Annotated in this window: 47 protein-coding genes, 3 pseudogenes and 1 riboswitch; of the genes and pseudogenes, 17 read left to right on the top strand and 33 right to left on the bottom strand. The window is 60.7% G+C overall.

Translation table 11 applies throughout. From position 1 onward, the window contains the following. A pseudogene (locus tag V7Q10_RS06635) lies at positions 1-639 on the top strand (AsmA-like C-terminal region-containing protein); the annotation flags it as partial. A 20-nt stretch (positions 640-659) separates the two neighbouring features. On the opposite strand, the gene V7Q10_RS06630 reads toward V7Q10_RS06635, so the two are convergent. Further along, positions 660-872: a hypothetical protein gene (locus V7Q10_RS06630; protein WP_333868278.1), complete on the bottom strand. Its 213-nt coding sequence runs from the start codon at positions 870-872 to the stop codon at positions 660-662. Positions 873-1078: 206 nt separating this feature from the next. Between V7Q10_RS06630 and V7Q10_RS06625 the strand changes: the two genes are divergently transcribed. Continuing rightward, positions 1079-1321 (top strand): CDGSH iron-sulfur domain-containing protein, encoded by a 243-nt coding sequence (locus V7Q10_RS06625; protein WP_333868277.1) that lies wholly within the window; start codon positions 1079-1081, stop codon positions 1319-1321. Between the two features lie 4 nt (positions 1322-1325). On the opposite strand, the gene V7Q10_RS06620 is transcribed toward V7Q10_RS06625, so the two are convergent. After that, the gene (locus V7Q10_RS06620; RefSeq protein ID WP_333868276.1) at positions 1326-1694 is read right to left on the bottom strand and encodes a YigZ family protein; all 369 of its coding nucleotides are present in this window, start codon (positions 1692-1694) and stop codon (positions 1326-1328) included. Between the two features lie 3 nt (positions 1695-1697). Beyond that, positions 1698-2420 carry a M48 family metalloprotease gene (locus V7Q10_RS06615; RefSeq protein WP_333868275.1) on the bottom strand — a complete coding sequence of 241 codons (723 nt, stop codon included), beginning with the start codon at positions 2418-2420 and terminating at the stop codon, positions 1698-1700. Positions 2421-2570: 150 nt separating this feature from the next. Here V7Q10_RS06615 and V7Q10_RS06610 point away from each other — a divergent pair, with 150 nt between their 5' ends. Continuing rightward, positions 2571-2813 carry a hypothetical protein gene (locus tag V7Q10_RS06610; RefSeq protein WP_333868274.1) on the top strand — a complete coding sequence of 81 codons (243 nt, stop codon included), beginning with the start codon at positions 2571-2573 and terminating at the stop codon, positions 2811-2813. On the opposite strand, the gene V7Q10_RS06605 is transcribed toward V7Q10_RS06610, so the two are convergent. After that, positions 2814-3068 (bottom strand): DUF167 domain-containing protein, encoded by a 255-nt coding sequence (locus V7Q10_RS06605; protein ID WP_333868273.1) that lies wholly within the window; start codon positions 3066-3068, stop codon positions 2814-2816. It lies immediately after the preceding gene. 89 nt (positions 3069-3157) lie between these two features. On the opposite strand from V7Q10_RS06605, the gene V7Q10_RS06600 reads away from it, so the two are divergent. Together V7Q10_RS06600 and V7Q10_RS06595 are read left to right on the top strand one after the other, a co-directional pair. Next, complete coding sequence (locus V7Q10_RS06600; RefSeq protein WP_333868272.1) at positions 3158-3733, top strand: nitroreductase family protein; 576 nt, start codon at positions 3158-3160, stop codon at positions 3731-3733. Further along, a complete protein-coding gene (locus tag V7Q10_RS06595; RefSeq protein ID WP_333868271.1) occupies positions 3730-4443 on the top strand; it encodes an EI24 domain-containing protein in 714 nt (237 codons plus the stop codon). Before V7Q10_RS06600 ends, V7Q10_RS06595 begins: the two co-directional genes overlap by 4 nt. On the opposite strand, the gene V7Q10_RS06590 is transcribed toward V7Q10_RS06595, so the two are convergent. Beyond that, positions 4423-4698: a DUF1467 family protein gene (locus tag V7Q10_RS06590; protein WP_333868270.1), complete on the bottom strand. Its 276-nt coding sequence runs from the start codon at positions 4696-4698 to the stop codon at positions 4423-4425. The genes V7Q10_RS06595 and V7Q10_RS06590 overlap by 21 nt on opposite strands. Next, the gene (gene mce, locus V7Q10_RS06585) at positions 4695-5099 is read right to left on the bottom strand and encodes a methylmalonyl-CoA epimerase (RefSeq protein ID WP_333868269.1); all 405 of its coding nucleotides are present in this window, start codon (positions 5097-5099) and stop codon (positions 4695-4697) included. The genes V7Q10_RS06590 and mce overlap by 4 nt, the downstream gene beginning before the upstream one ends. Positions 5100-5253: 154 nt before the next feature. On the opposite strand from mce, the gene V7Q10_RS06580 reads away from it, so the two are divergent. Next, a complete protein-coding gene (locus V7Q10_RS06580) occupies positions 5254-6048 on the top strand; it encodes a response regulator (RefSeq protein ID WP_333868268.1) in 795 nt (264 codons plus the stop codon). Here V7Q10_RS06580 and V7Q10_RS06575 read toward each other — a convergent pair. The 4 genes from V7Q10_RS06575 to V7Q10_RS06560 form a co-directional block, all read right to left on the bottom strand. Beyond that, positions 6045-6758: a GNAT family N-acetyltransferase gene (locus V7Q10_RS06575; RefSeq protein WP_333868267.1), complete on the bottom strand. Its 714-nt coding sequence runs from the start codon at positions 6756-6758 to the stop codon at positions 6045-6047. The two genes, V7Q10_RS06580 and V7Q10_RS06575, sit on opposite strands and share 4 nt — an antisense overlap. A 99-nt stretch (positions 6759-6857) precedes the next feature. After that, positions 6858-8636, bottom strand: a complete 1779-nt coding sequence (gene aspS, locus V7Q10_RS06570; RefSeq protein ID WP_333868266.1) for an aspartate--tRNA ligase — start codon at positions 8634-8636, stop codon at positions 6858-6860. Positions 8637-8808: 172 nt separating this feature from the next. Beyond that, complete coding sequence (locus tag V7Q10_RS06565) at positions 8809-9441, bottom strand: aminotransferase class IV family protein (RefSeq protein ID WP_442885830.1); 633 nt, start codon at positions 9439-9441, stop codon at positions 8809-8811. After that, complete coding sequence (locus V7Q10_RS06560) at positions 9393-10535, bottom strand: aminodeoxychorismate synthase component I (protein ID WP_333868264.1); 1143 nt, start codon at positions 10533-10535, stop codon at positions 9393-9395. The genes V7Q10_RS06565 and V7Q10_RS06560 overlap by 49 nt, the downstream gene beginning before the upstream one ends. Before the next feature lie 234 nt (positions 10536-10769). Between V7Q10_RS06560 and carB the strand changes: the two genes are divergently transcribed. Continuing rightward, positions 10770-14099: a carbamoyl-phosphate synthase large subunit gene (carB, locus tag V7Q10_RS06555; protein ID WP_333868263.1), complete on the top strand. Its 3330-nt coding sequence runs from the start codon at positions 10770-10772 to the stop codon at positions 14097-14099. A gap of 497 nt (positions 14100-14596) precedes the next feature. Continuing rightward, a complete protein-coding gene (locus V7Q10_RS06550) occupies positions 14597-15967 on the top strand; it encodes a DEAD/DEAH box helicase (RefSeq protein WP_333868262.1) in 1371 nt (456 codons plus the stop codon). A 41-nt stretch (positions 15968-16008) separates the two neighbouring features. Here V7Q10_RS06550 and V7Q10_RS06545 read toward each other — a convergent pair whose 3' ends face one another. Continuing rightward, on the bottom strand, positions 16009-16461 hold the full coding sequence (locus V7Q10_RS06545) for a hypothetical protein (RefSeq protein ID WP_333868261.1): 453 nt from the start codon (positions 16459-16461) through the stop codon (positions 16009-16011). A gap of 312 nt (positions 16462-16773) precedes the next feature. Here V7Q10_RS06545 and V7Q10_RS06540 point away from each other — a divergent pair, with 312 nt between their 5' ends. After that, on the top strand, positions 16774-17352 hold the full coding sequence (locus V7Q10_RS06540; protein WP_333868260.1) for a thymidine kinase: 579 nt from the start codon (positions 16774-16776) through the stop codon (positions 17350-17352). On the opposite strand, the gene V7Q10_RS06535 is transcribed toward V7Q10_RS06540, so the two are convergent. Then, positions 17349-18275, bottom strand: a complete 927-nt coding sequence (locus V7Q10_RS06535) for a DMT family transporter (RefSeq protein WP_333868259.1) — start codon at positions 18273-18275, stop codon at positions 17349-17351. The genes V7Q10_RS06540 and V7Q10_RS06535 overlap by 4 nt on opposite strands. 168 nt (positions 18276-18443) lie before the next feature. Here V7Q10_RS06535 and V7Q10_RS06530 point away from each other — a divergent pair, with 168 nt between their 5' ends. Then, positions 18444-19454: a hypothetical protein gene (locus tag V7Q10_RS06530; protein ID WP_333868258.1), complete on the top strand. Its 1011-nt coding sequence runs from the start codon at positions 18444-18446 to the stop codon at positions 19452-19454. A 55-nt stretch (positions 19455-19509) separates the two neighbouring features. Here the strand turns inward: V7Q10_RS06530 and V7Q10_RS06525 are convergent, their stop codons facing one another. The 7 genes from V7Q10_RS06525 to V7Q10_RS06495 all read right to left on the bottom strand — a co-directional run bounded on the left by V7Q10_RS06525 (position 19510) and on the right by V7Q10_RS06495 (position 26386). Further along, positions 19510-20652, bottom strand: coding sequence for an SPOR domain-containing protein (locus V7Q10_RS06525; RefSeq protein ID WP_333868257.1), 1143 nt, complete (start codon positions 20650-20652; stop codon positions 19510-19512). 67 nt (positions 20653-20719) lie between these two features. Further along, positions 20720-21352 (bottom strand): uracil phosphoribosyltransferase, encoded by a 633-nt coding sequence (gene upp / locus V7Q10_RS06520; RefSeq protein WP_333868256.1) that lies wholly within the window; start codon positions 21350-21352, stop codon positions 20720-20722. Further along, positions 21345-22337, bottom strand: coding sequence for an adenosine deaminase (locus tag V7Q10_RS06515; protein ID WP_333868255.1), 993 nt, complete (start codon positions 22335-22337; stop codon positions 21345-21347). The genes upp and V7Q10_RS06515 overlap by 8 nt, the downstream gene beginning before the upstream one ends. Further along, positions 22334-23530 (bottom strand): phosphopentomutase, encoded by a 1197-nt coding sequence (locus V7Q10_RS06510; RefSeq protein WP_333868254.1) that lies wholly within the window; start codon positions 23528-23530, stop codon positions 22334-22336. Before V7Q10_RS06510 ends, V7Q10_RS06515 begins: the two co-directional genes overlap by 4 nt. Further along, on the bottom strand, positions 23531-24841 hold the full coding sequence (locus V7Q10_RS06505; RefSeq protein ID WP_333868253.1) for a thymidine phosphorylase: 1311 nt from the start codon (positions 24839-24841) through the stop codon (positions 23531-23533). Beyond that, on the bottom strand, positions 24838-25230 hold the full coding sequence (locus V7Q10_RS06500; protein ID WP_333868252.1) for a cytidine deaminase: 393 nt from the start codon (positions 25228-25230) through the stop codon (positions 24838-24840). The genes V7Q10_RS06505 and V7Q10_RS06500 overlap by 4 nt, the downstream gene beginning before the upstream one ends. 70 nt (positions 25231-25300) lie before the next feature. Next, positions 25301-26386 carry a cupin domain-containing protein gene (locus tag V7Q10_RS06495; RefSeq protein ID WP_333868250.1) on the bottom strand — a complete coding sequence of 362 codons (1086 nt, stop codon included), beginning with the start codon at positions 26384-26386 and terminating at the stop codon, positions 25301-25303. 141 nt (positions 26387-26527) lie between these two features. Between V7Q10_RS06495 and V7Q10_RS06490 the strand changes: the two genes are divergently transcribed. The 3 genes and pseudogenes from V7Q10_RS06490 to V7Q10_RS06480 form a co-directional block, all read left to right on the top strand. Continuing rightward, the gene (locus V7Q10_RS06490; RefSeq protein ID WP_333868249.1) at positions 26528-28807 is read left to right on the top strand and encodes an NADP-dependent malic enzyme; all 2280 of its coding nucleotides are present in this window, start codon (positions 26528-26530) and stop codon (positions 28805-28807) included. A 203-nt stretch (positions 28808-29010) separates the two neighbouring features. Next, positions 29011-30903: a propionyl-CoA synthetase gene (locus V7Q10_RS06485; protein ID WP_333868248.1), complete on the top strand. Its 1893-nt coding sequence runs from the start codon at positions 29011-29013 to the stop codon at positions 30901-30903. 123 nt (positions 30904-31026) lie between these two features. Beyond that, positions 31027-31995, top strand: a pseudogene (locus tag V7Q10_RS06480) (sigma-54 interaction domain-containing protein); the annotation flags it as partial. On the opposite strand, the gene V7Q10_RS06475 reads toward V7Q10_RS06480, so the two are convergent. After that, positions 31992-32756, bottom strand: a complete 765-nt coding sequence (locus V7Q10_RS06475; protein WP_333868246.1) for an NAD kinase — start codon at positions 32754-32756, stop codon at positions 31992-31994. The pseudogene V7Q10_RS06480 and the gene V7Q10_RS06475 overlap by 4 nt on opposite strands. Before the next feature lie 203 nt (positions 32757-32959). Here V7Q10_RS06475 and glyA point away from each other — a divergent pair, with 203 nt between their 5' ends. After that, on the top strand, positions 32960-34252 hold the full coding sequence (glyA, locus tag V7Q10_RS06470) for a serine hydroxymethyltransferase (protein ID WP_333868245.1): 1293 nt from the start codon (positions 32960-32962) through the stop codon (positions 34250-34252). A gap of 115 nt (positions 34253-34367) precedes the next feature. Then, a complete protein-coding gene (locus tag V7Q10_RS06465; protein WP_333868244.1) occupies positions 34368-35141 on the top strand; it encodes an alpha/beta fold hydrolase in 774 nt (257 codons plus the stop codon). Here the strand turns inward: V7Q10_RS06465 and V7Q10_RS06460 are convergent. From V7Q10_RS06460 to V7Q10_RS06400, 13 genes are all read right to left on the bottom strand, one after another. Further along, a complete protein-coding gene (locus V7Q10_RS06460) occupies positions 35138-35629 on the bottom strand; it encodes a cytochrome b (RefSeq protein ID WP_333868243.1) in 492 nt (163 codons plus the stop codon). The genes V7Q10_RS06465 and V7Q10_RS06460 overlap by 4 nt on opposite strands. Positions 35630-35648: 19 nt before the next feature. After that, a complete protein-coding gene (locus V7Q10_RS06455; protein WP_333868242.1) occupies positions 35649-35828 on the bottom strand; it encodes a hypothetical protein in 180 nt (59 codons plus the stop codon). A gap of 137 nt (positions 35829-35965) precedes the next feature. Then, entirely contained in the window at positions 35966-36157 is a 192-nt protein-coding gene (locus V7Q10_RS06450) for a CTP synthetase (RefSeq protein ID WP_333868241.1), read from the bottom strand. A gap of 107 nt (positions 36158-36264) precedes the next feature. Continuing rightward, entirely contained in the window at positions 36265-36699 is a 435-nt protein-coding gene (gene trxC / locus V7Q10_RS06445) for a thioredoxin TrxC (protein ID WP_333868240.1), read from the bottom strand. A 40-nt stretch (positions 36700-36739) separates the two neighbouring features. Further along, a complete protein-coding gene (locus V7Q10_RS06440; RefSeq protein WP_333868239.1) occupies positions 36740-37066 on the bottom strand; it encodes an AzlD domain-containing protein in 327 nt (108 codons plus the stop codon). Beyond that, complete coding sequence (locus tag V7Q10_RS06435) at positions 37056-37763, bottom strand: AzlC family ABC transporter permease (RefSeq protein ID WP_333868238.1); 708 nt, start codon at positions 37761-37763, stop codon at positions 37056-37058. The genes V7Q10_RS06440 and V7Q10_RS06435 overlap by 11 nt, the downstream gene beginning before the upstream one ends. Positions 37764-37852: 89 nt before the next feature. After that, positions 37853-40693, bottom strand: coding sequence for an aminomethyl-transferring glycine dehydrogenase (gene gcvP / locus V7Q10_RS06430; protein WP_333868237.1), 2841 nt, complete (start codon positions 40691-40693; stop codon positions 37853-37855). Positions 40694-40778: 85 nt separating this feature from the next. Continuing rightward, complete coding sequence (gcvH, locus tag V7Q10_RS06425) at positions 40779-41138, bottom strand: glycine cleavage system protein GcvH (protein ID WP_333868236.1); 360 nt, start codon at positions 41136-41138, stop codon at positions 40779-40781. 9 nt (positions 41139-41147) lie between these two features. After that, the gene (gcvT, locus tag V7Q10_RS06420; RefSeq protein ID WP_333868314.1) at positions 41148-42272 is read right to left on the bottom strand and encodes a glycine cleavage system aminomethyltransferase GcvT; all 1125 of its coding nucleotides are present in this window, start codon (positions 42270-42272) and stop codon (positions 41148-41150) included. A gap of 151 nt (positions 42273-42423) precedes the next feature. After that, positions 42424-42516, bottom strand: a riboswitch (glycine riboswitch). Positions 42517-42580: 64 nt separating this feature from the next. Then, positions 42581-43063, bottom strand: coding sequence for a hypothetical protein (locus tag V7Q10_RS06415; protein WP_333868235.1), 483 nt, complete (start codon positions 43061-43063; stop codon positions 42581-42583). 223 nt (positions 43064-43286) lie between these two features. Then, a complete protein-coding gene (locus V7Q10_RS06410; protein ID WP_333868234.1) occupies positions 43287-45431 on the bottom strand; it encodes a GumC family protein in 2145 nt (714 codons plus the stop codon). A 66-nt stretch (positions 45432-45497) separates the two neighbouring features. Next, positions 45498-46889, bottom strand: a complete 1392-nt coding sequence (locus V7Q10_RS06405; protein WP_333868233.1) for an O-antigen ligase family protein — start codon at positions 46887-46889, stop codon at positions 45498-45500. Beyond that, positions 46882-47547: a hypothetical protein gene (locus V7Q10_RS06400; protein WP_333868232.1), complete on the bottom strand. Its 666-nt coding sequence runs from the start codon at positions 47545-47547 to the stop codon at positions 46882-46884. The genes V7Q10_RS06405 and V7Q10_RS06400 overlap by 8 nt, the downstream gene beginning before the upstream one ends. Before the next feature lie 370 nt (positions 47548-47917). Here V7Q10_RS06400 and V7Q10_RS06395 point away from each other — a divergent pair, with 370 nt between their 5' ends. Both V7Q10_RS06395 and V7Q10_RS06390 read left to right on the top strand, forming a co-directional pair. Continuing rightward, positions 47918-48232 (top strand): hypothetical protein, encoded by a 315-nt coding sequence (locus V7Q10_RS06395; protein WP_333868231.1) that lies wholly within the window; start codon positions 47918-47920, stop codon positions 48230-48232. A gap of 61 nt (positions 48233-48293) precedes the next feature. Then, positions 48294-48500 (top strand): annotated as a pseudogene (locus V7Q10_RS06390) (hypothetical protein); the annotation flags it as partial.

The following is a 48500-nucleotide window of genomic DNA, read 5'->3' as shown; positions in this document are numbered from 1 at the left end:
GGCGATCTGACGCTGAAATTCCTGAGTTCCGGCAATACGGTTGATGCGATCATGCATAAGATGTCGGGATCGGGCGCGCTGTCGCTGACACGGGGGCAGGTTTTGGGACTGGATATTGCCGGCATGCTGCGCCGGCTGGACACATCCTATGTGGGCGCGGGGCAAAAGACGGTTTTTGACGCGCTGACAGGTACCTTCACGATCACAGGTGGGGTGTTGCGCAACGACGATCTGCTGCTCGCCTCGTCTGATCTGACGGCACGAGGAGTGGGCGAGGTCGATCTGGGCGCGCGCAGCCAAAGCTACCGCATCAAGGCCACAGCTTTGGCGGGTGCCGATGGCAGCGGCGGGCTGACGGCCCCTTTGCTGATCAGCGGCACCTGGGCCAGCCCGAAATTTGCGCTGGATTTACAAGCGATTGCCGATGAAAAACTGGCCGAGCAAAAGGCCAAGCTGCAAGCCCAGCTTGCGGCTAAAAAGGCTGATCTGGAGGCAAAGGCGCGTGCAGAGGTCGCCAAAAAGCTGGGGGTCACCCAAGCCGAAGGCGAGAGCGTGCAAGATGCGGCAAGGCGCGCGGCCGAGCAAGCCCTCAAAGATCAGGCCGCCAAGGCTTTGGGCAAGCTGCTTGGCGGCAATTAGCGCGCAAGATCCTGGCTTTTCTAGCGGTTGGTACAACCAGGAAGGTTCAGATCGTTGCAGAAATAGCCGACCCCTGCGCCGATCACCGCCCCCGTCACCGGACTTGCGCCGACTGCGCCCGAAAGCACCGCACCGCCCACAGCCCCCGCAGCCGCGCGTTGGGTGTTGTTTTCCAGACAGCCCGCAAGCGCGAAAGCCAAAGGAATAAGCAAAAGGCTGAATTTGACAGTCATGGAAAGCTCCTATGAGGCTCTGGCCACGCGGGCCTTTTGGGCGATTGAAGCTTTGATCATGCCGCCAAAGCCGCGCGGCCATGCTGCTTTAGATCAATCCCTTGCGCAGAAACCTTGCCGCTCTGCGCGCTTTTGCACAAAAGAAAATGCCCGCAAGCCGTAAAGTTGCGCCATAATGCCCCTGCATCCAGCCCAAAGGAAACCCGATGTCTGACGTTCCAAATATCGCCCAAAAAGCTCCCTTCCCTGTCGAGGTCGAGGCCGGAAAGACCTATTTCTGGTGTTCTTGTGGCCAATCGAAATCGCAACCTTTCTGCGATGGCAGCCATAAAGGCAGCAGCTTTGCGCCGACAAAATTCACCGCCGAGACCAGCAAGACCGCCTATTTCTGCGGCTGCAAAAACTCGAAGAACGGCGCGCTCTGCGACGGGTCGCATTCGGCACTATAACGCCCTAGCGGCTCTGCGCGCTGTGCAGGGCCGCGAAATAGGCGCGCACCGCTGTGACCACATGCGCAAAACGGTCGCCACCCAGATGCACCCCGCCATACCAACGCGTCACCACCACGATATGATCGTAAAGCCCTTCGCGCTCTAGCATCTTTAAGATCACCGCCCCCGCGCCAGCCTCGCCGTCATCGGCCTTCACCGGCCCCAGATCGGAGAACACGCAGGCCCAAGTGTTATGGGTTGCCTTGGCGAATTTCTTCACCCGTTTCAGCTCGGCCACAAAGGCGTCGGCCCCCGCGCGGCCCTGCACCGCCCCACCCGAGACCGCATAGCGCGAGCCGCGGTCGCGCAAGACATCTTCGATCTGCAACACCGCCTAGCTCCTGCGCCGCAGCTGCTGCACAGTTTGTGCCACCAGCGCTTTGCGGGTGCGGTTGTCAGGGTGACTGCTGGCCTCGCCGTGATGTGGCTGCGGCAAGCGGTCAAAAAACGCCGCCCCCAGCAAGGGATCAAAGCCCGCGCGCAGGGCGATTTCAGCCCCCAAAGCATCTGCCTGCAACTCGAACAGTTTGGAATAGCCCTCGGTTGCCGCCAAGGCCGCCGCACGCTGGGCAGTGCGGATCTGGCGGCGGGATTGGCCCTGATCTGCGGCGGCCACGGCGGCGGCTTGGGCTGCGCGTTGCGCTGTTTGTGCCTGCTGCGCCAGATGGCCCAGAATGTGATGCGCGGCCTCGTGGCCCATCACAAAGGCAATCTCATCGGCGTCGCGCGCGTCACTCAACAAGGCCAGCGTAAAGCCGATCAAAGGGCGGCCGCTGTAATCGACGGTCTGATAAGCATTTTCGGGAAGCCGCAGCCTTGGATCAACGAAAATCTGAAAGTCGCAATTGCCAACAATCTGTTTTTCCAAGCAAATCTCTTTAGCCACTGGCGCGACCGCCGCCACCGTCTGCAAAAACATCTGCGCCTTTCGTTTGCCCTCGGCCTTGGCCTGAACCATCTCGGCAGCGCGGGCGGCATTTGGCGCTGCGATGGGGCTTGCGGTTTGCACACAGCCCGCCAGCGTCAACGCAAGTGCCGCAGCACGCCAAATTCGCATTCCGCCGTCTCCTGTCCAAAAGTGCTGGTCGAGATCAAACACGCAAAAGCCCGTTTCGCAATGCAAAAAGCGGCCCAATTACAATCACAGCTTGTCACAACGTCAAGATCGCGCTTCACTTTCAGACACCACCGCCAAAAGGAGAGCGCGATGTTCACGATCGAGCATGACTTTGACGCCACGGTGATCACCTTGGTCGACGAGGGTGTACAAACCGCAGCCCTGCAACAAGATCTGACGATCGAGGCCTTTGAAGATTGCGTGGTGCTGCGCCAGGTCAATCCGATCACCGATATGGTGGTCAGCATCACCCTGTCGATGGCGCAGCTGCAAGATCTGGCCGCCGCCTTGGATCTGCCCGAGGGCAGCTACCGCATCGCGTCCAAGGCCTGATCAATCCAGCCGAAACACCTTGTCACGCGCCACCGCTCCGCGCAGCAGCGTCAGACGGGTTTTGGCCACCCCCAGCGCATGGGCCAGCGCTTCGGCCACCGCCGCCGTGGCGCGGCCATCTTCGGGGGCTGCGGTGACAGTGATACGGATCTGGCCCGCCTCGCGGCTGACCGCATTGCGCCGCGCGCGTGGGGTGACCTTGACGGAAAACTCCGCCCCCGAAACCGCCAGCTCTGCCCAATCGCCTTTTTTCATCGCGCCATGCTGCCCGCCTGCACCACCAAGAGCAAGGCCCCTTGACGCAAGCCCCATCACAGGCCACCTCTGAGCCAAAGGAGATTTCGATGCCCGCCAATCCGCAAGCCTTTGCCTTTTTGCAAAGCCGCCAATCCTCGCCCGCAAAGCTTTACACAGGCGAGGTGCCCACGCGCGCCGAAGTGATCGAGATCCTGACCGCCGCGCTGCGGGTGCCCGATCATGGCAAGCTAGAGCCTTGGCGGCTGGTGGTGATCGAGCGTCCGGCAATGGCACGGCTGGCCGATCTGGCCGAGGCCCATGCCCGAACTCTGGGGGTGGATGCCGAGAAAACTGACAAGGCGCGCGGGCAGTTTGATCGCGGCCACCTTGCTGTGGCGGTGATCTCGTCGCCGAAAGCCTCGGACAAAGTACCGCTCTCCGAGCAAATCTTATCAGCCGGCGCGCTGTGCTTGGGCGTGGTCAATGCCGCACTTGCCAAGGGCTGGGCGGCAAATTGGCTGTCGGGCTGGCCCAGCCATGACGCGGCATTTTGCGCGGCGGCCTTTGGCTGCACTGCGGACGAAAGCGTGGCCGGAATCATCCACATAGGCCAGGCGGCCAACCCGACACCAGACCGGCCGCGCCCCGATCTGGCCAAGCTGGTAACTTGGGCGCAGCCATGATCCTGACCGCGTTTTTGCGGGCGCTGGCGCAGCTGGGGGATCCGCGGTTTTTGCGGGTGATCTTTGGTGGCATCGCCCTTGCGGTGCTGTTGCTGCTGGTCTTTACTGGGGCGGTGATATGGCTGCTGGATGGCCTCAGCCCGACCAGCGTTACGCTGCCTTGGTTTGGCCCGATTGAGGGGCTGCATGGGTTGATCGGCTGGGGAGCGGCGCTGCTAATGCTGGCGCTTTCGGTTGTGCTGATGGTTCCACTGGCCTCGGCCTTTGTCGGGCTGTTTTTGGAAACCATCGCCCAAGCGGTCGAGGATCGCCACTACCCACATTTGCCACCGGCCTTTGAAACGCCCTTTGGCACCATGCTGATCGACACGGTGAACTTTGTTGGCCTGCTGCTTGCGGTAAATCTGCTGGCGCTGCTGTTCTATGGCATCGCGGGGCCGCTGGCGCCGCTGCTGTTTTGGGTGGTGAACGGCAATCTTCTGGGGCGTGAGTATTTTGTTCTGGTCGCCAGCCGCCGTATTGGCCGCCCCGCCGCCAAAGCCCTGCGCCGTAGCCATTGGGCGCTGATCTGGACGGCCGGCACGCTGATGGCAGCACCGCTGACGGTGCCGCTGTTAAACCTGATTATTCCAGTTCTAGGCGTGGCAAGCTTTACCCATCTGTTCCACAGACTGGCACGCGATGCCGGCTCAGAAGCGGTTTTTCCATAGGCCAAAGACATCGACATCGGCGATGGTAAAATCCCCCATCGTGATGATGAGATAAAGCACCGCAAACACCACCAGCGACACAAGCGTGGTGATCTTAGCCTTGGCCGCGATATGGGCCTGTTCGGGGGCCGACGCCGGCGTGCCCACCTCGACCCGCCCCTCATCCGCTTGCGAGCGAAACCGCATCGGCAAGACGCAGAAAAACACCATCCACCAACAAACCGCAAACAACACCAGTGCCGCAGTGATCGTCATACTTGCTCCAATTCTACCAAACAGCCGTTGAAATCCTTGGGATGCAAGAACAACACCGGCTTGCCATGCGCACCAATCTTTGGCTCGCCCGAGCCTAAAACCCGCGCGCCACTCGCCAACAAATGATCCCGCGCGGCCAGAATGTCATCGACCTCATAGCAGATATGATGAATGCCGCCTGCGGGGTTCTTTTCCAAAAACCCCAAGATCGGCGAGGCCTCGCCCAAAGCTGCCAGCAATTCGATCTTGGTATTGGGCAGCTCGATAAACACCACCGTGACGCCGTGGTCAGGTTCGTCCTGTGCAGGACCCACCTTTGCGCCCAAGGTATTGCGATATTGCGCCGCCGCTGCCGCCAAATCTGGCACGGCAATCGCCACATGATTCAAACGTCCGATCATCGCCCTACCTCCGTCTTTGGCGCGGTTATGCGCGGCCAAACCAGCTGGGGCAAGAGGCCGATCCGTCGCAGCCGCGAAAATCGCAAGCAGACTTTACCGAATATTAGCGCAAGCGCGGTCAAATGGCGTAACCGCCCCCAGCCAAGGTTGCCCAATGCCCGCGCAAAATCCCTTTACCCCGCCAACGGCCAAGGCCTCTCCGGTCAAACCCTTGCCGCGCCAACCCCTGCTTTCCGCCGCCCCGCTGCCGCCCAAGGGCTTTGCTGCGGCAGAAGAAAAGTCGAAAAATCTGCTGCCCTTGCAGGGCGTTACCATCCTTGCGGTCGAAGACAGTCGCTTTGCCTGCGAGGTGTTGCGCCTGATGTCGATGCGCGCCGGTGCAAGGATGCGCCGCGCCACCACCCTGAAAGAGGCGCGCGCGCATCTGCGCGTCTATCGCCCAGATGTGGTGATTATCGACCTTGGCCTGCCCGATGGCCGCGGCGAGGCGCTGATTCGCGACCTTGCCCGCTCGAACAAACGCCCAAAGGTGATCTTGGGCACTTCTGGCTCGCCAGAGGGGCGCAGCACCGCGCTGGAAGCAGGCGCGGATGGATTTTTGGACAAACCACTGGAAAGCCTTGCCGCCTTTTGCCAAACTCTGCGCCAGCATATGCCAGGCCTTGGCCTGTCACAGATGGTCGAAGAAACCTTTATCCCCGACCCGCTGGCGCTGCACGACGATCTGGCAAGCGCCGCTCAATGGCTTGCCACCAACCCCGATCTGGCTGACCGCAGCTATGTTACCGCCTTTTTGCAAGGCGTCGCCCATCACGCCCGCGACACGGCGCTTGAACAGGCCGCAGGCCAAGCCGCCAGCCCGAATGCTGATCTTGGTGATCTGCTGCGGCTGGTCGCCAAACGCCTTGATGCACGGGAAGCCGGATTTTTCTCGACAGACGGCAGCTAAAGCGCCGGATCAGACCCCGCCCGCACCAGCCGTGTCAGATCGGACAGGCGTTCTTTCTGCCGCCCCGCCGCATCAAAATTCTGCGGCGCCAGCCAAGCCAAAAACGCCTCGCGCAGCGCAGGCCATTCCGCATCAATCACTGCAAACCAAGCAGTGTCACGGTTGCGCCCTTTGACGACCCCCGCCTGACGGAAAATCCCCTCGTAAGAAAAGCCCAACCGCTGGGCCGCACGCCGCGACGGCATGTTGCAGGCATCGCATTTCCACTCATAGCGGCGATAGCCCGCCGCAAAGGCCCATTGCATCATCAAAAACATCGCCTCGGTGAAAGCGCGGCTTTGCGCCAGCTCGGGGGCAATGCAGATATGGCCAACCTCGATCGACCCGGCCTCGGGGGTGATGCGCAGATAGCTGGCAACCCCGCCACAAAGCCCGGTATCGAGGTCGCGCAACACATAAAACGCAGGATCGCTGCCCGAAGCGGTGTCTTTGCAAAACCGATGATAGCCCGAGGCCGAGGAAAACGGCCCATAGGGCAGATAATCCCACAACGCGTCGTGGCCAGAATAGGCGCGAAACAGATCCGCCGCATGGGCATCCGCCGCCATCGGCTCCAGCCGCACGACCTGCCCCTGCAAAACCACAGGCTCTGGCCGCAGCGGCACCGCCCAATCACCAACCGGCGCGCCGAACCGTTTACCCTCTGCCATGCTGGCCCCCCTGATCTGTCGCCCAAACCTTAAGGTCAGATGCAAAAAAGGCAAGACGCGGGCTGCGCCTTGCCTTTTGCCGTACAGACCAAAGCGGCCTTATTCTTTCGGCACAACCCGCAGGTTCAACTCGCGCAGCTGGGCATTCATCGGTTCAGAGGGCGCGCCCATCAGCAAATCTTCGGCGCGCTGGTTCATCGGGAACATGATCACCTCGCGAATATTGGCCTCATCGGCCAAAAGCATCACGATGCGGTCGATCCCCGCCGCACAGCCCCCGTGCGGAGGCGCGCCATATTTGAACGCCTTGACCATGCCGCCAAACCGCTTTTCGACTTCCGAATTCGGATAGCCCGCCAGCTCAAAGGCCTTGAACATGATCTCGGGCTTGTGGTTGCGAATGCCGCCCGAAATCAGCTCGTAACCGTTGCAGGCAAGGTCATATTGATAGGCGTAAACCTGCAAAGGATCGCCCATCAGCGCCTCCATCCCGCCCTGCGGCATCGAGAAGGGGTTGTGGCTGAAGTCAATCTTGCCCTCGTCGGTCTTCTCGAACATCGGGAAATCAACGATCCAAGCGAATTTAAAGCAATTTTGCTCGGTCAGCCCCAACTCGCGGCCAATCTCATTGCGCGCCCGCCCTGCTGTGGCCTCAAAGGCCTCGGGCTTGCCGCCAAGGAAGAACGCAGCATCGCCCTCGCCCAAGCCCAACTGCAACCGGATCGCCTCGGTACGCTCGGGTCCGATATTCTTGGCCAAGGGGCCCGCGGCCTCCATGCCCGAGCCATCTTCGGCCTTGCGCCAAAAGATATAGCCCATGCCCGGCAGACCCTCTTTTTGCGCAAAAGCGTTCATGCGGTCACAAAACTTGCGGCTGCCGCCGGTCGGTGCCGGAATAGCACGCACCTCATTGCCGTCTTGCTCCAACAGCTTGGCAAAAATCGCAAAGCCCGAGCCGGCAAAATGCGCCGAGACATCCTGCATCTTGATCGGGTTGCGCAGATCCGGCTTGTCGCTGCCATACCATTTCAAACTGTCGCGATAGGCGATCTTTGTCCAGTCAGAATAGGTCTTTTTCTCGGGCGCAAATTCCTCGAAAATCCCTTGGATCACCGGCTGGACGGCGGCAAACACATCTTCCTGCTCGACAAAAGACATCTCGATATCAAGCTGATAAAAATCGGTAGGCGAGCGATCTGCGCGCGGATCCTCATCGCGGAAACAAGGCGCGATCTGGAAATAGCGGTCAAAACCTGCAACCATGATCAACTGCTTGAACTGCTGCGGCGCCTGCGGCAGGGCGTAGAACTTGCCCGGATGCAACCGCGACGGCACCAGAAAATCCCGCGCGCCCTCAGGGCTCGAGGCGGTAATGATCGGGGTCTGAAACTCGTTAAAGCCCTGATCCCACATCCGCTTGCGCATCGAGCGCACGACGTTCGAGCGCATCATCATATTGCGGTGCAACTTTTCGCGCCGCAAATCAAGAAAGCGATAGGTCAGACGGGTTTCCTCAGGATAATCCACATCGCCAAACACCGGCATCGGCAGCTCTGCGGCCTCGCCCAAAACCGTCAAATCGGTGGCGTAAACTTCAATCTCGCCGGTCGGCAACTTTGGGTTCACCAAACTCGCATCGCGCGCCTTAACCCGCCCGTCGATCTGCACCACCCATTCGGCGCGAACCTTCTCAATATCCTTGAACGCCGCCGAGTCGCTATCCGCCAAAATCTGCGTGATGCCATAGTGATCGCGCAAATCAATAAACAAGACCCCACCATGGTCGCGCACCCGGTGAACCCAGCCCGAAAGCCGGACCTCATTCCCCACATGAGCAGTGTTCAGATCGGCGCAAGTATGGCTGCGATAGGCGTGCATATTCTTCCCCTTTTCGAGGCGCTAACGGTTCGGCCCCGATACACCCCGCCGCAAGCCCGAAGTCAAGCCCAGCTGCTTTCATCTTGGTCTAAATATCCCCGCCGGAGGCATCTATGGCCAATCTCAGAAGCCTCCGGCGGGGATATTTAGACCAAGATGAAAGCCAAAACCGCTAGGGCTGAAAGCGGGCGCGGATCAGACCGCGCAGGGAATTGCCGACCCAAAGCTGCACTTTGGGCAAATCTGCGGCCTGCAAGACCTCTTCGGGCAGGGCAAGTGCTGCGCGCAAAACGCCGGGGAGCAGGCCGCAGGCAACTGGCGGCGTGCGCAGGCCTTGGCCGCGATCAAAAAAGACATTGGTGATACTGCCGTCGCAGACCTCGTCGCGTTCATTGCGCAAGATGACTTCGTCGAGCCCTGCAGGCAGGGCGGCGCGGGCGGCGTCATAGGTGGGGCGGTGGCTGGATTTTATCGACAGCCAGGCATCGGTTGACGCCAGCCGCAGCGGCGACAGACCGACGCGCCAGTGATCTGCGGTCGCAGGCAGCGCCGCGCTTTGAACCTCGAACAGCCCGGCGCGGTCCAGCGTCAGGCGCAATCGCGCGGGCTGCGATGGCGCAGCCGCCTCCTGCAGCGCTGTCTGGGCGCGGTCCAGATCGCAGTGCCAGCCCAGCTTTTCGGCCGAGCGCTGCAGCCTTTGTAGGTGCAGCGGCAAGCGCGGGGTGAAGGCCGTTCCCTCCCAAGCCAGCGTCTCGATCAGCCTGAGATCTGCTGCACCAGCCCTTGTAGATAGCGTGCTTTCCACAGTGCTTCCTCCCATTCGCCCGCGGCTGTGCTGTCTTGCACCACGCCGCCGCCCACATTCAGCACAATCTGATCGCCGCGCAGCTGCAGCGTGCGGATCGCCACCGAAAAGCTTGATGCGCCATCTGGAGCCATCCAGCCGATGGCACCGCAATAGGCGCCGCGCGGATGGGCTTCGACCTCGCGGATGATCTGCATGGCGCGGATTTTTGGCGCCCCGGTGATCGAGCCGCAGGGAAACAGCGCCGCCATCACCCCGGCCATCGAGGGAGCTTGCTGCAACTGACCCACCACGCGGCTGACCATTTGGTGCAGCGTTGCGTAATGTTCCACCGCGAATAGCTGTGGCACCTTGACCGAGCCCACCTGTGCCACCCGGCTGATATCATTGCGCAAAAGATCAACGATCATCAGATTTTCGGCCTGTCCTTTGGCCGAGGCCCGCAGCTCTTCGGCCAATTCCGCATCGCGCACCGGATCGGCATCGCGCGGGGCGGTGCCTTTCATCGGCCGCGCCTCGATGCGGCCTTCGGCGCTGGTCTGCAAGAACAGCTCGGGGCTGCGCGAGACCAGAACCTCTTCCAGCCCCAGATCCACAAAACTGCCATGGCCGACCGATTGACTGGCGCGCAATGCGCCGTAAAGCCCCAGCGGCGTGCCCGAAATCAGCTGTGACGTCAGCGGAAAAGTCAGGTTGATCTGATAGCAATCGCCCGCCGCGATGTAGCCCATCACCCGCGCCATCGCCGCATCATACTGTGCTCGGCTGATCTGCGGGATCAGCGGCGCGACCGCCACGCCCTGCGCTTGCGCCTTGGCACGCTCTAGCACCGGGGTCGCATCGCGCGGGGCGTCATAGATGCCAAAGGCCAAAAGCCTGCCCGCGCGTTCCGGCATCTGTGCGGCAAGTGCAGGTTCCAGCGCATAGCCCGCCTCATAGGCGATCATGCCCGCCACCCATTTGCCAGCCGCGCGGGCGGCGTCCAGCTCGGCCAAGGCGGGGGCGACTTGCGCGGCGGTCTCGGCCAGCACCAGACGCTCTGCGCCGTCAAACAGGGCTGGCCGCCCCTGTGGTCCGTCTTCGATCAAGATCACGCCGCACTCCCCGTCCTGATTTGCGCCACATAAGGCCAGCCTTGCCGCTTTCGCCAGATGGAATGCGGCTTTGCACCCCGCATTTGCGACCAGATAGCGCGGCAAAGCCGAATTGCAGCGGCGCTTGTGCAAAAACCGACCACCAACTGCATGGCAAAATCGGCCGAAATGCCCCTTGCGCCCAAGCGCGTGCTGGCTATAACCCCGAGAGTTTTGCGCAGATGGGGGCCAATCATGCCGAAAAGAACCGATATCAAATCCATAATGATCATCGGAGCTGGTCCCATCGTGATTGGCCAAGCTTGCGAGTTTGACTACTCTGGCGCACAGGCCTGCAAGGCGCTGCGCGAGGAAGGCTACCGCGTCATCCTGGTCAATTCGAACCCTGCCACCATCATGACCGATCCGGGTCTGGCCGATGCCACCTATATCGAGCCGATCACCCCCGAGGTTGTTGCCAAGATCATCGAAAAAGAACGTCCCGACGCTTTGCTGCCGACCATGGGCGGGCAAACCGGTTTGAACACCGCGCTGGCGCTGGCCGATCTGGGGATCTTGGACAAATTCAACGTCGAGTTGATTGGCGCCAAGCGCGATGCCATTGAAATGGCAGAAGATCGCAAGCTGTTCCGCGAGGCGATGGACCGCATCGGTCTGGAAAACCCCAAGGCCACGATCATTGCAGCGCCAAAGCTGGCTTCGGGCAAATACGACATCTCGGCCGGTGTCGTCGAAGCGGTGGCAGCGCTTGATTACGTTGGCCTGCCTGCAATCATCCGCCCCGCCTTTACCCTTGGCGGCACCGGCGGCGGTGTGGCCTATAACCGCGACGACTACGAGGCGATCTGCCGCTCGGGGCTTGAAGCCTCGCCAATGGCGCAGATTTTGGTCGATGAATCGCTGCTTGGCTGGAAAGAATTCGAGATGGAGGTGGTGCGCGACACTGCCGATAACGCCATCATCATCTGCGCGATTGAAAACATCGACCCGATGGGCGTGCATACCGGCGATTCGATCACCGTCGCCCCTGCCCTGACCCTGACCGACAAAGAATATCAGATCATGCGCAACGGCTCGATTGCCGTGCTGCGCGAAATTGGCGTCGAGACCGGCGGGTCGAACGTGCAATGGGCGATCAACCCTGCCGATGGCCGCATGGTGGTGATCGAGATGAACCCGCGGGTGTCGCGCTCATCGGCGCTGGCCTCCAAGGCGACCGGCTTTCCGATTGCCAAGGTCGCGGCGAAACTGGCCGTCGGCTATACGCTGGACGAGCTGGACAACGACATCACCAAAGTCACCCCCGCCAGCTTTGAGCCCTCGATCGACTATGTCGTCACCAAGATCCCGCGCTTTGCCTTCGAGAAATTCCCCGGATCGGAACCAAATCTGACCACGGCGATGAAATCGGTGGGCGAGGTGATGGCCATTGGCCGCACCATCCACGAATCGATGCAAAAGGCGCTGGCCTCGCTGGAAACCGGCCTCTCGGGCTTTGACGAGATCGCGATTGAAGGCGCGCCAGAGCGGGCCGCGATCACCAAGGCGCTGTCCAAGCAAACCCCAGACCGTCTGCGCGTCATCGCCCAAGCCATGCGCCACGGGCTGTCGAACGACGAGATCAACCACATCACGTCTTTTGATCCGTGGTTCTTGGCGCGTATCCGCGAAATCATCGACATGGAAGCCGAAGTGCGTCGCTCTGGCCTGCCGCTCGATGCAGATGGCCTGCGCAAATTGAAGATGATGGGCTTTACCGATGCCCGCCTTGCCACCCTGACCGGCCGTGAAGAGGCGCAAATCCGCCGCGCGCGGCGCAATCTGGGCGTGGTCGCAGCCTTCAAACGCATCGACACCTGTGCCGCCGAATTCGAAGCGCAAACCCCCTATATGTATTCCACCTACGAGGCCCCCGCGATGGGCGATGTGGAATGCGAAGCGCGGCCGTCAAATGCGAAAAAGGTGGTTATCCTTGGCGGCGGACCAAACCGCATCGGCCAAGGCATCGAGTTTGATTATTGCTGCTGCCATGCCTGCTATGCGCTGACGGCGGCGGGCTATGAAACCATCATGATCAACTGCAACCCTGAAACGGTTTCCACCGACTATGACACCTCGGACCGGCTGTATTTCGAACCGCTGACGCTTGAACATGTGTTGGAAATCCTGCGGGTCGAGCAGGAAAACGGCACCCTGCACGGCGTGATCGTGCAATTTGGCGGCCAAACCCCGCTGAAACTGGCCAATGCGCTGCACGAAGAAGGCATTCCGATCCTTGGCACCACGCCCGACGCGATTGATCTGGCCGAAGACCGCGAACGCTTTCAGCACCTGTTGCAAGATCTGAACCTCAAGCAGCCGCACAATGGCACCGCACGCTCGCGCGATGAAGCCTTTGCCGTGGCCAAAGACGTCGGCTACCCGCTGGTGATCCGCCCCTCCTTCGTTCTGGGCGGCCGCGCGATGGAGATCATTCGCGACGATGCCCAGCTGGAACGCTATATCCGCGAAGCGGTGCAGGTTTCGGGCAACAATCCGGTGCTTTTGGACAGCTATCTGTCGGGCGCCATCGAGGTTGACGTCGATGCGTTGTCAGACGGGCACAACGTGCATGTCGCAGGCATCATGGAGCATATCGAAGAGGCCGGCGTGCATTCGGGCGATTCCGCCTGCTGCCTGCCGCCGCATTCGCTCTCGGCTGAAACCATTGCCGAGCTAAAGGTGCAGACCGTCGCCATGGCCCGCGCGCTGAATGTGGTTGGCCTGATGAACGTGCAATTCGCGATCAAAGACGGCGTGATCTTTGTGCTGGAAGTCAACCCGCGCGCCTCGCGCACCGTGCCTTTCGTCGCCAAAGCCACCGACAGCGCGATTGCCGCTATTGCCGCCCGCCTGATGGCAGGTGAGCCGATGTCGAACTTCCCGCTGCGCGCGCCCTATGCGGCAGGCGTCGGCCCTGACACCGCCCTGCCCTTGGCCGATGCCTTCACCCTCGCCGACCCGATCACCCCCTGGTTCTCGGTCAAAGAAGCCGTGCTGCCCTTTGCGCGCTTTCCTGGCGTTGATCCGGTTCTGGGGCCAGAAATGCGCTCGACCGGCGAAGTCATGGGCTGGGATCGCTCCTTTGCTCTGGCCTTCCTAAAGGCACAAATGGGCGCAGGCGTGATCCTGCCCGAAGCTGGCCGCGTCTTTGTCTCGATCAAAGATATGGACAAAACCAGCGCCTTTGCCACCGCCGCGCGCGGTCTGGTGACGCTTGGCTTCGAGATCGTCGCCACCAAAGGCACCGCCGATTGGCTGAAGGCCGAAGGCATCAAGGCGACGCTTGTCAACAAAGTCTACGAGGGCCGCCCGAACATCGTTGATCGCTTGAAAAACAACGACATCGCCATGGTGATGAACACCACCGAAGGCACCCAAGCCATCGCCGACAGCCGCGACATCCGCCGCGTCGCCCTGATGGACAAGATCCCCTATTTCACCACCATCGCCGCCTCCATCGCCGTGGTCGAGGCGATGACCGCACGCGGTGAAGGCTACGGGGTAAGGACGCTGCAAGGCTAAGGAACGGCAGCGCCCTTCGCGCCGAGACAACGCTCAAGTAGAGCGTTTTAAGTCCCGACCGCCCGCACATACTTGTGCGGGCAGCTGGGTGCATGTTTGCTTGGTGAGTTTTCCCCTTTCCCACCCGCGTGCCGCGCCCGGCACTGGGGTGGGTACAGCCCTTGTTTTAGGGCCTTGGGTTTGTCATGCAGCGTCTAACGCCCCTGCATGATAAATATCTAAAATCCGCTAAACCGCGCACCCACATGCAAGCCTACAGAAAACCTAGGCTTGACATGTGCCCCGAAAACCCCCATTTGCACCCTATCCATAGTGCCCGTGCCGCGTGAGCATGTGTAAGGCCATGGATACTGGTTCCCACCGCACGCAGGGGTTCCGCGACAGGAACGGTATCGGGCATTCGCCTGATGCGAGGGCGTGTCGCTTCCCACTGTCGGCCCCCGTCTTGCAAGGCGGTTGGGGCCGAAGGCGGCCAGCGGGCCGTCAGAAAGACTATGATGACCACCACTTTTGCCGATCTTGGCCTCTCGGATACCATTCTGAAAGCGCTTGAAAAAACCCAGTTGAAAATGCCTTCGCCGATTCAGGTGCAGGCGATCCCGCATATCATGGCGGGCAAAGACCTGATGGGTCTGGCGCAAACCGGCACCGGCAAGACCGCGGCTTTTGGTCTGCCCTTGTTGCACCGCATCCTTGATCTGGGCCACCCGCCTGCGCCCAAAACCGTGCGCGCGCTGATCTTGGCGCCGACCCGCGAATTGGTCAGCCAAATCGCTGATAACCTTGAAGTTTTTACCAAAGGCACCTCGGTTAAGGTTGCGATGGTTGTGGGCGGCGCGTCGCTGTTCAAGCAGGCCGAGCGGCTTAAGCGCGGCGCAGATATCCTTGTCGCCACCCCCGGCCGCCTGATTGATTTGCTGGAACGCGGCGATGTTTCGCTGCATGCCACCGGCTATCTGGTGCTGGATGAGGCCGACCATATGCTTGACATGGGCTTTATCCATTCGCTGCGCAAAATCGCCAAGCACATCCCGCTTAAGCGTCAGACGCTGCTGTTCTCGGCCACCATGCCAAAAGACATCGAAGAGCTGGCCGCCACCTATCTGCAAAACCCGATCAAAGTGCAGGTCGCCCCTCCGGGCAAGCCGGTCGAGCGCATCGTGCAGGGCGTGCATTATCTGCCCAACGGCGATAAGGCCAATATCTTGAAAGAATACCTGAACAAGCATCCGGGCGAACAGGCCTTGGTCTTTGGCCGCACCAAACATGGCTCGGAAAAGCTGATGAAATTGCTGGTGACTTGGGGCTTTAAGGCAGGCTCGATCCACGGCAACAAAAGCCAAAGCCAGCGCGACCGCACCCTGACCGAATTCCGCAAAGCCGAGCTTGATGTGCTTGTGGCCACCGATGTGGCAGCGCGTGGCATCGACATTCCGGGCGTGCGTTATGTCTATAACTTTGACATGCCAAACGTGCCAGAAAACTATGTTCACCGCATCGGGCGGACCGCACGGGCTGGCAAAGAGGGCACCTCGATTTCCTTCTGCGCACCCGCGGAAATGAGCGAGCTGCAAGCCGTTGAAAAACTGTTGAAAAAGGCGATCCCAGTTCTGGGTGGCGCGCCTTGGTCGGCCGATATGGTTGCAGCAGCGCCCAAGCCTGGCCAGAACCGTGGCCAGCGCCCAGCGCAGGGTCGCGGCGGCCAAAAAGCAGGCTCGCAACCGATCCAACGCGCCGCCCCCGGCAAGCCCGGCGCCAAGCCTGCGGCGCGCCCAGCAAGCGCCAAACCCGCCGGTGGCAGCTTTGCGCCGCGCCGCGCAGGCGCGGGTGGCGGCAAGCCACAGGGGCAAAACCGTCGCCCTGACTAAGCCACATTCTGCGCGGTCCGCCCCACAGCGGACCGCGTCTTTCAGCTGGCTTCTTCTTCCAGATTAAGCTTCATCTGCAACAGAACCTGTTGAATTGCCAAGGTTTCCCGCAGCATCCGCTTGGATTCGTTGACCGAGATCACCCCGTCATCAATCGCAGCATTATATTCTGCCATCAGCATGCCAAAGCGCTGCGCCAAGGCCACTACATCTTGATTGACCCCCTTGCTGGCCGCATTGGCACGTTCGTGATCATAACTCAGGGTGACGCCGCGAAGATCGGCCAAGGCCGAGGTCACGTGCGGAAACCGCGCCGCGCCCTCCAACTGGGCCACCACATCCACCGGCATAAAACGATCACTGTGCTCCTCAGCATCGGAATAATAGCGCCCCAAAGTCGCCTTGGACTTGCCCGTTAGCGCGCAGGCAGCCTCGATCCCGACATCTTTGACCAAGGCTTCACAATGTTTCTTTAGATAGCTTTCGATGCTCATAAAACGCTCACTTGTACGGCCCCAAAAAACACTTGGGGAATTCACTTTGCCTTTTCCCATTAATCAGATGGCAAGGATTTGTCATCATAAAGGTGTTCCAAACACAGGAACGGCTCTGAGTGCGAGTCAGTGTGAGTGACGTCAGCGCCCCCCAGCGCTGGCTTGTTAAGGGCCCGCTCTGACGTTCAGGGCGGGCTTTGATCAGGCGGCTTGCGGTTTGGTGGCCGCCTGTCATGGTAAATGGTTGATCACAGACGCTCTTTGGTTTGGGGTGTATTGTAAGCGGTATCGGCCATGGGTTACAAAAGACCCATGGCCAAGTTCTACTTCAACTATTCGACAATGAACGCGGGGAAATCCACCTCGCTGCTGCAAGCCTCGCATAATTATCGCGAAGGCGGCATGCAAACCTATTTGATCACCGCGCAGTTTGACAACCGCGCGGGTCAGGGCCGTATTGCCAGCCGCATAGGCATTGGCGAAGATGCCGATACCTTCGCCGCAGCGGATGATCTTTTTGCCAAAATTGCCGCCCGCCTTGCGCTTGGTCCTGTCGCTTGCGTCTTTATTGACGAGGCACAATTTCTGACCGAAGCCCAAGTCTGGCAACTGGCCCGCGCGGTTGATGATCTGGGTGTGCCAGTCATGTGCTATGGCTTACGCGTTGATTTTCAAGGAAAACTCTTTCCCGGCTCGGCGGCACTTTTGGCTTGGGCGGATGAGATGCGCGAAGTGCGCACCATCTGCCATTGCGGGAAAAAGGCGACAATGGTGATCCGCCGCGGCCCCGACGGCCGTGCGTTGCGCCAAGGCGAACAGGTTCATATCGGCGGTAACGAAAGCTATGTCTCGCTGTGCCGCAGGCATTGGCGCGAAGCGGTTGGCGATTAGGCCGCGGCCTCTGCCGTCTTGGCACGCAGCGCAATCATCGAGCCCGCGGCCACAATCAGCACCATACCGGCAATTTCCAGCGGCTTTAACGCCTGCCCCCAGATCACATAGGACCAGATCGCCGAGGCGGGCAGAATGACATATTCCAGCACCGAAGCGCGGCTGGCCTCGGCAATCTGATAAGCGCGGATCATCAGTCCGACCCCCAAAAGCGAGCCTACAGCCTGCACCAAGGTCCAGAAATAGAAGCTTTCTGATGGCCAAAGCGCGCCGCGCTGCAAAAAACCCGCGGCCCCCTCGGGCACTGGCAGCGGCCAAAGCCATAGCGCCGCCATGCCGATCAGACCAATCAGCCCAAGGGCCAGAAAAAATCCAGCCAGCAACGTCACCGCCCCCTCTTGGGCGCACCATTCCCGCGTGGCGATATTGCCCATCGCATAAAGCACGCCGGCCAAAATCGGCAAAACCGCCGCCAGCGAGGCGCCCGCAAAGGCCTCGGGGCCTAAGACCAAGATCACCCCGCAAAAGCCCAAAGCAACCGCCGCGATCCGCACAGGCCCGATGGCATGACCATAGGCAAAGCGCGAAATCAGCAGCACGAAAATCGGTGAGGTGAACAGCCCAGCCGCCACCAAAGCCACCGGCAAAAATGCAAGCGCCCCAAAATAAATCACCATCGCCGCGCCATGCAGCGCCGAGCGTGCCAGCACCGCCCCAAGCCGCACCGGCCGCAGCCGCCAGCCCAGCGCAGCCGCCACCCCTCCCAGCAAAACCATCGCCATAGCGGTGCGGATGGCGTGAAACTGCCATAGCCCCGTCTCGGCCGCGATCACCCGCACATAGTTATCGGTAAATCCGATCAAGCCGGCATAGGCGCAAATCAATCCGGCAGCGGCGAGGGTTCTGTCTTGGGTCAAGGTCATGCTCCATTTCCCCCAGAAGGCCCGAGCCAGCGCTTTCTGCGCGCCCAAAACCGACATCTGCTTGCCGTATAAGTTGCGCAGCCGCCGAAAACCGCCACATCATGTTGTGGAACCGCAACCAAGGCGATAGAATACCCGCAAAAGCTTACGAAAAGGCATATCGAGCCGATGACGGCGTTGCGGAAATACCAAAGGCTGGAAAGCAGTGGCCTGTGGCGTGAGACGCCAGAGGCACGGCTGCAAGAGGTGCTGGTCGCCCTGCGTTCGACCACGCTGATTTTGGCCGATCCAAAAACCGAAATACCGCTGACGCAATGGTCGCTGCCGGCGCTGCGGCGGTTGAACCCTGCGCAGCTGCCTGCCGTTTATGCCGTGGCAGATGACAAGGGCGAGACGCTAGAGATAGAAGACCGCGATATGATCTTGGCGCTGGAGACCGTCAAGGACACGCTCGAGCGGCGGCGTCCCCAGACCGGACGGCTGCGCGGATCTTTGCTGGGCGGCACCGCGGCGGTTTTGCTTGCCTTGGCGCTGTTCTGGCTGCCCGGATCGCTGATTGACTATACCGCCAATATGCTGCCGCTGACGACCCGGGCGCAATTGGGGCAATTGGCCTTGGCGGATCTGCGGCGGCTGACTGGCTCGGCCTGCACCTCGCCTCTGGGCTCTGCCGCGCTCGAGCGGATGGCGCGGCGGATTGACCCGATCTCGCCACCTATGATCAGGATCTTGCGCGAGGGTCTGGGCCGCCCTGCCTCACTGCCCGGCGATCTGGTGCTTTTACCCGAACGGATGCTGGCGCAAAGTGATGGAGCCGATGCGATTGCGGGCATGGTTATCGCCGAGCGACGCCGCGTGGTTGGCCGCGAGCCGACCAAGGCCCTGCTGCATTACGCCGGACTATGGGCGACCTTGCGGCTGCTGACCAGCGGAAGCATGGCACCGCAAAGCCTTGCAGGCTATGGCGAAATCTTCTTGCAGACCGAACCCGCCGCCCTAACCGATGCAGACCTGATCTCGGCCTTCAAAACCGCGGCGATCACGACGCGCCCCTATGAAGACCTGCTGAACGCCGCCGTCAAAGCCGAACCACATCTGGCCGATCCGATGCCAAATGGCAGTGATCCTGTGGTGCTGGAAGACGGAGTTTGGCTTGGCCTGCAAGCGATCTGCCAATAGGCTGAAAAACAAAAAGCCCGCAAGAATGCGGGCTTTTCCAATATATCACGAAGCCTTAGCGCAAAAATGCGTCGCCAAATCCGGCTTGCCGCGCCAGCTGTAAGGCTGCTTTCGCCTGATCTGGCGAACCGAAGGGCCCGGCAAACACAACCTGCAAAGGTTTGCCCGCCTTGACCAAATGACTTTTGGCCACCGGCAGCCCCAGCGCCTGCACCCGTTCCGCGGCACCTGCCGCATTCGAGGCGAGACCAAAGGTGCCAATCTGCACAAAACTGCGCGCAATGGGTTGAGAAGCTGCGCTCATGCTCGAGATCGTCACCCGCGACCGCAGGGCGACAGGTGCCGTTGCCGCTGTGACAATCTGGGCCGGCACCCTGCGGGTCCAGACGCGGTCTTGCGCCGCCTGCCCCTCTGCGGTGCCAATGCCACGTTTTGGGTTCAGCCGGTCATCTTTCCATGCCAATTTATAGCCAGCAGGCGGGGTAAAGATGGTCTGCGAGCTGGCTGCCGTTTGCAGCGGTTGCACGATTTTGCGCGCCGGCGCGGCCTTGGGCGTGGTGGGCTCTTGCACAGTGGCTGCGCGCAAAGAGGCTCCGGGCGGCGTGCCTGTCGGATAAGTCGGCGCGTGCCAGCCGTTTGTGGTGCCATCGCCTTTGGTACACATCACCCCAGTGCCGCCATTGCGCAGGCGTATGACTTCGACCACCGGAGCCGAGGTTGAACAGGCGATTTGCCCCTTGGCAGGGCCCTGCGTGGTGACGCGATCGTAAGTTGAAACCGTAGGCGCCAAGGCTGCTACGGGCGCCGCAACCGGTACGGCTTTGACAAGGGCTTCGGGCATCATCTTGCTGGCCACGGTCGCAAGCGGTGCTTTGAGCGGTGCGGTCGGCGGTTTTGCCGCCAGCACGGGCGCCACCATCGGCGCGGTCTCTGGCACGGCTGCCACTTCTGCTGTGGGGGTGGGGCCCATATTGCAGACGGGTTTGCGCTGCGCATCGACACGCGGATACCACTGAGCAGCACCCGAGCTTTCAACCCGCATGAAGACGCAGCCGCGGCTGTCGACATATTGCAGGCCTTTAAAGCTGGACGACGGACGCTCGGCTGGCCCGCCTATTTGCGCGATATTCTGCGCGCTGGCGCTGACTGGCCCAAGCAAAGCCGCACAAACTGCGGCCGAAAACATTTTATACAACATAAGCTACCCCCACGTAGGTGAGGGTAGAATGCGTCAAGATTATGGCAGAGTAAAGAGAAACAATCCCCTATTTAGTGCCAAACATCCGATCACCCGCATCCCCTAGACCGGGAACGATATAGCCGTGGTCGTTCAGATGGCTGTCAAGCGAGGCCGTGACGATCGGCACATCGGGATGCGCCTCTTTCATCCGCGCAACGCCTTCGGGGGCGGCCAGCAGACACAAAAAGCGGATATTCTTCGCGCCGGCCTGCTTTAACAACGAAATCGCCGCCGCCGAGGAATTGCCAGTGGCCAGCATCGGATCGACCACAATCGAAATCCGCTCGTCCAGATGATCGGGCAACTTGCAGTAATATTGCACCGGCTCCAGCGTTTCTGGGTCACGATAAAGCCCCACAAAGCCCACACGCGCCGCGGGGATCAGCTCTAGAATACCGTCCAAAAGCCCGTTGCCCGCCCGCAAGATCGAGATCAGCGCCAGCTTTTTGCCGTCAATCGTCGGCGCATCCATCGGTTCCAGCGGGGTTTCGATATGTTTGGTGGTCATCGGCAATTCGCGCGTGACCTCATAGGCCAAAAGCAGGCTGATCTCGCGCAACAACTGGCGAAAGCTGGCGGTCGAGGTGTCTTTTTCCCGCATTAAGGTCAGCTTGTGCTGCACCAAAGGGTGCGAAACGACGGTCAAATGTTCAGCCATTGGCCTGCTCCAGTCTGCTTTGAATAAGGGTTTTGGTTTCGGCATCGCAAAATGCCGCCTCGATCGAGGTGCGGGCGATTTGGGCGAAAACGCCCTCGTCCCAGTCAAAGGCGCGATGCAACATCTCGTATTCGCGCGTCATTGTGGTGTGGAAAAACGGCGGATCATCGGTGCTGATCGTCACTTTGACACCGCGCTTCAGCATCTCGGCAATCGGATGGGCGCGAAAATCTTTGTAAAGCCCAAGCGCCACATTCGAGCCGGGGCAAAGTTCCAGCACGATGCCGCGCTCGGCGATTTCATCCACCAGCGCCAGATCTTCAATCGCGCGCACGCCGTGGCCAACGCGTTCAACACCCAGATCATTGATCGCATCACGCACAGACTCTGGCCCGCCCCATTCGCCCGCATGCGCCGTAATCCGCAGCCCGGCCTCGCGCGCCATATCAAAAGACCACGCAAAATCAGCGAGTTTGCCGATCTTCTCGTCGCCGCCAATGCCAAAGCCGGTGATAAAGCGCCCCGCCGTCTCGGCCGCACAGCGCGCGGTTTGCCGCGCCTTTTCGGGGCCGAAATGCCGGATCGGAGTGATGATGCCGCGCAAGGTGATGCCAAAATCGGCCTCGGCCTTGGCGGCGGCCTCTTCAATCGCGTGCAGATATTCGCGCCAAGCGATCAAATCGCGACCACCGCAGAAATCGGGCGACAGAAAGCATTCGGAATAAATCACGCCATTGGCGGCACTTTGTTCCAAGACCGCCAGCGTCAGGCGGTAAAAATCCTGCGGGCTTTGCAGCACCGTGGTGGCGGCCTCGTAGACCTTCAGAAAATCCCAGAAATCGGCAAAGCGGTAGCCGCCGCTTTCGGTAAAAATTCCGGCAATATCAATGTGCTTTTCCTTGGCAAGCCCGCGCACAAAGGCGGGCGGCGCCCCACCTTCCAGATGCAGATGCAGCTCGACCTTCGGCAAGTCTTTGATCGTCATAGAAAGCTCCTTCCAACCCCATGGCTGGCCACGCCCAAATGCTGCGCCACGCTTGCCCCAACATCGGCAAAGGCGCAATGGCCCAAGGATCCCGTGCCCGCGCCCGCGCAAAGCACCGGAACCCGCTCGCGCGTGTGTTCGGTGCCGCGCCAGGTTGGGTCGTTGCCATGATCGGCGGTGAAAATCGCCAGATCGCCAGGCCGAAGCCGTGCCAAAAAGCTGCCCGCGCGGGCGTCAAACCACTCGAGCGCGCGGGCATAGCCCGCAACATCGCGCGGGTGGCCGTAAAGGCTGTCAAACTCCACAAAGTTGGCAAAGGTCAATGAACCTGCCTCGGCCTGCCCTGTCAGCGCATCTAAATGATCGAAAAGTGCAATATCTGAAGAACCCTTGTGCAAGGCCCCAACCCCCTTCATCGAGAAGATATCGCCAATCTTTCCAATCGCATGCGTCGCCCGCCCCGCGTTTGCAACCCAGTCAAGCAGCGTGGCCGCTGGCGGGTCCATCGCGTAATCATGCCGGTTGGGCGTGCGGTAGAAATCGCTTACCCCGCCGCGAAAGGGCCGCGCGATCACCCGCCCGACCTTCATCGCATGCAGATGCGGCGCCAGATCGGCGCAAAGCTTGAGCAAGCGGTCCAGCCCAAAGCTGTCTTCATGCGCCGCAATCTGGAACACGCTGTCGGCCGAGGTATAGCAAATCGGCCAGCCCAAGCGCTGATGCTCGGCAAAATGCCGCGCGATGATCGGCATGCCAGAGGCGTGGCAATTGCCCAAAATCCCCTTGGTTCCGGCCAGTTTGCAGACAAGATCCACCAGATCGGGCGGAAAGGCGGGGCTTGAGTCGGGGAAATAGGTCCAATCCCAAGGCACCGGCACCCCGGCAAGCTCCCAATGCCCCGAGGGCGTGTCCTTGCCGCGCGACACTTCGGTTGCAGCCCCCCAGCGGCCCTGTGGGGTTGCCGAAAACCCCGCCGCCGTCTGCCCCGAGGCGAGTTTGATCGCGGCCCCTAAGCCCAAAGCATCCAGATGCGGCATCCGCAGCGGGCCTTGGCGGCCAATATCTGCCCGCCCTGCGGCGCATTCTGCCGCGATATGGGCCAAGGTATTGGCGCCTGCATCGCCAAAATCGGCGGCATCGGGGGCGCCGCCACAGCCCACAGAATCCATCACAATCAGAAAGGCCCGCGCCATTCAGGCAATCCTTTTCAAAATCAAATCAGGGTCTTCGGGAAGAGCCGCGCCCAAAGCATAGGCGGCTTGGATCTGCGCAATCGCCTGTTCGGCAGCGGCTTCGGTGGCGGCATGCACCATGCACAACGGATCGCCCGCCGCGATATCTTCGCCGATCCCCGCAAGTTCAGACAGCCCGACCGAAAGGTTCAACCGATCACCCTCGCGCAGCCGCCCACCACCCAGACCGACCACTGTCAGCCCCAAAGCTTGGCCATCGACCCGCTGCACAAAGCCGGTGCTAAGGCTTGGCACCTCGCGGATCACCGCCGCAGCAGGAAGCCGATCTGGCCAGCGGTCGACAAAATCGTGCGGCCCGCCTTGCGCAGCCACCATCCGGCCAAAAATCTCAGCCGCAGCGCCTGAATCCAAGGCCTGCTCGATCCTCAAGGCTCCATCTGCGGGATCATCGGCCAGCCCGCCCAGCGCCAAAGCCTCGCCGCCCAGCGCCATAGTGATATCCCACAGCGCCGAGTTTACGCTGGTGCCGGTCAGGGTTTCCATCACTTCGATCACTTCAAGCGCATTGCCCGCAGCCGTTGCCAAAGGTTGGCTCATATCGGTGATCAGCGCCGTGGTCATGCAGCCCGCACCCTGTGCCGTCGAGACCAGCGCGCGGGCCAAAGCCTCGGCCTCGGCCAGCGTTTTCATAAACGCCCCCGAGCCGCATTTTACATCAAGAACAAGCGCTTCCAGCCCCGCCGCCAGCTTTTTCGACAGAATCGAGGCGGTGATCAGATCCACCGACTCGACCGTGCCCGTGACATCGCGCAGCGCGTAAAGCCTGCGATCAGCCGGCGCAATTTCCGCGCTGGCCGAGACAATTGCGCAGCCGACATCATTCAGCTGCGCGCGCAATTGCGCCTCGGTCAGGCCGGTGCGAAAGCCGGGGATGGCTTCCAGCTTGTCCAAAGTGCCGCCGGTATGACCCAAACCGCGCCCCGAAATCATCGGAACATAGGCCCCGCAAGCAGCCAAGGCAGGGGCAAGCAGCAGCGACACACAATCGCCAATCCCCCCCGTCGAATGCTTGTCCAGCACCGGCCCCGGCATATCCCAGTGCAGCACATGACCGCTGTCGCGCATCGCACGGGTCAGCGCCACGCGGCCCTCATCCCCAAGCCCTTGCAGCAGCACCGCCATGGCAAAGGCACCCGCCTGCGCATCACTGACCGCACCAGAGGCCAAGCCCTGCGCAAACCACTGCAAATCGGCCGCCGAGGGGTGTCCGCCGTCGCGCAGCGTGGTGATAATGGCGCGGGCGTCGCTCATGCGCGGTCCATATGCGCCTGACTAAACACGCCGGGCAAAAGCTGGGCCACGGTCAGCGTTTTTGATTTTCCGTCGGTGGTGCAAAGGGTTACCTTGACGTCCTGCGCCGCAAATTCGGCGATTTTTTGTCGACATCCGCCACAGCAAGGCACAGGTTCGGGGCTGTCGGCGATCACCACAATTTCGGCAATGCGGGTGTCGCCCGCCGCAATCATTGCGGCAATGGCACCGGCTTCGGCGCAAGTGCCTTCGGGGTAGGCGACGTTTTCGACGTTGCAGCCAATATGCACGCGCCCTTCCACCGACATAATCGCCGCGCCAACGTGAAAGCGCGAATAGGGCACATAGGCGCGCAAACGCACCGCCGTTGCGGCTTCCAGCAATGTCATAAGCGGCTCCAATCCTTGACCATCCGGTCAGTAAGTGTGGGCCGCTTCGGGTTCAAGTGCAAGCCTGCCGTTACAGGATTTCCGTCGGCGGATTGCCCGGCAAAGACACCTCCATCAGCATCAGATCGGCGCTGGCCTGCGCATAGCGCGTCGCCATCGCAGGCGGAATGACAAAGGCGTCGCCAGCCTCGAGCCGGAACGGCGCTTTGCCCTCGCCCTCCAGCAGCATCGAGCCTGTCATCACAAAGCCAAACAGAATATCGCCTGCGTGTTTGGTCCAAGGCGCCTCGCCGGTGGGGCGGGCGACCATCACGCTGGCAACCCCTTTGGTATTGGCGTTGATCGTGGTGTCGCGCGCCTCGAACCCCGGAATGCGGTAGGGCTTGAACTCGCCAGTGGCGCCAAGATTGTGCACAAAGCGCTGGCCCTGCCATTCACGATCGGGGTTAAAGCTGGCGGTGGGCAGGGTCATCTCGTGGTCGATTTCGGTGACATGTTCGGCAGGCACGCCAATTTCAACCACCTGAACGCCTTCAGAATGCAGCACCTTATGGCGAATGCCGGGCGGCTGAATAAAGCAATCGCCCGCCGCGATCCGCAGGATACCGCCTTGATCTTCATACAAAACATCAACCCAGCCCGCGACGCAAAAGATCAGCTGAAAGCCGACCTTGTGGAAATGCACCATATCGGGCACCGGGCCGTCGGGCACGCGAATGTGGCTGGCGATCATCGCCCCGCCCAGCCGTGTCGGGATCAGGTCGCGGTATTCCATCCCCGCCCGCCCGATCACCCAAGGTGCCTGATCCGCCAAGCGCCGCACCACAAAGGCGTGTTCGGTGGCGGGCAAAACCAGCGGCGGGTCCAGCGCATCGACCTCGACCTTGGTGCCACCCGGCGAAGTGAGCGCACGCGCGCCACCTGCAAAATCGGCGTCGTCGGTCAAAATCCGCAGCAATGCTGGGGCTGCTTGCGCGCCTGCATCCAGCCGCAGCCGCAAACCATGCCCCGAAACCACCGCCACCGCCGGATTGTCGGCGGGATAGATCATATCCATCCGCATCGCCAAGGTCTTGGTGAAAAACGGTAAATCGCCACGCAGATCGGTGGTTGGCACCACAATCTCGGCGCGGATTTCGGCGGTGGTCTCGGACATAGCAATTCCCTTTTGTTTGCGGCAGAGTGCTGCGGGACAGATTGATTTGCAAGCAGAGCCATAAACAGCTTTTGGATTGCGCCTGTTGGCGATAAATTCAAAATGGTTTAAGGCTAAACGAAATTTGGGTTGGAGAGCACAATGGAAGAGACGCGGCAGGATAACGCACGGCAAGCGGCGCTGGATTATCACGAATTTCCCAAGCCGGGAAAGTTAGAGATCCGTGCGACCAAACCTTTGGCCAATGGCCGCGATCTGTCGCGCGCCTATTCCCCCGGCGTGGCAGAAGCCTGCCTTGAGATCAAAGCCGATCCTGCCACGGCCAGCCGCTACACCTCGCGCGGCAATCTTGTGGCGGTGGTCTCGAACGGAACTGCTGTCTTAGGCCTTGGAAACATTGGTGCTTTGGCGTCAAAGCCGGTGATGGAAGGCAAGGCGGTTCTGTTCAAGAAATTCGCCAATATTGATTGCTTTGACATCGAGGTGAACGAATCCGACCCCTATAAGCTTGCCGATATCGTCTGCGCGCTTGAACCGACCTTTGGCGCGATCAACCTTGAAGACATCAAATCTCCCGATTGTTTCATCGTTGAACAAATCTGCCGCGAGCGGATGAAGATTCCGGTCTTTCACGACGATCAGCATGGCACTGCCATCGTGGTGGGGGCTGCGGCCACCAATGCGCTGCATGTCGCGGGCAAGAAATTCGCCGACATTAAGGTCGTCTCGACGGGCGGTGGTGCGGCTGGAATCGCTTGCCTGAACATGCTGCTGAAGCTGGGCGTCAAACGCGAAAACGTCTGGCTTTGCGATCTTGCGGGCCTTGTCTACGCAGGCCGCACCGATCAGATGACCGAGCAGAAGGCGGCTTTCGCGCAAGGCAGCACGCCAAAAACGCTGGCCGAGGTGATTGTGGGCGCGGATTTGTTCCTTGGCCTGTCGGGCCCCGGCGTTTTGACGCCTGAAATGGTGCAATCGATGACCCGCCAGCCGATTGTTTTTGCGCTGGCAAACCCGACGCCAGAAATCCTGCCTGATGCCGTGCGCGCGGTGGTGCCTGATGCGATCATGGCGACGGGGCGTTCGGATTTTCCCAATCAAGTCAACAACGTGCTGTGTTTCCCCTTTATCTTCCGCGGCGCGCTGGATGTTGGGGCGACCACGATCAACGCCGAGATGGAGCTGGCCTGCATCGAAGGCATTGCAGCCCTTGCCCGCGCCACCACCAGCGCCGAGGCCGCCGCCGCCTATTCGGGCGAAAAGTTGTCGTTCGGGGCAGATTATCTGATCCCGAAACCCTTTGACCCGCGTCTGATCGGCGTGGTCGCAAGCGCTGTGGCCAAAGCCGCGATGGAAACCGGCGTCGCCACCCGCCCCATCGCCGATATCGAGGCCTACCGCGAGAAACTTGACGGCTCGGTGTTCAAATCGGCGCTGATCATGCGCCCGGTGTTTGAAGCCGCCGCCCAAGTCACCCGCCGCATCATCTTTGCTGAAGGCGAGGACGAACGCGTGCTGCGCGCGGCCAATGCGATGCTGGAGGAAACCACCGACAAGCCGATCCTGATCGGCCGCCCCGAGGTGATTGCAAACCGCTGCGAACGTGCGGGCCTGCCGATCCGGCCGGACAAAGACTTTGAGATCATCAATCCCGAAAGCGACCACCGCTATCGTGACTACTGGGGATCGTACCACGAGCTGATGGCGCGCCAAGGCGTCACCCCCGATATTGCGCGCGCGGTGATGCGCACCAATTCCACCGCAATCGCCGCCGTTGGCGTGCACCGCGGCGATGCCGACAGCATGATCTGCGGCACCTTCGGGCAATATCTGTGGCATCTGGGCTATGTGCGCCAGATTTTGGCCCGCGAAGGCCGCAGCCCACAGGGCGCTTTGTCGCTGATGATCTTGGAAGACGGCCCTTTGTTCATCGCCGACACCCAGATCAACCCGGTGCCAAGCCCCGAGCAGATCGCGCAAAGCGCGATTGGCGCAGCGCGCCATGCCCGCCGGTTTGGCGTGGTGCCCAAGGTGGCGCTGTGCAGCCATTCGAACTTTGGCAATCTGGACAGCGATTCCGGCCGCCGTGTGCGCGCGGCTATGGAAATTCTGGACGCCCGCGAGGTCGATTTCGAATATGAGGGCGAGATGAGCGCCGATGCAGCCCTTGACCCCGAGCTGCGCACCCGCATCTTCCCCAATGCACGCCTGCACGGGCCCGCCAATATTCTGGTCTTTGGCTATACCGATGCCGCCAGCACCGCGCGCAATATGCTGAAATTCAAGGCAGGCGGGCTTGAGGTGGGGCCGATCTTGATGGGCATGGGCAACTTGGCCCATATCGTCACGCCGTCGATCACGGCGCGCGGGCTTTTGAACATCGCGGCCTTGGCTGGCACGCCTGTCGGGCATTACGGCTAAACAACTTGGGTTTGCAGAGTTTTTCAGGAAACTTTGCAAACCCCGCCACATTTCGCCCAAATCCGCATATATATCCGAGTTTTGCAAATGTTTGCGCCGAAGCTTTGGCAATATATGCAAAGTTTTCGCAGCCACGGCTTCGCAAACCTTGCGCGACTCGGGGTCAGGCGCGTAACACTTTGGCAGCTTTGGAGGAGGCATCTATGGGCTATGGTGAGGTTTATGCGGGCTGGAAGGCCGACCCAGAGGCGTTCTGGATGGAGGCCGCAGGCCAGATCGACTGGGTGCAACCGCCAAGTCGTGCGCTGAACGACAGCCGCGCGCCGCTTTACGAATGGTTCACCGATGCCACGGTCAATGCCTGCTATAACGCGGTGGATCGCCATGTTCTGGCCGGACGCGGCGACCAGCTTGCGATCATCCACGACAGCCCGGTGACGCAATCGAAGCATGGCATCACCTATGCCGAGCTGCAAACCCGCGTCGCCTCGCTGGCAGGCGCGCTGCGCGCCAAGGGTGTGCAAAAGGGCGACCGCGTGATCATCTATATGCCGATGGTGCCCGAAGCGCTGGAGGCGATGCTGGCCTGCGCCCGGCTTGGCGCGATTCACTCGGTGGTTTTTGGCGGCTTTGCGGCTGCCGAACTGGCGGTGCGGATCGACGATTGCACCCCAAAGGCCATTATCGCCGCCAGCTGCGGCATCGAGCCCAGCCGCGTTGTGCATTACAAACCGCTGCTGGATATGGCGATCGACATGGCCAGCCACAAGCCAGATTTCTGCGTGATTTTGCAGCGTGAACAAGAGGTTGCCAAGCTGATTGAAGGCCGTGATGTGGCTTGGCACAGCTTTCAATATGGCGTGACCCCGGCCGAATGTGTGCCCGTTTCGGGCGATCATCCGGCCTATATCCTTTACACCTCGGGCACCACCGGCGCGCCGAAGGGTGTGGTGCGGCCAACCGCGGGCCATCTGGTGGCGCTGAACTGGACCATGCGCGCGATTTATGATTGTGGCGCGGGCGATGTGTTTTGGGCGGCCTCGGATGTGGGCTGGGTCGTGGGGCACAGCTATATCTGCTATGCGCCGCTGATCGCGGGCTGCACCACCATCGTGTTTGAAGGCAAGCCCGTGGGCACCCCCGATGCGGGCACGTTCTGGCGGGTGATTGCCGAACACAAAGTGCGGGCGTTCTTTACCGCCCCCACGGCCCTGCGCGCCATCAAGCGCGATGATCCAAATGGCGAGCTGCCCTCGCATTACGATCTGTCAAACCTGAAAACCCTGTATCTGGCGGGCGAGCGCGCGGATCCTGACACCATCACTTGGGCGCAAACCCATGTGAAAGTGCCGGTGATCGACCATTGGTGGCAGACCGAAACCGGCTATGCGATTGCCGCAAACCCAATGGGGATTGAACATCTGCCGGTCAAAATCGGCTCGCCTTCGGTGGCGATGCCGGGCTTTGATGTGCAAATTCTGGATGAGGGCGGCCATCCGGTGGCGCCAGGCACTTTGGGCGCGATTGCGATCAAACTGCCGCTGCCTCCGGGCACCCTGCCCACGCTTTGGAACGCGGAAGAGCGGTTCAAGAAGTCGTATCTTGCGCATTTCCCTGGCTTTTATGAAACCGGCGATGCGGGCTATGTCGATGCGGACGGCTATCTTTACATCATGGCGCGCACCGATGATGTGATCAATGTGGCAGGACACCGGCTGTCGACCGGCGCGATGGAAGAGGTTTTGGCCAACCACCGCGATGTGGCTGAATGTGCGGTGATTGGCGTCGCCGATGCGCTGAAAGGCCAGACGCCGATCGGGTTTTTGTGCCTGAACACCGGCTCTGATCGCGCGGCTGCCGATGTGGTGAAAGAATGTGTCGCCTTGATGCGCGAGAAAATCGGCCCCGTTGCCGATTTCAAACGCGCGATTGTGGTGGACCGTCTGCCAAAAACCCGCTCGGGCAAGATTTTGCGCGGCACCATGGTGAATATCGCTGACTGCAAGCCTTGGAAGATGCCCGCAACCATCGACGATCCGGCGATTTTGGATGAAATCACCCAAGCGCTGCAAACGCTGGGCTATGCCAAGGGCTAATGGGCGCTAGACAAATGCCGCGGGACGGGTAACTTTGGGGTTGGTCAAAGGCTGCGCCAGAGCGCTGCGTTTTTGGCCGCCCAGACCTAAAGCCATCGGAACTCTCGCGTGACAGACGTCGCCCCCAGCCTTGAGACGGGTTTTATCGGCACATCCGAGCCGATGCGCCAGATCCAGACCACGATCCGCGCGGTTGCGCGCTCGATGGCGACGGTGTTTATCACCGGTGAAAGCGGCACCGGCAAAGAGCTGTGCGCACTGGCGGTGCATGGCCAATCGCCACGCGGTCGCGGACCGTTTATCGCGTTGAACTGCGGCGCTATTCCGCAAGATCTGCTGGAATCCGAAGTCTTTGGCCATATGAAGGGCAGCTTTACCGGCGCTTTGTCCGACAAACCGGGGGCTGCTTCGGCGGCGGATGGCGGCACTTTGTTTCTGGACGAGATCTGCGAAATGGCCCCGGCGTTGCAAACCAAACTGCTGCGGTTCTTGCAAACCTCGACGATTGTGCCGGTGGGGGCGACGCGCCCGCGCAAGGTGAATGTGCGCATCATCTGCGCTACCAACCGCGACCCGATGGAGGCGGTGCGAAGCGGCCAGTTCCGCGAAGATCTGTTCTACCGGCTGTTTGTGGTGCCGATCCACATGCCACCGCTGCGCGAGCGCGGCACCGATGTGTTGGAAATTGCCGAGGCAGCCTTGCACCGCTTTGCCTGTGAGGAACAAAAGATATTTCAAGGCCTTAGCCCCGAAGTTCGCGCGCTTTTCCTATCGCTGCGCTGGCCGGGGAATGTGCGGCAACTGCTGAATGTGATCCGAAATATCGTGGTGCTGCACGACGAAGGCCAAGTGCAGCTGTCGATGTTGCCAAAATCGCTGCACGCCAGCAGCTTGGCCGAACCAGCCCCTGCGGCCCCCACAGCGCAGATGGCGCTGGCGGGTCTGATTGGCCGGCCTTTGGCCGAAATCGAGCGTATGGTGATCGAGGCCAGCTTGGCCCAAAGCGGCGGTTCGGTGCCAAAGGCGGCGCGGATGCTCGAGCTTTCCCCCTCGACGCTTTACCGCAAGATCGAGGCTTGGGGGAAAACTTAGGCGAATTGCTCGACGATCAGCCGCTCTTCCAAGCCATGGCCCGGATCGAACAGAATGTGATGCCGGATTGCGGGCTGCGAGCGGATCTCGACCCGCAGCACATCGGTGACCGGGCGGCTGTCGGCATCGGCCCGCACCGGGCGTTTGTCGTGTTCCAAGACATCAAAGCGCACCACGACGCCCTTGGGCAGCAGCGCGCCACGCCAGCGCCTTGGCCGAAACGCCGCCATCGGCGTCAGGGCCAGCACATCCGAGCCAATCGGCAAAATCGGACCATGGGCAGAATAGTTATAGGCGGTCGATCCGGCAGGGGTGGCCAGCAAAACCCCGTCGCAAACCAATTCTTCCAGCCGCACCTTGCCATCGACCGAAATCCGCAGCTTGGCCGCCTGCGGACCCGAGCGCAGCAGCGACACCTCGTTGATCGCCAGTTGCACGGTCTCGGATCCATCGACGCAAAGCGCGCGCATCTCCAATGGGTTGATCACCGCCCCCTCGGCGGCGGCAAGCCGCGCGGGCAGGTCTTCGGCCGAATAGGCATTCATCAAAAACCCGATGGTGCCGCGGTTCATGCCGTAAACCGGCACTTCGCTTTGCTTGGTCTCGTGCAGGGTTTGCAGCATAAAGCCGTCGCCCCCCAGCGCCACCACCACATCGGCATTGGCAAGGTCATGCTGGCCATAAAGCGCGATCATCTCGGCCAAAGCCTCTTGCGCCACCGGAGCGGAGCTTGCCACAAAGGCTATGCGTTGAAAGCTCACGACCGACTCTCCCTTGTCTGCGGCCCGCAGTCTTGGCCGCTTTGCCCCCAAACTCAAGCCCTGACAGCCGCAGACGGGGTGCAAAAAGTTTCGTATCGGAAACAAGACTTCGCCCAGAGCGGTTTTCCTGTCGCAATCGGCCTTTTCCTTAGGCCCCCTATCGCCTAGATAAGCGTAAATCGCCCTTCACCGCAGGAGACGCCATGACCGCCCACCGTGACACCGGATTTTTCACCGAAAGCCTGTCGACCCGTGATCCAGAGCTTTTCGGCTCGATCACCAATGAACTGGGCCGTCAGCGCCACGAGATCGAGCTGATCGCCTCGGAAAACATCGTCAGCCGCGCGGTTATGGAAGCGCAAGGCTCGGTGATGACCAACAAATACGCCGAAGGCTATCCGGGCAAGCGCTATTACGGCGGCTGCGAATTTGTCGATGTGGCCGAAACCCTTGCGATCGAGCGCGCCAAAGAGCTGTTCGGCTGTGCTTTCGCCAATGTGCAGCCAAACTCGGGCTCGCAGGCCAACCAAGGCGTGTTTACCGCGCTGATCAAGCCCGGCGACACGATTTTGGGCATGGATCTGGCTTCGGGTGGCCACCTGACGCATGGGGCTGCGCCAAACCAATCGGGCAAATGGTTCAACGCGATCAAATACGGTGTGCGCCAGCAAGACAGCCTGATCGACTATGATCAGGTCGAAGCCTTGGCCGTCGAGCATCAGCCAAAGCTGATCATCGCGGGCGGCTCTGCCGTGCCGCGCCAGATCGACTTTGCCCGCTTCCGCGCGATTGCCGATAAGGTTGGCGCTTATCTTTTGGTGGATATGGCGCATTTTGCTGGTCTTGTGGCGGGTGGCGCGCATCCCTCGCCCTTCCCTTATGCCGATGTGGCAACCACCACGACCCACAAAACCCTGCGCGGCCCGCGCGGCGGCATGATCCTGACCAACAACGAAGAGCTGGCGAAAAAGTTCAACTCGGCGATCTTCCCCGGCATTCAGGGCGGCCCCTTGATGCATGTGATCGCCGCCAAAGCCGTGGCTTTTGGCGAGGCACTGCGCCCCGAGTTCAAAGACTATGCCGCCCAAGTGATCAAGAACGCCCAAGCTTTGGCCGATGAGCTGATGAAGGGTGGCATCGACATCGTCACCGGCGGCACCGACACCCATGTGATGCTGGTCGATCTGCGCCCCAAGGGGGTGAAGGGCAATGCCACCGAAAAGGCCTTGGGCCGCGCCAATATCACCTGCAACAAGAACGGCATTCCGTTTGACCCTGAAAAGCCAATGGTGACCTCGGGCGTGCGGCTTGGCACCCCTGCCGGCACCACCCGTGGCTTTGGCGAGGCAGAGTTCCGCCAGATCGGTCAGTGGATTGTCGAGGTTGTAGACGGGCTTGCCGCCAATGGCGAAGAGGGCAACGCGGCCGTCGAGGCTTCGGTGAAAGCCCGTGTCGAGGCGCTGTGCAAAGCCTTCCCGATCTATCCGGGTCTGTAAAATATTGCAAAAATACGCAAAGGCCCCGCGGTTGTGGGGCCTTTTTTATGGGCGGATCTTGCCACAAGACCGCTTTGGGGCAGACAGCCCGCCTCAGCCACGCTAGGGTTTTGCCATGTTAGCCACCACTGTGATCGCAGCCACTGCCCCCCTGCCCGCAACCCCTGCGCTTTTGATCGTGCATGGGCTGTTCGGCTCTGCCCGCAACTGGGGCGTGATCGCGCGCCACCTTGCCAGCAGCCGCGATGTGGTTTCGGTTGATATGCGCAACCACGGGCAAAGCCCGCGCGAAAGCAGCCAAAGCTATCCCGATATGGCGCAGGATCTGGCCGAGGTGATCATGGCCCATGGTGCGCCGATGGATGTGCTGGGCCATTCGATGGGCGGCAAGGCCGCGATGCAACTGGCGCTGACGCGGCCCGAATTGCTGCGCAAACTGGTGGTCGCCGATATCGCCCCTGTGGCTTATGGCCATGACCAATCGGGGCATATCCACGCGATGCGGGCGCTGGATCTTCGCGATCTGACCCAGCGCAGCGAAGCCGACCGCAGGCTTTCGGCCCAGATCGAAGACCCCGCCCTACGGGCGTTTTTCTTGCAATCGCTTGACCTTAAGACACAGCCCCCCGAATGGCGGCTGAACCTTGATGTGCTGGAAGCAGAGATGCCCAAGATCGTGGGCTGGCCTGATACCAAGGGCGAGTTTGACCACCCAACGCTGTTTTTGACCGGCGGGCGCTCGCATTATGTGCGCGCCGAGCACCGCGACACCATCAAGGCGCTGTTCCCCAAGGCGCGCTTTGCCAAGCTGCCCGATGCCGGCCATTGGCTGCATGCCGAGGCCCCGCGCGCCTTTGAACAAACCGTCGAGGTGTTCTTACAGGCCTAGTCCTGCGGCCGCTTCATCCGCAGCAAAAGCCCGTCTTTCAAGATAAACTGATGGTAAAGCGCCGCCGCGATATGGCCCAAGATCACCACGATCAGCACGGGCTTTAACCAGCCATGCGCCTCGACCAGCAGCGATTGGTTGCCATACCAACCGATCAGACCCGTCAGCGGCACCGCCAGCATCAAGCCATAAAGCCCGATATGGCCCCAATGCGCCACCAAAGCCATCTTTGCGGTTGTGCCCACGGGATCCGCCGGCACGCCACGGGTAAAGCGCAGCACCAAACGCCACAGCACAAAGGCCAAGATCGCCACGCCGACAACGATATGCGCCCAGACCGAAAGCGACATCGCTGCCACGCCAGTTTTGCTAAAGTCGCGCCATGCGTGGCTCATGTCATCGCCCAAGATCAGCTGGAATAAGATCAGAGCCGCCACGCCCCAGTGCAAAGCAATCTGCAACGCTGAATAGCCTTTTGGCTGTGACATAAGCTAATCCTTAACCTTGTTACTCTTCCAACATCATAACGACGAATTGCGTTGTCGGCAACGCAAGCAGCGCGCCAATCAAAGCGCAAATCCCCAACATCATAGCCGAGGCATTACCCGTCAGCAAGGCAACCGCCACACAAAGCGTCATCAATACCAAAGCAATCCTCGCAAACATTACCGCCAGATAAAGCGTCATCGTCAAGCGCCTCCGATAGGGGTCTTGAAACAGCAGCACTCGCGAAAATTGGGATATACAAAAGGCTAGGCCTTGGCTCAACTTAGAGTGCAGGGCTCGCGAAGTATATCCAATAACGACAGGGTCCAGCCAAAAGCCTAGGCTGAGGTCTGCTTTTCAATTTGCCGCCCGATAATCCATGTCGCAGGCAGGGCCAGCACGAAGCCCAGCGCCGCGGCGATCAGGATTGGCTGCAAGGTGTCATATCCTGTTACCAATGCAACCACGATACCGATGCCCATCAGCGTGGTCGAAATCATTGAAAACAGCATCATCATCAAACGCGACATGGCAAACTCCTCTGTGGTTAGACGATCAGCCTAGCCCAGAGCACCCGCGCGTACCTTGATCTGGAGCAAGGTTTGACACGGTTTTGCCGATATCAAAGCCAATGCCCCTAGGCCAGATGGCCTTGGACAAAGGCCACAATATCGCTGGCAGGCCGCGCGCCGGCCAACCGCGCCACCTCGCGACCGCCGCGATACAAAACCAAGGCCGGAATGCCCTGAATGCGCGCGCGTTGGGCGATTTGCGGGTTGTCTTCGGTGTTCAGCTTGGCCAGACGCGCGCGGCCCTTCAGGCTTTGCGCGGCTTTGACAAACTGAGGTGCCATCTGCCGGCAAGGCCCGCACCACGGCGCCCAATAATCCACCAGCAGCGGCAGATCATCGCCGCGCGTGGCCTTGTCATGCGCCTTGGCGTCCAGCTCGATCACCCGGCCATCGACCAAAGCCTCGCCACAAGAGCCGCACTTTGGGCCAGCGCTCAGCCGATCTACCGGCACGCGGTTCATCTGGCCACAGGTGGCACAGGCAAGTTTCACAGCTTCCATCACAGACCTCACATTCATCTTTTAGAATAAGATGCGGGCGCTAGGCCCAAAATGCAAGTCCCCAAACCGCAAGTCCATAGCCAGCCGACCCCGCAAGCGTCGCCGCAACCACAGAGCGGCTGCCCGCATAGGCTGCCAAAACCGCTGCAATGCCGCAGATCATCGGCAGCGCCACCCCGCCTTGCAGCCATGGCATCACCGAGGCCACAAACAGCGTCGCAATCGCCGCAGGGCCGGTTGCCGCCAAAAATCGCGCCAAAATGCCAGTGGGGGCCAAGGTCGATAGATCCGCCCGCGTCGGAAACACCCGAAACGCCCAAGTGCAACAGCCCACCAGCAACGCCAGCGTCAAAACCTCACTGCGCATCTGTGATCCTCCGCAGCATCCCCGTCACCGCCCCCGCCAGCATTCCCGCCAAAATCCCCAGAGTGCCCGAGCCGATCAGCGTCACCAAAACCGTAACCGCTGCGGCCACCGCAATCACCGGCACTTGCGCGCGCGACATGATCGACAACAGCAGCGCCAAGAACAGCGCCGGCAGCATAAAGCCCAAGGCCGCCTCTAGAACCGGCCAGCCTTCCAGCGCGCCACCCCCCGCATAGGCCCCCAGCACCGTGCCTGAAACCCAAGCCGCATAGGCGCCGATGCCAAGCCCAAACATATAGCTTTCCGAAAACTGCCGCCCCCGCGCCAGCGCGCCCAGCGCCGCGCCAAACACCTCGTCCGTCAGCCCAAAGGCCCAGAACAGCGCCCAGCGTTTGCGCGCGGCGGGCCCTGCCCGCTTCATCAGCGCCGGGCCATAAAGTACATGGCGCAGGTTCATCGCGATCAAGGTAAAAGCCGCAATCAAAACCGGCGCGCCGCCTGCAATCAGCGCCAGCGCCAAAAACTGCGAGGCCCCTGCATAGATAATCACCGACAGGCCCGCAGCCTCGGTGGGGCTCAGGCCCGCGCGCACGGCCGCCACGCCAAAGGAAAAGGCGATCGGGAAATAGCCCAGCATAATCGGCAGCGCCCCCGCCAAGCCGGTCAGAAAGGTCGAGGAAGGGGCGGCGGTTTTCATGGGGGCAGGCCTAGCGGCCCGCCCCCAAAGCTGTCAATCACCCCGCGCCCTGCCACGGCACAAAAACGACGTATTGCCGCGGCTTTGGGCTATTCGGCCGCCTGCATATAGCTTTCCAGCGGCGGGCAGGTGCAGATCAAATTGCGGTCGCCAAAGACATTGTCGACGCGGCCAATCGGCGGCCAATATTTATCGACCCGAAACGCGCCGGGCGGAAAGCAGCCCTGCTCGCGCGGGTAGGCGCGGGTCCAATCGGCCACCAGATCCTCAACCGTATGCGGCGCGTGGCGCAGCGGGCTGTCTTGGCTGGAAATCTCGCCCGCCTCGACCGCACGGATTTCAGCGCGGATCGCCAAAAGCGCGGTGATAAAGCGGTCAATCTCGGCCTTGGTCTCGGATTCTGTCGGCTCTACCATCAGGGTGCCAGAGACCGGCCAAGACATCGTCGGCGCGTGAAAGCCGTTATCAATCAAACGCTTGGCGATATCATCCACCGTCACACCCACCTCGGCAAAGGGGCGGGTATCAAGGATGCATTCATGCGCGACACGCCCCTTGTTGCCCATAAACAAGATCGGATATTGCCCTTGCAACCGCGCCGCGATGTAATTGGCGTTCAAAATTGCCACCCGCGTCGCTTGTGTCAGCCCCTCGCCACCCATCATCAGGCAATAGGCCCATGAAATCAGCAAGATAGAGGCCGACCCAAAGGGGGCCGCACTCACTGGCCCCTCGGCACCACCCGTCTCGGGGTGGCCGGGCAAATGCGGCGCCAGATGCGCCTTGACGCCGATCGGCCCCATGCCCGGACCGCCGCCGCCATGCGGGATCGCAAAGGTTTTGTGCAGGTTCAAATGGCTGACATCGGCGCCAATCTCGCCCGGTTTCACCAGACCAACCAGCGCGTTCATATTGGCCCCGTCCAGATAGACTTGGCCGCCGAACTGATGGGTAATATCGCAGATATCGCGGATGGTTTCTTCAAACACCCCATGGGTAGAGGGATAGGTCACCATGCAAGCCGCCAACCGATCCCCCGCTGCTTGGGCTTTGGCGCGGAAATCTTCGACATCAATGTCGCCATTCGGCATCGCTTGCACGACGACAACCTGCATCCCCGCCATCTGCGCCGAAGCCGGATTGGTGCCATGCGCCGACACCGGGATCAGGCAGATGTTGCGCCCCGCGTCACCGCGCGCGCGGTGATAGGCGGCAATGGTCAAAAGCCCGGCATATTCGCCCTGCGCGCCCGAATTCGGCTGCATCGAAAACGCATCATAGCCGGTGATTTCACAAAGCTTTTCCGCCAGATCGCTGATCGCCTCGTGATAGCCAAGCGCTTGATCTTTTGGCACAAAGGGATGCAGCGAGCCGAATTCAGGCCAGGTGATCGGCATCATTTCGGCCGCCGCGTTCAGCTTCATCGTGCAAGACCCCAGCGGGATCATCGCACGATCAAGCGCCAAATCGCGGTCCGACAGGCGGCGCATATAGCGCATCATCTCGGACTCGGCGCGGTTCATGTGAAACACCGGATGCGTCATATAGTCGGTGGTGCGCAATTGGCTTTCCGGAAAGGCAAGTGCCGCGCGGTGCGGGGCGACGCCATCAATGCCAAAGGCCTTTAAAATCAAGGACAAGACCCGCTCGTCTGTGGTTTCATCCAGCGAAATTCCAACCCGGTCCAGCCCGATTTTGCGAAAGTTCAGGCCCTCGTGCCGCGCGGCCGCCAAGATACCGGCTTGGCCCACGCCCACCTCGACGGTAATGGTGTCAAAAAACGCCTCGGGCGAGACCTTGGCCCCCGCAGCCTTTAGCCCACGCGCGATGCGGTCAGTCATGAAATGCACGCGCTCGGCAATGGCGCGCAGGCCTTTGGGGCCATGAAACACTGCGTAGAAAGAGGCCATCACCGCAAGCAACGCTTGGGCGGTGCAGACGTTCGACGTGGCCTTTTCGCGGCGAATATGTTGCTCGCGGGTTTGCAGCGACAAACGGTAGGCCTGATTGCCGCGCGCATCGACCGAAACGCCGACAATCCGCCCCGGCATTGCGCGCTTATGCTCATCGCGGCAGGCGAAAAACGCAGCATGCGGTCCGCCGTAGCCCATCGGCACGCCAAAGCGCTGGCTGGACCCGACCGCAATATCGGCCCCCATCGCGCCCGGCTCTTTCAGCAGACAAAGCGCCAAAAGATCGGTCGCCACCACCGCAATCGCCTTGGCCTCATGCAGGGCTGTGATCTGATCGCTAAAGTCATGCACCGCGCCATAGGTGCCGGGGTATTGGAACAGCGCACCGAAAACGGCATTTGGATCAAGCCCTTGCACAGGGCCCACCAGAACAGCGATGCCCAGCGCCTCGGCACGGGTTTGCACCACGGCGATGGTTTGCGGGTGGCAGTCTTCATCGACAAAGAACGCCTTGGCCTTGGATTTTGCCACCCGCTCGGCCATCGTCATGGCTTCGGCGGCGGCGGTTGCCTCGTCCAAAAGGCTGGCGTTGGCCACCGGCAGGCCGGTCAGATCGCAGACCATGGTTTGATAATTCAGCAAAGCCTCGAGCCTGCCTTGCGCGATTTCGGGCTGATAGGGGGTATAGGCGGTATACCAAGCCGGATTTTCCAGGATATTGCGCTGGATCGCAGGCGGGGTCACCGTGCCGTAATAGCCTTGCCCGATCAGCGAGGTCATCACCTTGTTGCGGCCCGCCACCTCGCGCATCCGCGTCAAAAGCCCGTGTTCAGACAGCGGCGCCCAGCTAAGCGGCGTGCTTTGCCGGATGCTTGCGGGCACGGTTTCGTCGATCAGCGCGTCAAGACTGGGCACGCCAATCGCCTGAAGCATCGCCGCCATTTCAGCAGGCGAAGGGCCAATGTGGCGGCGGTTGGCAAAATCATAGGGGTTATAGTCGACAGGGGTAAAGGCCATGCTGCGTTCCTTTTGGGTATAAGGGATCAGCCCCCGAAAGGAAGCCGACAGGCATTGAATTCAAGGGGTTAGCGCCCCTTTGTGCTTATCCGATCAGGTCGTTGTATTCGTCTTCATCCATGAAGGCGTCCAGAACCGACAAATCATCAACGCGCAGCTTGAAAAACCACGCAGAGCCGGTTGGGTCTTCGTTGACCAAGGCAGGGTTATCGACCAGCTTTTGGTTCACTTCGACAATCTCGCCGTCCAAGGGCGCCAGAATATCCGAAGCCGCCTTGACGCTTTCGATCACCACAACTTCGTCACCCTCGGCGACCATGGTTTCCACCTCGGGCAGTTCGACAAAAACCACATCGCCCAGCGCGGTGGCGGCGTGTTCAGTGATGCCGACCACAACCAGATCACCCTCGACGCGCAGCCATTCATGTTCTTTGGTATACTTCATCTTAAACCCTCAGCGTTTGTAACGTGTTGAATGGAAAGGCATATCCGAGACGGTAACGGGCAGCATCTTGCCGCGCACCTCGGCCTCGAGGGCGGTGCCTGCGCTGGCAAAGGCGCGCGCGACATAGCCCATTGCGATGGGGGCCGCCACCGAAGGGCCGAAACCGCCCGAGGTGACGCTGCCAACGGGTGTGGCATTTGGCGCAAAGAGCGGCGTGCCTTCACGGATCGGTTGGCGGCCTTGCGGGCGCAGGCCAACGCGGCTGCGCTGCGCACCCTCGGCCAGTTCGGCCATAACCCTCGCCTCACCCGGAAAGCCACCCGCGCGTGCGCCGCCCGCGCGCCGCGCCTTTTGAATGGCCCAAGTCAGCCCCGCCTCGACAGGGCTGGTGGTGGTGTCAATGTCATGGCCGTAAAGGCAAAGCCCCGCCTCCAGCCGCAGGCTGTCACGCGCGCCAAGGCCGATCGGCATCACCTCGGGCTGATCCAAAAGCGCGCGGGCCAAGGCTTCGGCAAGCGATGCGGGCACCGAAATCTCGAAGCCATCCTCGCCGGTATAGCCCGAGCGCGAGATCCACAGATCTTGGCCCTGCCAGCCCAGCACCGCGACATCCATAAAGCGCATCGCGGTGACGTCGGGGATCAGCCGCGCCAAGGCGGCCTCGGCCTGCGGGCCTTGCAGCGCCAAAAGCCCACGATCCGTCACCGGAATCACCTCGCAGACCTGCGACAGATGCGCTGTCATATGGGCGATATCGGCGGCTTTGCAGGCGGCATTGACCACCACAAAGATATGATCGCCACGATTGGCGAACATCAGATCGTCCAGAATGCCGCCAGTTTCATTGGTAAACAGCCCGTAGCGTTGCCGCCCCTCGGCCAGCCCCAGCACATCAACCGGCATCAGCGCCTCAAGCGCCAAAGCCACGGCCTGATAGCTGTGTTTCGGGCGCAAGATCACCTGCCCCATGTGGCTGACGTCAAACAGCCCAGCCGCCGCACGACAGTGCAGATGTTCTTGCATCACCCCAGCCGGATATTGCACCGGCATATGATAGCCCGCAAAGGGCACCATCTTGCCGCCCAAAGACAGATGCAGGTCGTGCAAAGCCAGATAGTCTAGGTCTTCGGCCAAAACAGCCCCCAAGTTCCGCCGGAAAATAACACCGGCACCGATCAGGCAGGCCAATCCCCACCCCACGATGCCCCCTCTGTCCTTACCCCAACGGGGTGCCTGAGATCGTTATCCCTTCGGCGGGCGCGGGCGCGCCACTCTCCAGAGTCTGTTTGTCAGAACGGTCCTTTGGCCTGAGAGTTTAACGGGGCGTTTGCTCCTTCGGCACCAGAAGTTTCCTGCTGGATTCTCCCGATCTTGACATCTGATTGGTATCCTGCGGCATACATCGGTGGCAAGTGAAAATATCGCCAAGAGGCAAAACCGGTCTATTCGCAGCGCCGCGCGCCCATCGCAACCGCCTGCGCGCCTGAAAGTTCGTAGTAATCCCGCGTCACCAACCGCGCCTTGGTCATGAACCACCGCCGCAACGGCGGCGGGTAATGGCGGGCCATTTGCTGGCTTAAGTGGTCAAAAATTGGCCACGGCAAGGGCAGTCCGGCAAGGCGACTGCGTGGACCGTGAAAGCCAAGCCGCGCGGTATCAGCCACACAAGCCTTTGGCAAACCCAGATAAAGCGTGCAGGCCGATACGCAGATACCCTCAATACGCAGCCAGATATCTTGCCCGCGCAACCGTTCCACCTCGTCCAGTCGCTGTTGCAAATCCCCCCCCATATCGGCACGGATGACCTGCACTTTTGCCCGGCCCTGCATCGGCGTGGTCAGGCAGATCAGCGTCAGGCTGATCGACAGCAAAGCCCAAGGCCGGCCCAATAGCCGAGCCAAGGCGTTGCAAAAACGGTCTGACATGGTTGGCTCCCCTTTGGCCTGCCCCGCGGGCATAAAGCAGGCAAGGGTAGGGTCAGGGAACAGGTCAGAACGGACAGGATTGTGTCGCTGCCGTGCAAGAACCACGCCATAAGGCGATGATTTTCCTATCCTTTAAGGTAATTTATTTGTGACCGTCCCGCCCCGCCGCAGCCGCAGACTGACAGCCTGTCGCTAACAGAAGGTTAGGCGCGCGCCCGCAGACCTAGGCCTCAAGCTGCTGATAATAGGGCGCATAACGGCCGTAACCGGCATAGCGCCCCATGTCAAAACCTTCATGACTCAGCACGCCAATCAGCTTTGCCTCGGGGCGCAACAGCTCTTGCAGCTGCGCGCAGGCCTCTTGGGCGGCGGCTTGGGTGGTCGTGCCATAGCGCACCACCTGCACCACAGCATCAACGTCGCGCAGCAGATAGCGCGCATCAACGACCGGCAAAAGCGGCGGGCTGTCAATCAAGATCACATCGAAATCCGGCTTCAGGGACGCCAGCAACTGTTGCCAAGCCTTGCCGTTAAACAATTGATCCGTCGGCACCACACTGCGCACGCCCGCACTCAAAACCACCAGCGAGGTGAGCGGATCCTCGACCGCCTGCGGCAGATGCGGCGTAGCGCTGCCCCAACTGAGCAGGTAATCCAGCAGTCCGACCGAAGTGGTCTCGACCAAACGCGGCTCGACCGATGGGTTGCGCAGATCGGCGTCGATCAACAAAACCGAAGCGCCAGAGAGGGCATAGGTGCGGGCAAGCGCGATGGCGGCGGTGGTCTTGCCCTCGGCCTGAAGCGCGGAGGCGATCAGAATAACCCGCGCCTGAGACGCCGCCGCGGTGGCAGGTTCAGCCTGCCAATCCAGCGCCGCGCGCAGCTTGCGAAAACTCTCGGCATAGGCCGAAAGCGGCGCCTTGGCCACCAAATCGGCAGGCATTCCGGCCTCTTGACGCCCAACATCGGGCACACTCACCGGCACTCTGACCTGCAAGACATTTTGCAACTGATGCGCCGAGGTGATGCCGCCAACATAATATTCCTTGAAAAACGCCAGCATACCTCCCAGCCCCGCGCCCACAATCGCGGCAAGCGCAAGGATCAATACCTTTTGTGGAGCTGCGGCCTGCGCCGGGGCAAGGGCCTGAGCCACCACCCGCACATCGGCAATCTGCACATTCGCCAGCGTGCCGAAATCCTGTTCGCGCGACAAAAGCGTCTGATATTGGCTGCGCGCCAACGTGGCTGATTGCTGGTGATCGAACAATTGCGCAAGCATCTCGGCCGACAGCGTCGATTGCAGCAAGACAGCGCGCAGGGCATCGCGGGCGCGGGCCTCGCGCTCGCGTGCCTGAGTCAGGCTTAGCTGCACAAGATCCAGCGCACGTTGCGATTGCTGCGCCAAGCCGCTGTCAAGGCGCGCAAGCTCTGCGGCAAGATCAGAGGCGCGGGCGCTGCCCTGATCGGCTGCGGCCAATCTCGATTTAAGATCAATGCGTTGACGCTCTAGCTCTTGCAGAGCTGCATCGCCAAGGCTTTGCGAAAGTGCCGGCCAATCTTGCGCTGCAAGGGCTTGCTCGGCCAAACTGGACTTGCGCAAGACCGCTGCCTGCTCGGCCTGGGCCGCTTGCAGCTGACGATGCAGCTCAGCAATCGCGGGGTCGCCGCTTTCCGCCTCCAGCCGCGCAAGATTTGCCGCGATAAAATCATTCACCGCCGTTTCGGACTCTGCAAGCTGCCTTTGCGCGGTCGTGATCTGGCGGCGCAGCACATCGCGCGCCGTGATCAGGGCAGTGGTTTTGCCCGAAACCCCCAAATCAATATAGGTAGCAGCATAAAGATTAGCGAGATCAGCCGCCGTCTGCGGCGCAGCCGCCGACACCGTGATCGCAATCAGATAGCTGAGACCCTGCCTCTGAATCTCGACCGCCTCTTGCAGCCGCTCAAGCGTGTCATTCACCAGTTTCGCGGCAGCAACGGCCTGTGCTTTCGGCGCAAGATCCAACCCCAGCGCAAGGCCAAGCTTTTCGACAAAGCCCAGTTTCGCCCCAAATTCCGGCGCGCGGATCAGCTGCCCCGCCTCGACCACCGCCAAAGCCATGCTGGCTGAGCGCAAAATCTCAACCTCGCTGTCCAAGCGCGCGTTCAGCAGCGCGGTTTGCTGCGGAAGCGCTGCATTTGGTTCAAGCAGATTCGAGCCTTGGACATCGACCTGCACCAAAGTTGTGGCGCGATACACGGGGGGAGCCACCAGACAATAGGCCAAAGCAAGTCCCAAAAACACCGCAACCGAGGCTCCAATCAGCCCACGCTGGCGCAGCAAAACCGAAAGCGCCTCACGAAAATCAAAATCGATTTGCTTCAAAGTTTATTCCTTCGACAAAACTCTTGGCACTCAAAAAAGTGCCCATTTTCAAACCAAAACAGAATCTTACGCCAATGGCTGTGCGCGGGTGCCGGAACTGCGCTGTGCGGCCCCCATGCCAAGCATCGCCAAAAACACATAGGTATTGGCCGGAATTTCCAGACTGAAATCTGCCGCCGATTGCAGCCCCGCCAGCACCAACGCGCCGATTGCCGCCACAGCATTGGCCGAAAATCCGTCACCCTGCCGCAGCCTACGCAGGCAAATCACCCCCGCCGCAAGACAAAGCAGTGGCGGCAGCGAGCCCACCAGCACCCCCAGTTCAGCCCAAAGCGTGAGATAGGTGTTGTGGCCGTGTCCATAAGACACCGCTAGATTTAGAGGCGGCGCGCGAAACGCCTCGAAGGCTGGGGCGAAGCCATCAAAGCCAAAACCGGTTAGCGGCCGCATCTGGATCATCGTCAAAATCTGGCGGTAAAGCGCAAGCCGCGTCGCGCCATCGCTTTGCGTTAGCAGCAGACGCTCGGCTACCCCCTGCCCCCAGAGCAGGCCAAAGATCAACGCCACGCCCAAAGCCAGCAGCGGCCAAAATCCGTGTCGCCAGCCACGCAGCCGCAGCCGCAACAGCACCGCCATCGTCAAACCCACAATCGTCGCCAACAACCCCAGCCGCGATTGCGTTGCAACCAAGGCAAGGGCTTGAAGCAACATGCCAACCGCAATCACAGCACCGCCACCGCGAAACTGCATGAAAACGGCGCGCAGCCCCCTGGCGGCTTGTTGCCCGGGCAAAGCCCGCGTCCCAAGCAGCGCAGCCCCCAGAATAAGGCCAAAGCCCAGAAAGCAGGCCAAGGCATTGCGATTGACGAAACTGCCCGTCGCCATCCCCAAATATGCGGTTTTCTTGGCAAAAAGCGTCACATCACCAAGCAGATTCAGCGCAACAAGCGCCCAGATTGCCTGCAAGGTGATGCCGAAAAACAAGATACGGCTCATCCACTCTACCCGCCCACGCCGCGTTGACACCTCGATCACCAGCGCCAAAAACAGCAGATAGCCGCAAAAACGCAGCGCGCCGATTTGGCTGGCCTCTGGCACCACCGACAGGCTGCCGCCTGCCAAATCGTGCAAGTCCGCCGGCATTTTGGGCGCAAAATGGGGTAAAAGGCCGCGTAGGTCAGAGGCTTGCACCAGCGCAAACGCCGGCACCAAAGCTGCAAGCGCGAAAAGCCCCGCAAAGGGCCGCGCGCGAGCGGCGGCTTTGGTCCTGCACCGCCAGACCAGCAGCTGATACAGACAGGCAAGGCCCGCGATCGCCACCGTCCAGATCAACCACCAAAGCGGGCGGTTGCTGGCAAAGGGCAGCGCAGTCAGCACTGCCAAAGTCATCAAGACCCCAGCAAAACGATCGTTCCAAACCGCGAAATCGATGGGGGTAAACCGCAAAAATCTAACCATTTTCACCGCCTTTGGGCGGATCAGGCTGCTGCTGTGCCAAGCCTTGGATCAGCGGGCGCAGCGGGCTGTCTTGCGCGTAAAGCTGGCGCAGCAGGTCTTGCCCCCATGCAACTTGAATCAGATACAGCAGATCCTTGGACAAAACGGCAATGAAATCTGGTGATATCTCAGTGGCTTGCATGCGCGCAAGACGATCCGCGGCTAAGATGCGGATTTGCAGTGGCCAAGGCTCGAACGGGGCTGCGGCCTGTGCTTGGGCGTAGGCGGCCGCCATGACCGGGGGCTGTGCCACCAGCAGATCTACCGCCAAGGCGCGGGCAAAACTGGGGTTTTGTTGCAAAACCCCGCGCACCGCCAAACGGCACGAACCCGCAATTTCATCGCGCAGGCGCGGCGACAACCGAACCACATCTTCGCCCAAAAGCGATTCGGCACAAGCGCGCATCAGCTGCGTCAGACCGCTGGTGCTGGCGGCCTGCCAACCTGGATCATACTGCCGCATCGCCAAAGCACGCTGGGGGGCAGCGGCGTAAAGCACGCGCGCCGCCTGTGCTTCGCGGCCCAAAGCCAAGAGCCCCGTGCCGAAAAGCGCAGAGCAAAGCCCCAAGCCGATCACTCTGGAAATATACGACCTCACACGGCGCCAAACCAGCATCATCAAACCTCTGAGCGGGACCTCAAAACAAACGCCACGCCACCTAAAAAGAGTGTGTAAAATTGAACCATCCCAAAAATGTATTAACAAATAACTAATAAATAATTAATTCAAACTATCTCCGTTAATACTTTTTAAACACATTTTTATTTGCAAATTTTATTTAGCTGTATATCCTTCTATGTATTGTCCGTTTTAATTCGTGAAGTCTTTTATGACAAACCCATTTTATATCCGTGTCTTAGGCCTGATTCTGGCCTGCAACCTGCCGCTCGCCCCCCTGCACGCGCAGGATGTCGCGGTTGAGGTGAGCGAAGCACAAATTGCAACTTTGGTTAATGCATGCAGCAGGCCCAGCAGCTGCGCCCCTGCGATGACAGACTTGATTCAGGCGCTACGGCGCGCCAACCCTGACACTGCGTTAAGCACGCTGATCGGCAGCATTACCGCCGTTGTCGCCGAACGATCGAATCGCGCCATCAGCGGCAGTACCGCTTTTGATGTGGCGGCCCATAGCGAGGCGCTGACCGCCTTGGCAAGCTTTGCCCGCGAGCAGGATTTTGGCCCCCTGAGCAGTACGGTCTCGGCCGTGGCGTTGAATGTTGCCAACCGCCTGCCGATTGATCTTGGTGCCATCGCCAGTGGCGCAGGTGCAAGCGTGATTGATCAAGAGGCCAGCCCCGCATGAGCGCCTTCGCAAACCTTAGCCGCAGCAGCGACGCATCCACTCCGCGAAAAGGGGGCCTGCGATGACCAAAACCGACGAGGGGTTTGCGGCCTACCCGCAAAGGGCCTATGCCCGCGCGAAGCCGCGATTTTACCCCAGTTATGGCAAGCGCGCCATGGATATTGGCTTGGTATTGCTTGCCCTGCCCGCCGTGCTGGTGCTGATATTTGGGCTCGCGCTTGTGCTGGCCTTGGTGCAAGGCGGCTCACCGTTTTTTGGTCATCGCCGG

This window comes from Cypionkella sp., assembly GCF_036782355.1.
GTDB lineage: Bacteria > Pseudomonadota > Alphaproteobacteria > Rhodobacterales > Rhodobacteraceae > Cypionkella.
Note: the sequence above shows the minus strand (reverse complement) of the source record. Positions and strands in the feature narration are given on the sequence as shown.

What these genes read in the sequence shown, in the direction of transcription:
- carB (WP_333868263.1), top strand. Translation starts at nt 10,770, where the DNA reads ATGCCGAAAAGAACCGATATCAAATCCATAATGATCATCGGAGCTGGT.
- V7Q10_RS06575 (WP_333868267.1), bottom strand. Translation starts at nt 6,758, where the DNA reads ATGGCAGAGGGTAAACGGTTCGGCGCGCCGGTTGGTGATTGGGCGGTG.
- V7Q10_RS06550 (WP_333868262.1), top strand. Translation starts at nt 14,597, where the DNA reads ATGACCACCACTTTTGCCGATCTTGGCCTCTCGGATACCATTCTGAAA.
- trxC (WP_333868240.1), bottom strand. Translation starts at nt 36,699, where the DNA reads ATGGAAGCTGTGAAACTTGCCTGTGCCACCTGTGGCCAGATGAACCGC.
- V7Q10_RS06545 (WP_333868261.1), bottom strand. Translation starts at nt 16,461, where the DNA reads ATGAGCATCGAAAGCTATCTAAAGAAACATTGTGAAGCCTTGGTCAAA.
- V7Q10_RS06600 (WP_333868272.1), top strand. Translation starts at nt 3,158, where the DNA reads ATGCCCGCCAATCCGCAAGCCTTTGCCTTTTTGCAAAGCCGCCAATCC.
- V7Q10_RS06525 (WP_333868257.1), bottom strand. Translation starts at nt 20,652, where the DNA reads ATGTTGTATAAAATGTTTTCGGCCGCAGTTTGTGCGGCTTTGCTTGGG.
- V7Q10_RS06535 (WP_333868259.1), bottom strand. Translation starts at nt 18,275, where the DNA reads ATGACCTTGACCCAAGACAGAACCCTCGCCGCTGCCGGATTGATTTGC.
- V7Q10_RS06405 (WP_333868233.1), bottom strand. Translation starts at nt 46,889, where the DNA reads ATGGTTAGATTTTTGCGGTTTACCCCCATCGATTTCGCGGTTTGGAAC.
- V7Q10_RS06485 (WP_333868248.1), top strand. Translation starts at nt 29,011, where the DNA reads ATGGGCTATGGTGAGGTTTATGCGGGCTGGAAGGCCGACCCAGAGGCG.
- aspS (WP_333868266.1), bottom strand. Translation starts at nt 8,636, where the DNA reads ATGCACGCCTATCGCAGCCATACTTGCGCCGATCTGAACACTGCTCAT.
- V7Q10_RS06515 (WP_333868255.1), bottom strand. Translation starts at nt 22,337, where the DNA reads ATGACGATCAAAGACTTGCCGAAGGTCGAGCTGCATCTGCATCTGGAA.
- V7Q10_RS06465 (WP_333868244.1), top strand. Translation starts at nt 34,368, where the DNA reads ATGTTAGCCACCACTGTGATCGCAGCCACTGCCCCCCTGCCCGCAACC.
- glyA (WP_333868245.1), top strand. Translation starts at nt 32,960, where the DNA reads ATGACCGCCCACCGTGACACCGGATTTTTCACCGAAAGCCTGTCGACC.
- V7Q10_RS06435 (WP_333868238.1), bottom strand. Translation starts at nt 37,763, where the DNA reads ATGAAAACCGCCGCCCCTTCCTCGACCTTTCTGACCGGCTTGGCGGGG.
- V7Q10_RS06510 (WP_333868254.1), bottom strand. Translation starts at nt 23,530, where the DNA reads ATGGCGCGGGCCTTTCTGATTGTGATGGATTCTGTGGGCTGTGGCGGC.
- V7Q10_RS06505 (WP_333868253.1), bottom strand. Translation starts at nt 24,841, where the DNA reads ATGAGCGACGCCCGCGCCATTATCACCACGCTGCGCGACGGCGGACAC.
- V7Q10_RS06605 (WP_333868273.1), bottom strand. Translation starts at nt 3,068, where the DNA reads ATGAAAAAAGGCGATTGGGCAGAGCTGGCGGTTTCGGGGGCGGAGTTT.
- V7Q10_RS06610 (WP_333868274.1), top strand. Translation starts at nt 2,571, where the DNA reads ATGTTCACGATCGAGCATGACTTTGACGCCACGGTGATCACCTTGGTC.
- V7Q10_RS06580 (WP_333868268.1), top strand. Translation starts at nt 5,254, where the DNA reads ATGCCCGCGCAAAATCCCTTTACCCCGCCAACGGCCAAGGCCTCTCCG.
- V7Q10_RS06400 (WP_333868232.1), bottom strand. Translation starts at nt 47,547, where the DNA reads ATGATGCTGGTTTGGCGCCGTGTGAGGTCGTATATTTCCAGAGTGATC.
- V7Q10_RS06460 (WP_333868243.1), bottom strand. Translation starts at nt 35,629, where the DNA reads ATGTCACAGCCAAAAGGCTATTCAGCGTTGCAGATTGCTTTGCACTGG.
- V7Q10_RS06615 (WP_333868275.1), bottom strand. Translation starts at nt 2,420, where the DNA reads ATGCGAATTTGGCGTGCTGCGGCACTTGCGTTGACGCTGGCGGGCTGT.
- gcvP (WP_333868237.1), bottom strand. Translation starts at nt 40,693, where the DNA reads ATGGCCTTTACCCCTGTCGACTATAACCCCTATGATTTTGCCAACCGC.
- V7Q10_RS06495 (WP_333868250.1), bottom strand. Translation starts at nt 26,386, where the DNA reads ATGTCCGAGACCACCGCCGAAATCCGCGCCGAGATTGTGGTGCCAACC.
- V7Q10_RS06625 (WP_333868277.1), top strand. Translation starts at nt 1,079, where the DNA reads ATGTCTGACGTTCCAAATATCGCCCAAAAAGCTCCCTTCCCTGTCGAG.
- V7Q10_RS06540 (WP_333868260.1), top strand. Translation starts at nt 16,774, where the DNA reads ATGGCCAAGTTCTACTTCAACTATTCGACAATGAACGCGGGGAAATCC.
- V7Q10_RS06530 (WP_333868258.1), top strand. Translation starts at nt 18,444, where the DNA reads ATGACGGCGTTGCGGAAATACCAAAGGCTGGAAAGCAGTGGCCTGTGG.
- V7Q10_RS06440 (WP_333868239.1), bottom strand. Translation starts at nt 37,066, where the DNA reads ATGCGCAGTGAGGTTTTGACGCTGGCGTTGCTGGTGGGCTGTTGCACT.
- gcvH (WP_333868236.1), bottom strand. Translation starts at nt 41,138, where the DNA reads ATGAAGTATACCAAAGAACATGAATGGCTGCGCGTCGAGGGTGATCTG.
- V7Q10_RS06455 (WP_333868242.1), bottom strand. Translation starts at nt 35,828, where the DNA reads ATGACGCTTTATCTGGCGGTAATGTTTGCGAGGATTGCTTTGGTATTG.
- V7Q10_RS06415 (WP_333868235.1), bottom strand. Translation starts at nt 43,063, where the DNA reads ATGTCAGACCGTTTTTGCAACGCCTTGGCTCGGCTATTGGGCCGGCCT.
- upp (WP_333868256.1), bottom strand. Translation starts at nt 21,352, where the DNA reads ATGGCTGAACATTTGACCGTCGTTTCGCACCCTTTGGTGCAGCACAAG.
- V7Q10_RS06450 (WP_333868241.1), bottom strand. Translation starts at nt 36,157, where the DNA reads ATGTCGCGTTTGATGATGATGCTGTTTTCAATGATTTCGACCACGCTG.
- V7Q10_RS06590 (WP_333868270.1), bottom strand. Translation starts at nt 4,698, where the DNA reads ATGACGATCACTGCGGCACTGGTGTTGTTTGCGGTTTGTTGGTGGATG.
- V7Q10_RS06595 (WP_333868271.1), top strand. Translation starts at nt 3,730, where the DNA reads ATGATCCTGACCGCGTTTTTGCGGGCGCTGGCGCAGCTGGGGGATCCG.
- V7Q10_RS06500 (WP_333868252.1), bottom strand. Translation starts at nt 25,230, where the DNA reads ATGACATTGCTGGAAGCCGCAACGGCGGTGCGTTTGCGCGCCTATGTG.
- mce (WP_333868269.1), bottom strand. Translation starts at nt 5,099, where the DNA reads ATGATCGGACGTTTGAATCATGTGGCGATTGCCGTGCCAGATTTGGCG.
- V7Q10_RS06630 (WP_333868278.1), bottom strand. Translation starts at nt 872, where the DNA reads ATGACTGTCAAATTCAGCCTTTTGCTTATTCCTTTGGCTTTCGCGCTT.
- V7Q10_RS06490 (WP_333868249.1), top strand. Translation starts at nt 26,528, where the DNA reads ATGGAAGAGACGCGGCAGGATAACGCACGGCAAGCGGCGCTGGATTAT.
- V7Q10_RS06395 (WP_333868231.1), top strand. Translation starts at nt 47,918, where the DNA reads ATGACAGACTTGATTCAGGCGCTACGGCGCGCCAACCCTGACACTGCG.